General features: G+C 30.4%; 62 protein-coding genes (2 of these 62 cut by a window edge). 40 read left to right on the top strand and 22 right to left on the bottom strand.

Annotation, left to right across the window (positions count from 1 at the left end):
• The 25 genes from rplB to rplQ all read left to right on the top strand — a co-directional run.
• On the top strand, nucleotides 1-549 hold the 3' portion of the coding sequence (gene rplB, locus ASC36_RS04865) for a 50S ribosomal protein L2 (RefSeq protein WP_055425370.1). It extends 273 nt beyond the left edge of the window; only the last 549 of its 822 coding nucleotides appear in the window; the start codon falls outside the window, past its left edge; its stop codon occupies nucleotides 547-549.
• Nucleotides 550-555: 6 nt separating this feature from the next.
• A complete protein-coding gene (rpsS, locus tag ASC36_RS04860; protein ID WP_055425369.1) occupies nucleotides 556-834 on the top strand; it encodes a 30S ribosomal protein S19 in 279 nt (92 codons plus the stop codon).
• Between the two features lie 6 nt (nucleotides 835-840).
• The gene (gene rplV / locus ASC36_RS04855) at nucleotides 841-1,245 is read left to right on the top strand and encodes a 50S ribosomal protein L22 (RefSeq protein WP_055425368.1); all 405 of its coding nucleotides are present in this window, start codon (nucleotides 841-843) and stop codon (nucleotides 1,243-1,245) included.
• A gap of 2 nt (nucleotides 1,246-1,247) precedes the next feature.
• Entirely contained in the window at nucleotides 1,248-1,943 is a 696-nt protein-coding gene (gene rpsC, locus ASC36_RS04850) for a 30S ribosomal protein S3 (protein ID WP_055425367.1), read from the top strand.
• Between the two features lie 18 nt (nucleotides 1,944-1,961).
• Nucleotides 1,962-2,384: a 50S ribosomal protein L16 gene (gene rplP / locus ASC36_RS04845; RefSeq protein ID WP_055425366.1), complete on the top strand. Its 423-nt coding sequence runs from the start codon at nucleotides 1,962-1,964 to the stop codon at nucleotides 2,382-2,384.
• A 12-nt stretch (nucleotides 2,385-2,396) separates the two neighbouring features.
• Entirely contained in the window at nucleotides 2,397-2,573 is a 177-nt protein-coding gene (gene rpmC / locus ASC36_RS04840) for a 50S ribosomal protein L29 (RefSeq protein WP_055425365.1), read from the top strand.
• 32 nt (nucleotides 2,574-2,605) lie between these two features.
• Nucleotides 2,606-2,860 carry a 30S ribosomal protein S17 gene (rpsQ, locus tag ASC36_RS04835; RefSeq protein WP_055425364.1) on the top strand — a complete coding sequence of 85 codons (255 nt, stop codon included), beginning with the start codon at nucleotides 2,606-2,608 and terminating at the stop codon, nucleotides 2,858-2,860.
• 7 nt (nucleotides 2,861-2,867) lie between these two features.
• A complete protein-coding gene (gene rplN, locus ASC36_RS04830) occupies nucleotides 2,868-3,236 on the top strand; it encodes a 50S ribosomal protein L14 (protein WP_055425363.1) in 369 nt (122 codons plus the stop codon).
• Between the two features lie 15 nt (nucleotides 3,237-3,251).
• Nucleotides 3,252-3,566 (top strand): 50S ribosomal protein L24, encoded by a 315-nt coding sequence (gene rplX, locus ASC36_RS04825; RefSeq protein WP_055425362.1) that lies wholly within the window; start codon nucleotides 3,252-3,254, stop codon nucleotides 3,564-3,566.
• 16 nt (nucleotides 3,567-3,582) lie between these two features.
• Entirely contained in the window at nucleotides 3,583-4,134 is a 552-nt protein-coding gene (rplE, locus tag ASC36_RS04820) for a 50S ribosomal protein L5 (protein ID WP_055425361.1), read from the top strand.
• A gap of 8 nt (nucleotides 4,135-4,142) precedes the next feature.
• A complete protein-coding gene (gene rpsN / locus ASC36_RS04815) occupies nucleotides 4,143-4,412 on the top strand; it encodes a 30S ribosomal protein S14 (RefSeq protein ID WP_055425360.1) in 270 nt (89 codons plus the stop codon).
• A gap of 61 nt (nucleotides 4,413-4,473) precedes the next feature.
• Nucleotides 4,474-4,872 carry a 30S ribosomal protein S8 gene (rpsH, locus tag ASC36_RS04810; protein WP_055425359.1) on the top strand — a complete coding sequence of 133 codons (399 nt, stop codon included), beginning with the start codon at nucleotides 4,474-4,476 and terminating at the stop codon, nucleotides 4,870-4,872.
• A gap of 12 nt (nucleotides 4,873-4,884) precedes the next feature.
• On the top strand, nucleotides 4,885-5,430 hold the full coding sequence (rplF, locus tag ASC36_RS04805; RefSeq protein ID WP_055425358.1) for a 50S ribosomal protein L6: 546 nt from the start codon (nucleotides 4,885-4,887) through the stop codon (nucleotides 5,428-5,430).
• A gap of 11 nt (nucleotides 5,431-5,441) precedes the next feature.
• Nucleotides 5,442-5,798, top strand: a complete 357-nt coding sequence (gene rplR, locus ASC36_RS04800) for a 50S ribosomal protein L18 (protein WP_055425357.1) — start codon at nucleotides 5,442-5,444, stop codon at nucleotides 5,796-5,798.
• Nucleotides 5,799-5,813: 15 nt separating this feature from the next.
• A complete protein-coding gene (gene rpsE, locus ASC36_RS04795; protein ID WP_055425356.1) occupies nucleotides 5,814-6,335 on the top strand; it encodes a 30S ribosomal protein S5 in 522 nt (173 codons plus the stop codon).
• Nucleotides 6,336-6,339: 4 nt separating this feature from the next.
• The gene (gene rpmD / locus ASC36_RS04790) at nucleotides 6,340-6,516 is read left to right on the top strand and encodes a 50S ribosomal protein L30 (RefSeq protein WP_055425355.1); all 177 of its coding nucleotides are present in this window, start codon (nucleotides 6,340-6,342) and stop codon (nucleotides 6,514-6,516) included.
• A gap of 7 nt (nucleotides 6,517-6,523) precedes the next feature.
• Nucleotides 6,524-6,973 (top strand): 50S ribosomal protein L15, encoded by a 450-nt coding sequence (gene rplO / locus ASC36_RS04785; protein ID WP_055425354.1) that lies wholly within the window; start codon nucleotides 6,524-6,526, stop codon nucleotides 6,971-6,973.
• Between the two features lie 6 nt (nucleotides 6,974-6,979).
• Nucleotides 6,980-8,359, top strand: coding sequence for a preprotein translocase subunit SecY (secY, locus tag ASC36_RS04780; protein WP_055425353.1), 1,380 nt, complete (start codon nucleotides 6,980-6,982; stop codon nucleotides 8,357-8,359).
• A gap of 3 nt (nucleotides 8,360-8,362) precedes the next feature.
• The gene (gene infA / locus ASC36_RS04775; protein WP_055425352.1) at nucleotides 8,363-8,578 is read left to right on the top strand and encodes a translation initiation factor IF-1; all 216 of its coding nucleotides are present in this window, start codon (nucleotides 8,363-8,365) and stop codon (nucleotides 8,576-8,578) included.
• Between the two features lie 12 nt (nucleotides 8,579-8,590).
• The gene (gene ykgO, locus ASC36_RS10505; protein ID WP_073961215.1) at nucleotides 8,591-8,707 is read left to right on the top strand and encodes a type B 50S ribosomal protein L36; all 117 of its coding nucleotides are present in this window, start codon (nucleotides 8,591-8,593) and stop codon (nucleotides 8,705-8,707) included.
• Between the two features lie 4 nt (nucleotides 8,708-8,711).
• Nucleotides 8,712-9,089, top strand: coding sequence for a 30S ribosomal protein S13 (rpsM, locus tag ASC36_RS04770; protein ID WP_055425351.1), 378 nt, complete (start codon nucleotides 8,712-8,714; stop codon nucleotides 9,087-9,089).
• An 11-nt stretch (nucleotides 9,090-9,100) separates the two neighbouring features.
• A complete protein-coding gene (gene rpsK / locus ASC36_RS04765) occupies nucleotides 9,101-9,493 on the top strand; it encodes a 30S ribosomal protein S11 (RefSeq protein ID WP_055425350.1) in 393 nt (130 codons plus the stop codon).
• A 27-nt stretch (nucleotides 9,494-9,520) separates the two neighbouring features.
• Nucleotides 9,521-10,132 (top strand): 30S ribosomal protein S4, encoded by a 612-nt coding sequence (gene rpsD / locus ASC36_RS04760; protein ID WP_055425349.1) that lies wholly within the window; start codon nucleotides 9,521-9,523, stop codon nucleotides 10,130-10,132.
• A 24-nt stretch (nucleotides 10,133-10,156) separates the two neighbouring features.
• Complete coding sequence (locus ASC36_RS04755; protein WP_055425348.1) at nucleotides 10,157-11,149, top strand: DNA-directed RNA polymerase subunit alpha; 993 nt, start codon at nucleotides 10,157-10,159, stop codon at nucleotides 11,147-11,149.
• 9 nt (nucleotides 11,150-11,158) lie between these two features.
• On the top strand, nucleotides 11,159-11,671 hold the full coding sequence (rplQ, locus tag ASC36_RS04750; RefSeq protein ID WP_055425347.1) for a 50S ribosomal protein L17: 513 nt from the start codon (nucleotides 11,159-11,161) through the stop codon (nucleotides 11,669-11,671).
• Between the two features lie 524 nt (nucleotides 11,672-12,195).
• Here rplQ and ASC36_RS04745 read toward each other — a convergent pair.
• The gene (locus tag ASC36_RS04745) at nucleotides 12,196-13,617 is read right to left on the bottom strand and encodes an OmpA family protein (RefSeq protein WP_082435404.1); all 1,422 of its coding nucleotides are present in this window, start codon (nucleotides 13,615-13,617) and stop codon (nucleotides 12,196-12,198) included.
• Between the two features lie 94 nt (nucleotides 13,618-13,711).
• The gene (folK, locus tag ASC36_RS04740; RefSeq protein ID WP_055425345.1) at nucleotides 13,712-14,122 is read right to left on the bottom strand and encodes a 2-amino-4-hydroxy-6-hydroxymethyldihydropteridine diphosphokinase; all 411 of its coding nucleotides are present in this window, start codon (nucleotides 14,120-14,122) and stop codon (nucleotides 13,712-13,714) included.
• 31 nt (nucleotides 14,123-14,153) lie between these two features.
• On the opposite strand from folK, the gene sppA reads away from it, so the two are divergent.
• The 5 genes from sppA (at nucleotide 14,154) to rodA (ending at nucleotide 21,733) form a co-directional block, all read left to right on the top strand.
• Entirely contained in the window at nucleotides 14,154-15,920 is a 1,767-nt protein-coding gene (gene sppA / locus ASC36_RS04735) for a signal peptide peptidase SppA (protein WP_055425344.1), read from the top strand.
• A gap of 154 nt (nucleotides 15,921-16,074) precedes the next feature.
• Nucleotides 16,075-17,103, top strand: coding sequence for a rod shape-determining protein (locus tag ASC36_RS04730; RefSeq protein ID WP_055425343.1), 1,029 nt, complete (start codon nucleotides 16,075-16,077; stop codon nucleotides 17,101-17,103).
• A 28-nt stretch (nucleotides 17,104-17,131) separates the two neighbouring features.
• A complete protein-coding gene (gene mreC / locus ASC36_RS04725; RefSeq protein ID WP_073961214.1) occupies nucleotides 17,132-17,959 on the top strand; it encodes a rod shape-determining protein MreC in 828 nt (275 codons plus the stop codon).
• 514 nt (nucleotides 17,960-18,473) lie between these two features.
• A complete protein-coding gene (gene mrdA / locus ASC36_RS04715; protein WP_055425340.1) occupies nucleotides 18,474-20,495 on the top strand; it encodes a penicillin-binding protein 2 in 2,022 nt (673 codons plus the stop codon).
• Nucleotides 20,496-20,497: 2 nt separating this feature from the next.
• Complete coding sequence (gene rodA, locus ASC36_RS04710; protein WP_055425339.1) at nucleotides 20,498-21,733, top strand: rod shape-determining protein RodA; 1,236 nt, start codon at nucleotides 20,498-20,500, stop codon at nucleotides 21,731-21,733.
• 13 nt (nucleotides 21,734-21,746) lie between these two features.
• Here the strand turns inward: rodA and recG are convergent, their stop codons facing one another.
• The 10 genes from recG to ASC36_RS11215 all read right to left on the bottom strand — a co-directional run bounded on the left by recG (nucleotide 21,747) and on the right by ASC36_RS11215 (nucleotide 33,290).
• Nucleotides 21,747-23,849, bottom strand: coding sequence for an ATP-dependent DNA helicase RecG (gene recG, locus ASC36_RS04705; RefSeq protein ID WP_055425338.1), 2,103 nt, complete (start codon nucleotides 23,847-23,849; stop codon nucleotides 21,747-21,749).
• Between the two features lie 129 nt (nucleotides 23,850-23,978).
• Nucleotides 23,979-25,298 (bottom strand): TlpA family protein disulfide reductase, encoded by a 1,320-nt coding sequence (locus tag ASC36_RS04700; protein WP_055425337.1) that lies wholly within the window; start codon nucleotides 25,296-25,298, stop codon nucleotides 23,979-23,981.
• A 49-nt stretch (nucleotides 25,299-25,347) separates the two neighbouring features.
• The gene (locus ASC36_RS04695; protein ID WP_055425336.1) at nucleotides 25,348-25,605 is read right to left on the bottom strand and encodes a hypothetical protein; all 258 of its coding nucleotides are present in this window, start codon (nucleotides 25,603-25,605) and stop codon (nucleotides 25,348-25,350) included.
• A 15-nt stretch (nucleotides 25,606-25,620) separates the two neighbouring features.
• On the bottom strand, nucleotides 25,621-27,594 hold the full coding sequence (locus ASC36_RS04690; RefSeq protein WP_141656196.1) for a T9SS type A sorting domain-containing protein: 1,974 nt from the start codon (nucleotides 27,592-27,594) through the stop codon (nucleotides 25,621-25,623).
• 100 nt (nucleotides 27,595-27,694) lie between these two features.
• Complete coding sequence (gene clpX / locus ASC36_RS04685) at nucleotides 27,695-28,891, bottom strand: ATP-dependent Clp protease ATP-binding subunit ClpX (protein WP_055425334.1); 1,197 nt, start codon at nucleotides 28,889-28,891, stop codon at nucleotides 27,695-27,697.
• Between the two features lie 117 nt (nucleotides 28,892-29,008).
• The gene (locus ASC36_RS04680; protein WP_055425333.1) at nucleotides 29,009-29,989 is read right to left on the bottom strand and encodes a pyruvate dehydrogenase complex E1 component subunit beta; all 981 of its coding nucleotides are present in this window, start codon (nucleotides 29,987-29,989) and stop codon (nucleotides 29,009-29,011) included.
• Nucleotides 29,990-30,273: 284 nt separating this feature from the next.
• Entirely contained in the window at nucleotides 30,274-31,272 is a 999-nt protein-coding gene (locus tag ASC36_RS04675) for a glycosyltransferase family 9 protein (RefSeq protein WP_317038628.1), read from the bottom strand.
• A gap of 11 nt (nucleotides 31,273-31,283) precedes the next feature.
• Entirely contained in the window at nucleotides 31,284-31,703 is a 420-nt protein-coding gene (locus tag ASC36_RS04670; protein ID WP_055425332.1) for a SufE family protein, read from the bottom strand.
• Nucleotides 31,704-31,715: 12 nt separating this feature from the next.
• Nucleotides 31,716-32,984 (bottom strand): serine--tRNA ligase, encoded by a 1,269-nt coding sequence (serS, locus tag ASC36_RS04665; protein ID WP_055425331.1) that lies wholly within the window; start codon nucleotides 32,982-32,984, stop codon nucleotides 31,716-31,718.
• Between the two features lie 177 nt (nucleotides 32,985-33,161).
• Nucleotides 33,162-33,290, bottom strand: coding sequence for an AraC family transcriptional regulator (locus tag ASC36_RS11215; RefSeq protein WP_394331990.1), 129 nt, complete (start codon nucleotides 33,288-33,290; stop codon nucleotides 33,162-33,164).
• A 368-nt stretch (nucleotides 33,291-33,658) separates the two neighbouring features.
• Here ASC36_RS11215 and ASC36_RS04660 point away from each other — a divergent pair, with 368 nt between their 5' ends.
• Genes ASC36_RS04660 through ASC36_RS04645 form a run of 4 tightly spaced genes read left to right on the top strand, consistent with a single transcriptional unit; the run spans nucleotide 33,659 to nucleotide 38,872 of the window.
• Complete coding sequence (locus tag ASC36_RS04660) at nucleotides 33,659-35,128, top strand: ankyrin repeat domain-containing protein (protein WP_055425330.1); 1,470 nt, start codon at nucleotides 33,659-33,661, stop codon at nucleotides 35,126-35,128.
• Between the two features lie 6 nt (nucleotides 35,129-35,134).
• Nucleotides 35,135-35,617, top strand: a complete 483-nt coding sequence (locus tag ASC36_RS04655; protein WP_055425329.1) for a DUF2271 domain-containing protein — start codon at nucleotides 35,135-35,137, stop codon at nucleotides 35,615-35,617.
• A 4-nt stretch (nucleotides 35,618-35,621) separates the two neighbouring features.
• Nucleotides 35,622-37,820: a PepSY domain-containing protein gene (locus ASC36_RS04650; RefSeq protein WP_055425328.1), complete on the top strand. Its 2,199-nt coding sequence runs from the start codon at nucleotides 35,622-35,624 to the stop codon at nucleotides 37,818-37,820.
• Entirely contained in the window at nucleotides 37,820-38,872 is a 1,053-nt protein-coding gene (locus ASC36_RS04645) for an FAD:protein FMN transferase (RefSeq protein ID WP_055425327.1), read from the top strand. The genes ASC36_RS04650 and ASC36_RS04645 overlap by 1 nt, the downstream gene beginning before the upstream one ends.
• 3 nt (nucleotides 38,873-38,875) lie before the next feature.
• Here the strand turns inward: ASC36_RS04645 and ASC36_RS04640 are convergent, their stop codons facing one another.
• Together ASC36_RS04640 and ASC36_RS04635 are read right to left on the bottom strand one after the other, a co-directional pair.
• Nucleotides 38,876-40,012, bottom strand: coding sequence for a glycosyltransferase family 4 protein (locus tag ASC36_RS04640; protein ID WP_055425326.1), 1,137 nt, complete (start codon nucleotides 40,010-40,012; stop codon nucleotides 38,876-38,878).
• A gap of 311 nt (nucleotides 40,013-40,323) precedes the next feature.
• Nucleotides 40,324-41,181: an aldo/keto reductase gene (locus ASC36_RS04635; protein WP_055425325.1), complete on the bottom strand. Its 858-nt coding sequence runs from the start codon at nucleotides 41,179-41,181 to the stop codon at nucleotides 40,324-40,326.
• 113 nt (nucleotides 41,182-41,294) lie between these two features.
• Here ASC36_RS04635 and araJ point away from each other — a divergent pair, with 113 nt between their 5' ends.
• Nucleotides 41,295-42,449, top strand: coding sequence for an MFS transporter AraJ (araJ, locus tag ASC36_RS04630; protein ID WP_055425324.1), 1,155 nt, complete (start codon nucleotides 41,295-41,297; stop codon nucleotides 42,447-42,449).
• Nucleotides 42,450-42,598: 149 nt separating this feature from the next.
• Here the strand turns inward: araJ and ASC36_RS04625 are convergent, their stop codons facing one another.
• Nucleotides 42,599-44,089, bottom strand: a complete 1,491-nt coding sequence (locus ASC36_RS04625; RefSeq protein WP_055425323.1) for an aminotransferase-like domain-containing protein — start codon at nucleotides 44,087-44,089, stop codon at nucleotides 42,599-42,601.
• Between the two features lie 122 nt (nucleotides 44,090-44,211).
• On the opposite strand from ASC36_RS04625, the gene ASC36_RS04620 reads away from it, so the two are divergent.
• Nucleotides 44,212-46,017 (top strand): TonB-dependent receptor plug domain-containing protein, encoded by a 1,806-nt coding sequence (locus ASC36_RS04620; RefSeq protein WP_055425322.1) that lies wholly within the window; start codon nucleotides 44,212-44,214, stop codon nucleotides 46,015-46,017.
• A gap of 94 nt (nucleotides 46,018-46,111) precedes the next feature.
• On the opposite strand, the gene ASC36_RS04615 is transcribed toward ASC36_RS04620, so the two are convergent.
• From ASC36_RS04615 to ASC36_RS04595, 5 genes are all read right to left on the bottom strand, one after another.
• Complete coding sequence (locus ASC36_RS04615) at nucleotides 46,112-46,399, bottom strand: chaperone modulator CbpM (RefSeq protein WP_055425321.1); 288 nt, start codon at nucleotides 46,397-46,399, stop codon at nucleotides 46,112-46,114.
• A 12-nt stretch (nucleotides 46,400-46,411) separates the two neighbouring features.
• Nucleotides 46,412-47,323: a DnaJ C-terminal domain-containing protein gene (locus ASC36_RS04610; protein WP_055425320.1), complete on the bottom strand. Its 912-nt coding sequence runs from the start codon at nucleotides 47,321-47,323 to the stop codon at nucleotides 46,412-46,414.
• A gap of 372 nt (nucleotides 47,324-47,695) precedes the next feature.
• Nucleotides 47,696-49,315 (bottom strand): aldehyde dehydrogenase family protein, encoded by a 1,620-nt coding sequence (locus ASC36_RS04605; RefSeq protein WP_055425319.1) that lies wholly within the window; start codon nucleotides 49,313-49,315, stop codon nucleotides 47,696-47,698.
• Between the two features lie 360 nt (nucleotides 49,316-49,675).
• Complete coding sequence (locus tag ASC36_RS04600; protein ID WP_055425318.1) at nucleotides 49,676-51,343, bottom strand: amino acid permease; 1,668 nt, start codon at nucleotides 51,341-51,343, stop codon at nucleotides 49,676-49,678.
• 1,411 nt (nucleotides 51,344-52,754) lie between these two features.
• Nucleotides 52,755-53,288 carry a DUF4136 domain-containing protein gene (locus ASC36_RS04595; RefSeq protein ID WP_055425317.1) on the bottom strand — a complete coding sequence of 178 codons (534 nt, stop codon included), beginning with the start codon at nucleotides 53,286-53,288 and terminating at the stop codon, nucleotides 52,755-52,757.
• Between the two features lie 236 nt (nucleotides 53,289-53,524).
• On the opposite strand from ASC36_RS04595, the gene ASC36_RS04590 reads away from it, so the two are divergent.
• From ASC36_RS04590 to ASC36_RS04575, 4 genes are read left to right on the top strand one after another with little or no spacing between them, the layout of a single operon-like run.
• The gene (locus tag ASC36_RS04590; RefSeq protein ID WP_055425316.1) at nucleotides 53,525-53,968 is read left to right on the top strand and encodes a BT0820 family HAD-type phosphatase; all 444 of its coding nucleotides are present in this window, start codon (nucleotides 53,525-53,527) and stop codon (nucleotides 53,966-53,968) included.
• Nucleotides 53,965-54,783 carry a type I methionyl aminopeptidase gene (gene map / locus ASC36_RS04585; RefSeq protein WP_055425315.1) on the top strand — a complete coding sequence of 273 codons (819 nt, stop codon included), beginning with the start codon at nucleotides 53,965-53,967 and terminating at the stop codon, nucleotides 54,781-54,783. The genes ASC36_RS04590 and map overlap by 4 nt, the downstream gene beginning before the upstream one ends.
• A 12-nt stretch (nucleotides 54,784-54,795) precedes the next feature.
• Nucleotides 54,796-55,563: a class I SAM-dependent methyltransferase gene (locus tag ASC36_RS04580; RefSeq protein WP_055425314.1), complete on the top strand. Its 768-nt coding sequence runs from the start codon at nucleotides 54,796-54,798 to the stop codon at nucleotides 55,561-55,563.
• Nucleotides 55,564-55,605: 42 nt separating this feature from the next.
• Nucleotides 55,606-56,157, top strand: a complete 552-nt coding sequence (locus ASC36_RS04575) for an RNA methyltransferase (protein WP_055425313.1) — start codon at nucleotides 55,606-55,608, stop codon at nucleotides 56,155-56,157.
• A gap of 194 nt (nucleotides 56,158-56,351) precedes the next feature.
• On the opposite strand, the gene ASC36_RS04570 is transcribed toward ASC36_RS04575, so the two are convergent.
• Together ASC36_RS04570 and ASC36_RS04565 are read right to left on the bottom strand one after the other, a co-directional pair.
• Nucleotides 56,352-57,323 carry a deoxyhypusine synthase family protein gene (locus ASC36_RS04570; RefSeq protein WP_055425312.1) on the bottom strand — a complete coding sequence of 324 codons (972 nt, stop codon included), beginning with the start codon at nucleotides 57,321-57,323 and terminating at the stop codon, nucleotides 56,352-56,354.
• 35 nt (nucleotides 57,324-57,358) lie between these two features.
• Nucleotides 57,359-57,671, bottom strand: partial view of a TerC family protein gene (locus tag ASC36_RS04565; protein WP_055425311.1) — the 3' end only. It continues 752 nt past the right edge of the window; only the last 313 of its 1,065 coding nucleotides appear in the window; its start codon lies off the right edge, out of view; the stop codon is at nucleotides 57,359-57,361.

Here is a 57,671-nt window from a genome sequence, read left to right as displayed (position 1 = left end):
GCCTTATTGGTTTATGCAGATGGTGAAAAACGCTACATTGTATCTCCTCACGGAATCAAAGTGGGGCAAAAAGTCGTTTCAGGAGAGAGTGTTGCTCCCGAAATTGGAAACGCAATGAAATTAAAAAACATACCTTTAGGTACAGTTATTTCATGTATTGAGTTACGCCCCGGACAAGGAGCGAAAATGGCAAGAAGTGCAGGGACAAGTGCGCAATTAATTGCCAGAGACGGTAAATATGCTGTTCTTAAAATGCCTTCCGGAGAAACTCGTATGATTTTAGTTGAATGTATGGCAACAATTGGTTCAGTATCCAATTCAGATCATCAGTTAATCGTATCTGGTAAAGCAGGTAGAAGCAGATGGTTAGGAAGAAGACCAAGAACAAGGCCGGTAGCAATGAACCCTGTAGATCACCCAATGGGAGGTGGTGAAGGTAGATCAACCGGAGGACATCCAAGATCTAGAAAAGGTATGCCTGCAAAAGGATACAAGACTCGTTCAAAGAAGAAAGAATCGAATCGTTATATTTTACAAAAAAGAAAATAATCTAGTATGGCACGTTCGTTAAAAAAAGGACCTTATATTCACTATAAATTAAACAAGAAAGTTCAAGCAAATATAGAGTCAGGAAAAAAAGTCGTGATTAAAACATGGTCTAGAGCATCAATGATATCTCCAGATTTCGTTGGTCAAACGTTTGCAGTACATAACGGAAAACAATTTGTACCGGTATATGTAACTGAAAATATGGTTGGACATAAGCTAGGGGAATTTTCACCTACTCGTGTGTTTAGAGGTCATGCAGGAAATAAAAATAAAGGTAACAGATAATAAGCAATGGGTAACAGAAAACAAAATAGTGCTACAGCACGTAAAGAAGCTAAAAAAAATTTAGCAATTGCTCGCTTGAATAATTGTCCTACCTCGCCTAGAAAGATGAGATTAGTAGCAGATATCATTAGAGGCGTTGATGTTGATAAAGCATTATACATATTAAAATATTCAAAAAAAGAAGCTTCAATCAGATTAGAAAAACTTTTATTAAGTGCTATAGCTAATTGGCAAGTAAAAAATGAAGGTAAAGACATCGAAGAAGCTAAACTTTATGTAAAAGAAATTTTTGTTGACGGTGGATCTATGTTAAAAAGATTACGTCCTGCTCCTCAAGGTAGAGGATATAGGATTAGAAAAAGATCTAATCATGTAACAATTATTCTTGGAAACAAAAACGAAGTAAATTAAGTATGGGACAAAAAACAAATCCAATAGGTAATAGATTAGGAATCATTCGAGGATGGGATTCTAATTGGTATGGTGGAAAAAACTTTGGAGATAAAATAGCAGAAGATTATAAAATCAGAAGATATTTAGAAGCTAGATTATCCAAAGCAGGTGTTTCCCGAATTTACATCGAAAGAACTTTGAAATTAGTTACTATCACCATTACCACTGCGAGACCTGGAATAATCATAGGGAAAGGTGGTCAGGAAGTAGATAAATTAAAAGAGGAGTTAAAAAAGATCACAAAAAAGGAAATTCAAATAAATATTTTCGAAATTAAAAGACCTGAGCTTGATGCAAAATTAGTTGCAGAAAGTGTAGCTCGTCAAATTGAAAGTCGTATTTCATATAGAAGAGCCGTAAAAATGGCGATTGCATCTACTATGAGAATGAATGCGGAAGGAATTAAAATTATGATTTCCGGTCGTTTAAATGGAGCTGAAATGGCAAGATCAGAATCTTTTAAAGAAGGAAGAATTCCTTTGTCAACTTTCCGTGCTGATATCGATTATTATATTGCTGAAGCTCATACAACCTATGGTCGCTTAGGAGTAAAAGTATGGATTATGAAAGGCGAAGTGTATGGTAAAAGAGAGTTATCTCCATTAGTAGGTCTTCAGAAAAAGACTCAGAAAAGAAAAGTTAAAGAAAGAAGATAAAAAATATCTTAGGTAATTATGTTACAACCAAAAAGAACAAAATTCCGTAAACAGCAAAAGGGACGTATGAAAGGTCTTTCTTACAGAGGAAGTAAATTAGCATACGGTACATTTGGAATTAAAGCGTTAGATTCAGTATTTATTACTGCAAGACAGATAGAAGCTGCACGTATTGCTGCCACCCGATATATGAAAAGAGAAGGACAATTATGGATTAAAATATTTCCGGATAAGCCTATTACCAAAAAACCTGCTGAGGTTCGTATGGGTAAAGGAAAAGGAGCTGTGGAATATTGGGTAGCAAGAGTATCACCGGGAAGAATTTTATTTGAAATAGGAGGGGTTCCTTATGATGTTGCAAAAGAAGCATTACGTCTTGCAGCTCAAAAATTACCGGTAAAAACTAAATTTGTTGTCGCTAACGATTTTGTGCAATCATAAATAATAAAATCGATGAAAGCAGTTGATATAAGAAATTTAAGTCAAGAAGAAGTTAAAGCAAAATTAGCCGAAACAAAAGCTGAATATGCTAAGCTAAGATTATCACATAAAGTGTCTCCGATTGGAAATCCGATTCAATTAAGAGAGATGAGAAAAACAATAGCAAGGTTGTCAACAGCCTTAAAGTAATTTAATATCCGAAAAAGAATTTAATTTCAATTATGGAAAGAAATTTAAGAAAAGAAAGAATCGGAGTAGTATCTAGTAATAAGATGGATAAAACTATCGTTGTTAGTGAGACAAGCAGAATGAAACATCCCATGTATGGGAAATTCGTTTTAAAAACTAAAAAATATACTGCTCACGATGAGAAAAACGAATGCAATGAAGGGGATACCGTTCGCATTATGGAAACTCGTCCATTGAGTAAGAGTAAAAGATGGAGATTAGTAGAAATATTAGAAAGAGCTAAATAATTTAGAGATGCTACAAACAGAATCAAGATTAAAAGTTGCAGATAATACTGGAGCCAAGGAAGCTTTAGTTATCAGAGTGTTAGGTGGTTCAAAGAGAAGATATGCATCTGTGGGTGATAAAATAGTTGTTACAATAAAAGATGCTACCCCATCAGGAAACGCTAAAAAAGGTCAAGTATCCAAAGCGGTTGTTGTTAGAACTAAAAAGCCTGTAAGAAGGAAAGATGGTTCTTATATTAGTTTTGAAGATAATGCATGTGTATTGTTAAATGCTGCAGGAGAAATGAGAGGAACTCGTGTTTTTGGACCGGTAGCCAGAGAATTACGTGATAAAGAGTATATGAAAATTATTTCATTAGCTCCTGAGGTATTATAAGGTAAATTAAAAAAAATGGCAAAAGTTAAAATAAAAAAAGGAGATAAAGTTCAGGTTCTTGCAGGAGCTTATAAAGGAAAGCAAGGACAAGTTTTAGTAATTTATCCTGATAAAAACAGAGCAATTGTTGAAGGAGTTAATATTGTTAAAAAACATAAAAAACCTTCAGCTGAAAATCCTCAAGGAAGCATTATTGAAAAAGAAGCTTCCATACATATTTCTAACATAGCTTTATTGGATCCTCAATCTGGAAAACCAACAAGAGTAAGTTATAAAATAGATGGTGAGAAAAAAGTTAGAGTTGCAACCAAATCAGGAGAAGTGATTTAATTAAATTTGAAAGATTATGCAATACATAGCAAGACCTAAACAATTATATAAAGATAAAATCATCTCAGCTCTAAAAGAGGAATTTGGTTACACATCCGTGATGCAGGTTCCAAAACTTGAAAAGATTGTGATAAGTCAAGGACTAGGGGCAGCAACGGCTGATAAAAAAATTGTTGATTATGCAGTTGAAGAGATTACTTTAATAGCCGGACAAAAAGCAGTTCCATGTCTATCCAAAAAAGATGAAGCCGGTTTCAAATTAAGAAAAGGAATGCCAATCGGTGCAATGGTTACCTTAAGAGGAGATAGAATGTATGAATTTTTAGATCGATTAATAACTGCTGCTTTACCACGAGTTAGAGATTTTAATGGAATAAAATCAGATGGTTTTGATGGTAGAGGTAACTATACGTTAGGAATTACTGAACAAATCATATTCCCGGAAATAAATATCGATAAAGTGAAGAAAATTCAAGGTATGGATATTACCTTTGTAACTAATGCGAAAACCGATAAGGAAGCTAAAGCATTATTAACCCATTTTGGATTACCATTTAAAAAGAATTAATTTATAGTATGGCTAAAGAATCAATGAAAGCGCGTGAGCGCAAAAGAGAAGCACTTTCTGCTAAATATGCCGCTAAGAGAAAAGCTTTAAAAGAAGCTGGAGATTATGAAGCACTTCAAAAACTCCCTAAAAACTCTTCTCCGGTAAGATTACATAACAGATGTAAGCTTACAGGTAGACCAAGAGGATACATGAGAGTGTTTGGAATTTCCAGAGTTACTTTTAGAGAAATGGCTAATGAAGGACTAATACCGGGAGTTAAAAAAGCTAGTTGGTAAAATTAAAAATAATAGATTTTAAAAGTAGAATTTAAATTCTATACTCTAAAATTAAATAAATATGGTTACAGACCCAATTGCAGATTACTTGACAAGAGTAAGAAATGCCATGAGAGCAGGACACAAAGTTGTTGAAATTCCTGCATCAAAAATTAAAAAAGAGATTACTAAAATTCTCTTTGATCAAGGATATATCCTTAACTACAAATTTGAAGAAGGTAGTGTACAAGGAATTATTAAAATTGCTTTAAAATACGATAAGGCAACCAATCTTCCGGCTATCAAAAAAATTGAACGGGCATCAAAACCGGGTTTAAGAAAATATTCCGGTTGTAAAGAACTTCCAAGAGTTTTAAATGGATTAGGTATAGCTATTATCTCAACTTCAAAAGGAGTAATGACAGATAAGAAAGCACGACAAGAAAATGTTGGTGGAGAGGTAATTTGTTATGTTTATTAAAAAATTGAAGAAATGTCAAGAATAGGAAAAGCAATAATAAATATTCCAACAGGTACTACCATTGATTATAATGATAATGTAGTTACAGTTAAAGGAAAAAATGGTGAGTTAAAACAGGAACTTACCGGAGGAATAACTATAAATATTGAAAACTCTCAATTAGCAGTTAATCGTCCTTCCGATAGCAAAGAACATAAATCTTTGCATGGGTTGTATAGAGCCCTTATAAATAATATGATAGTCGGTGTATCCGAAGGGTTCACTAAAAAATTAGAATTAGCCGGTGTGGGATACAGAGCTTCCAATCAAGGACAAAAGTTGGAATTAGCTTTAGGGTTTTCGCATTTAGTAGTTTTGGAATTACCTCAAGAAGTAAAAGTAGAAACATTAACGGAAAAAGGTAAAAATCCAATAATTACTTTATCTTCATACGATAAACATTTATTAGGGATGGTTTGTGCAAAAATAAGATCACTTCGTAAACCTGAACCTTATAAAGGTAAAGGAGTTAAATTTGTAGGAGAACAAATCAGAAGAAAAGCAGGTAAATCTGCATAAAAAATTAAGTTATGGCATTAACTAAAAGAGAAAAAAGAATAAGAGTTAAAAGAAGAGTACGTAAAAATATATTCGGTACGGCTGATAAACCTCGTTTATCTGTATTCAGAAGTAATAAAGAAATTTACGCTCAACTTATAGATGATAATACTGGCAAAACTTTAGCTTACGCTTCTTCGCGTCAAAAAGAAATTGCTGGAGAAAAAGGAACTAAAACTGAAATTTCTACTTTAGTAGGTAAGAAATTAGCTGAAAATGCTAAAGTAGCCGGTATTGAAACTATTGTTTTTGATAGAAATGGCTTTATATACCACGGAAGAGTGAAAGCCTTAGCTGATGGTGCTAGAGAAGGAGGTTTAAAATTTTAATACATTAAAAAAATTATGTTAGGAATAAATAATATTGAAAGAGTAAAACCAGGTGGGTTAGAACTTGTAGACCGATTGGTAGGTGTGCAAAGAGTAACAAAAGTAACCAAAGGAGGTAGAGCATTTGGATTTTCAGCTATTGTTGTTGTAGGTGATGAAAAAGGAGTAGTTGGATTTGGTTTAGGGAAATCTAAAGAGGTAGCCAGTGCTATATCAAAAGCTGTTGAAGATGCTAAGAAAAATTTAGTTAGAGTACCGATATTAAACGGTTCACTTCCACATGAACAATCTGCAAAATATGGTGGTGCTGATGTATTTATACGTCCTGCTTCTCATGGTACTGGATTAATTGCTGGTGGTGCGGTTCGTGCAGTATTAGAATCTGCAGGAGTTAAAGATGTGCTTTCAAAATCAAAAGGATCTTCAAATCCACATAATGTAGTAAAAGCAACAGTAAAAGCACTATTAAACTTAAGAAGTGCAGAGACTATCGCACAACAAAGAGGAGTTTCACTTTCTAAAGTATTTAAAGGATAAGAACATGGCAACGATAAAAATAACTTTAAAAAGAAGTTCAATTAAAAGACCAAAAAATCAAAAGCTAACCTTAGAAGCTTTAGGATTAACTAAATTGAATAAGACCGTTGAACATGAAGCAACCCCACAAATATTGGGTATGGTTGCAGTAGTAAAACATTTAGTAACTGTTGAAGAATAATTAAGATATGAATTTACATACTTTAAAACCTGCACAAGGTTCAACACATAATAGCAAAAGATTAGGTAGAGGTCAAGGAAGTGGTAAAGGAGGTACTTCTACTAAAGGTCATAAAGGAGACAAATCTCGTTCAGGACATAAAGATAAAATAGGATTTGAAGGGGGGCAAATGCCTTTACAAAGAAGAATTCCTAAATTTGGTTTTAAAAATATCAATAGAAAAGAATATGTAGGTATTAATTTAGACACAATTCAGGAGTTAATTGATATAAATAAAATTTCTACTGAAATCACCAAAGAAACTTTAACTCAAAATGGATTAATTTCCAAAAATGATTTAGTTAAAATTCTTGGTAGAGGAGAATTGAAATCCACTGTTAACATAACTGTTGATAAATATACAAAATCAGCAAAAGAGGCTATTGAAAAAGCCGGGGGGAAAGCTAACATCTTATAAAATGGCATGAAAGGATTTATACAGACATTAAAGAATATCTGGAGTATAAAAGAGTTAAGAGATAAACTTATTTTCACTTTTGTTCTAGTATTGGTATACAGATTTGGTACGCATGTTTCACTTCCTGCTATCAATATGGTTGAAGTAGATAATATTCTTGATATCTACAAAAACAACGGTGGAAACCAACAGGCTACCGGCCTATTAGGTTTATTATCTTCATTTACGGGGGGTGCATTTAGTAAAGCATCAATTTTTGCTTTAGGTATTATGCCGTATATATCTGCTTCTATTGTAGTGCAATTAATGGGATTAGCTATACCTTATATACAAAAACTACAAAAAGAGGGAGAAAGTGGTCGTAAAAAGGTTAATCAAATAACAAGGTGGTTGACAATATTAATATGTTTAATACAAGCTCCTGCTTATTTGACGTCCATTACACAAGTCTTTCTACCGATTGAGCAATTTAGAACTGCCTATTTGGTAGATCCGAATAATATTTTCTTATTCTGGATACCAAGTATTATAATCTTGATTTCAGGCACAATTTTTGCTATGTGGATGGGCGAAAAGATTACTGATAAAGGAATTGGAAATGGAATATCTATTCTAATTATGGTTGGTATTTTGGCAGGTTTTCCAACAGCATTTGTACAAGAAATTGGTGTACAAATGGGAGATACTGGAAAAGGACTTATCATGATGTTTGTAGAAGTCCTTGCTTGGTTGCTGGTTATCATATTATGTATTATGTTGACTGTAGCCGTAAGAAAAGTTCCAGTACAATATGTTAGTAGGACAAAATCAGGTTCATTACGATCCATAACCAATGCGGCAAGACAGTATATACCATTAAAAGTTAACGCTGCAGGTGTAATGCCTATAATTTTTGCACAAGCATTGATGTTTATACCGGGATTATTGGTTCGTTCTGAAACAACTACCAATACTTTTTGGGCAGGATTCAGTCAAGTATTCAGTTGGCAATATAATCTTTTGTTTGCCATATTAATAATTGTCTTTACCTTTTTCTACACGGCAATAACTATTCCTATAAATCAAATGGCTGATGATTTAAAAAGAAATGGAGGATTAATTCCACGTGTAAAACCTGGTAAAGAAACAGCTGATTTTTTAGATGACGTTTTATCTAAAATAACCTTACCCGGAGCAATTTATTTAGCTCTTATAGCAGTTCTTCCAGCAATAGTTAAAATTATCGGTCTCACCGCAACCGATAAATTTGCATTATTTTTTGGTGGAACCTCTTTATTAATCATGGTAGGAGTATTATTAGATACTGTACAACAAATTAATACTTATTTATTAAATCACCATTATGATGGTTTAATGCAGTCAAGATTAAGTAGAAATCCGAATTAATATATGGCGAAACAAAAACATATAGAACAAGACGGAACTATCATTGAAGCATTGTCTAATGCAATGTTCAGAGTAGAATTAGAAAATGGTCACATTTTAACCGCGCATATTTCTGGTAAAATGAGGATGCATTATATTAAACTATTACCTGGAGATAAAGTAAGGTTGGAAATGTCACCATACGATTTATCAAAAGGAAGAATAACTTTCAGATATTAAAATAGAAAGAAAATGAAAATTAGAGCATCACTTAAAAAAAGAAGTTCAGATGATATTGTTGTAAGACGTAAAGGTCGTCTATACATTATAAACAAAAAAAATCCTAAATTTAAACAAAGACAAGGTTAATACTATGGCTAGAATTTCCGGTGTAGATTTACCAAAAAATAAAAGAGGAGTTATAGGCCTTACCTATATATACGGTGTTGGTAAAAGTACTGCATCAAAAGTTTTAAAAGATGCAGGAATTAGTGAAGATAAAAAAGTTTCTGAATGGAATGATGATGAAGTTAATGCTATCAGAAAATTTATTTCCGAAAATGTAAAAGTTGAGGGAGAATTACGTTCTGAAATTCAATTGAACATTAAACGTTTAATGGATATCGGATGTCAGAGAGGTATTAGGCATCGTTTGGGCTTACCACTCAGAGGTCAAAGAACTAAGAATAATTCTCGTACAAGAAAAGGTAAAAGAAAAACTGTAGCTAATAAGAAAAAGGCCACTAAATAATAAATAAAAATATGGCAAAAACAGCGTCAAAAACAGCTAAAAAAAGAAAAGTTAAAATTGAAGCGATAGGAGAAGCTCACATTCAAGCCACTTTTAATAATATTATCATCTCTTTAACCAATAAAAATGGAGAAGTAATATCTTGGGCTTCTGCTGGAAAAATGGGTTTCAAAGGCTCTAAAAAAAATACACCTTATGCGGCTCAAATGGCAGCTGATAATTGTGCGCAAGTTGCGTATGAATTAGGATTAAGAAGGGTTAAAGTTTTTGTGAAAGGTCCAGGAGCTGGAAGAGAATCTGCTATTCGAACCATCCATAATGCCGGTATTGAAGTTAGTGAAATAATTGATGTTACTCCTATACCACATAATGGATGTAGACCACCAAAAAGAAGAAGAGTTTAATACTATTAATATCATTCAAATTTTATAATGGCAAGATATATTGGTCCAAAAACGAAAATAGCTAGAAAATTCGGACAGGCTATTTATGGGGAAGATAAGTATTTTGAAAGAAGAAAATATCCTCCAGGACAACACGGTCCGAACAAGAGAAGAGGTGCTAAAAAATCTGAATATGCAGTTCAATTAGCAGAAAAACAAAAAGCAAAATACACTTATGGTATTTTAGAGAGACAGTTTGCAAATTTGTTTAATAAAGCACAGAGGAGTAAAGGGATTACCGGAGAAGTTTTATTACAATTATGCGAATCCAGACTAGATAATGTTGTATATAGGTTTGGGTTGTCTAATACTAGAGCGGGATCTCGTCAATTAGTCTCCCATAAACATATTACCGTAAATGGTGAAATTGTAAATATACCGTCTTACCTTTTAAAACCGGGTGATGTGATTGGAGTTAGAGAAAAATCTAAATCATTACAAGTAATTAAAGATGCTTTAGCTAATAATTCTCATAAAACTTATGAATGGCTAGTATGGAATGATGAAAAACTATCAGGAGATTTTAAAGTAGTTCCTGAAAGAATTCAAATTCCTGAAGATATCAAAGAACAATTGATAGTCGAATTATATTCTAAATAAAATAAAAAATTAGCTAAGATTTATATGGCAATTTTAAACTTTATAAAACCTGATAAGGTAATTTTAGTTGAATCAGATGATTTTAAAGGTCAATTTGAATTCAGACCCTTAGAGCCTGGATTTGGATTAACCGTAGGAAATGCTTTAAGAAGAGTTTTATTATCTTCGTTGGAAGGATACGCTATTACATCAATAAAAATTGAGGGAGTTGAACATGAATTTTCAACTATTCCGGGCGTAATAGAAGATGTGACTGAAATCATATTGAATCTTAAAAAAGTTAGATTTAAAAATCAAATCAATAAAGGTGGAAATGAAATTGTAACTGCACAAATCTCCGGTAAATCAGAATTGACAGCTGGAGATTTAGGTAAATTTATTTCTTCCTATCAAGTTTTAAATCCTGATTTGGTGATTTGTCATATGGATAAATCAGTTAAATTTAATATAACTTTTAATATAGATAAGGGAAGAGGGTATGTACCTGCAGAACAAAATAAATCTAATCATGCTCCAATAGGAACTATTGCAATTGACTCTATTTATACACCTATCAGAAATGTTAGTTATAGCATTGAAGATTACCGTGTTGAACAGAGAACAGATTATGAAAAGCTTATTCTAGATATTCAAACAGATGGTTCTATAACCCCTCAAGAAGCTTTAACAGAAGCAGCTAAAATATTAATTCATCATTTTATGTTATTTTCTGATGAAAGAATAACATTAGAAGCTGATGTTGTTTCATCTGCAGATACTTATGACGAAGAAGCTCTTCATATGAGACAGCTATTAAAAACTAAATTAGTTGATATGGATCTATCTGTTAGGGCTCTTAATTGTCTAAAAGCTGCTGAAGTTGAAACTTTGGGTGAATTAGTTTCCTTTACAAAATCAGATTTAATGAAGTTTAGGAATTTTGGTAAAAAATCATTAACCGAATTGGAAGATTTAGTATATTCAAAGAATCTGACTTTTGGTTTGGATGTTTCAAAGTATAAATTAGAAGCAGAATAATAAGAAATCATGAGACACGGAAAAAAGTTTAATCATTTAGGGAGAACGGCATCACATCGTAAAGCTATGCTTTCAAATATGGCTGCCTCTCTTATTCTTCATAAGAGAATCAATACAACTGTTGCTAAAGCTAAAGCATTAAGAACATATATAGAACCATTATTAACTAAATCTAAAGAAGATACTACGCACAATAGAAGAATTGTTTTTAGCTATCTTCAAAATAAGGAGGCAGTTACAGAACTATTCAGAACAATTGCTACCAAAATTTCTTTAAGAAATGGTGGATATTGTAGAATAATTAAAACTGGTTTTAGATTAGGAGATGGTGCAGATACCGCTCTTATTGAATTAGTAGATTTTAATGAGACTTACAATTTAGGAGAATCTAATAAAAAAGTAACTAGAAGAAGTCGTCGTTCCACTAAAAAATCGGATACAATAGAATCAATAGTAGATACTGTAGTAAATGAATCTAGTGAAGTACAATCTGATAATAAATCAGTTGAAACTAAAGAATAAATAATAAATTTTGTAAAATAAAAAAGCAGGTTTTTAACCTGCTTTTTTATTTTATTAATATGGTTTAATTATTATGAAAGATAATAATTGAATTTTAATTAAAACAGTATTTATTTTCATTTTAGATATTTGGTTAAGATGCTTTTGGGATTGAGGTAATAATTATGCTCGAGATTGAAAGTAAATGTACTTTTCATTAAACTTCATAATTAGTTAAATAAAGTATATTTTAATGAATATTAAATATATAGGATATAAGTGAATTTAATTTAAAAAGATGTATTACTCTTGGTGTATAGTAAAAAATAGTATTTAAATAAAAAAATAATAGCCTTATTTAATAAGTTTTTCAAAAGTATCCTAATGTTAATTCATAGATTTAACTATAATTCATTTAAAAATTAATTATATAATAATATTTGAGAGAGATAATATATGATAATGAAATTATAAATAATTATAATATCTAAGTAAACAAAAAAGCCTCTTATTTTAAGAGGCTTTTTTTATATTTACTATTAATTTTATTCTGCTGAATCAAGTAATTTGAAAACAACTCTTCTGTTCTCTTTATTTTTCCATTCAGGACATTTAGAGGCTGGTTTACACTCAGGATACTTAGGGGTAGTGAATCCCATGCCTTTACCTGTTAATTGATAAGGAGGAACACCTTTGGAAACTAAATATTTAATTACTGAAGTAACTCTTCTCTTAGAAAGATTAAGATTATATGCATCAGAACCTCTAGCGTCAGAGTGTCCTTCAACTAAAAATCTAGTACCTTGACCATATTTAACTATGATATCAGCCACTTGATCTAAAATCGGTTGTGATTCTAAAAGAATTTTGTCTGAATCTAAATTAAACTGAATACCTCCCATAGTGGCAATTAGTGGATTAATAGCATCTTCAGCTAATTTTTGTGGTTCAGGACAACCATCGTTGGATTCAGGGCCAGGAAATGTAGGACATTTGTCATATAAGTCAATTATACCGTCCATATCTACATCTAAAGCTCTACCTGATCCATCTACACGTGCTCCTTTAGGAGTATCTAATTCTCTATCCCAATCGTCACAAACTCCATCATCGTCTTTATCTCCAAAAACACAAACTTCTAATTGTTGTTGACTGGCTACATCATTAATTTTTGTAAACATTTCTCTTAAAGGATCCACCCAGCTTAAATGTTCGTTATGCCTTCCAATTTTATAGGTAATACCCAATGAGGTTGTTAAAAAATTATCGGATTTACCTCCTTTATGCAAATCTGGATAATGACCATTATTACCAGAACCATCAAATAGTTCGTCACCTGTAATTACATACATGGCACGTAAAGATGTATCCCATCTTTTATTTATTTTATAGGTTAACCCGGTACCTATTTGAGCGAATAGGGATTTGAGCCCCATATCTTCGTCAGCCATAGTTTCATATACATTAGAACCTCTTTCTATGAATTTAGTTTTAGCTTTATATTGTATTGTTCCTACTCCTGCATATGTATGTATTGCCCATCTATATGGAGACCTGTTATCAATTCTTCTGAATAAAGAAGAAACATTTAAATCTCCTAAAATGCTTAAAGCAAAATAATTAGTTTTAGCATCTACTTTATCAGATCCATATCCTTGTTTAGTCTCACCAATTTGACCTAATAAATTTAATCCGAAGACATGTGAAATTTGTTTATTAATTGAAGCTTGAAAATCATATCCAACTCTCCATTTGCTAGAAGCACCATTATCTATAGAGGTAAAGTCAGATGTTATTAACCAGGGAACACCTCCATATATAGATATAGACCAGTCATTAAATTGCTTTTGATCATTAGTGAATTTTACATAATCATCAGTGAAATTACTACTATCTACATTTTGAGCTTGCACATTTAAACATGTACAAATAACTGCAAGTAAAAATAGAATACATTTTTTATTCATAACTATAATTAATTAGTAAGTATATTAAGTCTTCTTCTATACAAAATGATTGAAGGTTGTAAAATTATCAAAATTTTTTTAATAAAAAAATATATTAAACCAATTCATATAAAATTTTTTTTGAGAAAGATCTTTTTGTAAGATGAGAAATATGAGGTATTTTTAATGATTCAGAATAAAATAGTATTGAGTTAAAAGATACTATATCAATATCGATAGTCCTATCCTCATATTTTCCACTAACAAAAGTATCATTAAGTCTGCCTAATGATTTTTCAATGTCTTTAATTGATTTTAAAAGTTGAGTGGGCGATAAATCTGTGCAAATAACAATACCCATATTTAGGTAGTTATTGGATGAAATATAACCTTCTGGTTCGGATTCAATTAGGTTGGATCTTTTTATAATTCGACCAATTTTAGAATCGATAAAACCTATTGCTTGTGATATGTTATTTTTTTTATCTCCTAAATTACTGCCAAGTAACAAAATGACCTTATTCATCAACTAATTAGTTATTTATTAATTAAAGGAAATGAAAAAATTTATCTTTCAAGTATTGGCAACTATTATTGGTATTCTTTTATTATCAAGTATAGTTGTCTTGAGCTTGATTTTCATAAATATCTTCGCATTTATTCCTTCTAAATTTGTGGTTAAAGATAAATCAATTTTAGAAATAAATCTTAATAATTCTATTTTGGAAGATCCAAACGAAAGAGATATATCCATTTCTTTATTGAATAATGATAAAAGTATTTCTTTAAAAGATATTTTAGATGTAATTAACTATGCACAAACGGATGATAAGATAAAAGGAATTAGTCTTAAATTATCAAATTTAAATGCCGGATATTCACAAATTTCTGAAATTCGTCAGGCTTTACTTAACTTTAAAAAAAGTAAAAAATTTATATATTCATATAGTAATGACTGTGACCAAAAATCATATTATTTATCTTCAGTAGCAGATTCAATGTTTTTAAATCCTAATGCAAATATAGAATTAACAGGTTTATCTGCAGAAGTGTTATTTTATAAAAATTTAGGTCAAAAGTATGGGATAAATTTTGAAGTGATCAGACACGGTAAATATAAATCTGCAGTAGAACCCTATATAAGAGATAATCTTTCTGAAGAGAATAGATATCAGTTAAAAAATATATTGCAGAATTTTTGGTATAAAATATCCAATGATATAATTGCGTCAAGGAAAATTTCCATCGAAAATTTTAATAAATATGTTGATAGTTTATATAGTTTTATCCCTGAATTAGCTTTTAAATATAAACTAGTAGACAAGTTAATATATGAATCTCAATATGAGAATTTACTTAAAAAGAAATTAGGTCTGGCGAATGATGACCTATTTAATAAAATATCTATAGATCAATATAAAGAAATAGCTCAAAATATTTCACGCAGCGATAATAAAATAGCAATATTATATGCAACGGGACAAATATATACAGGTAAGGGAAATACAGATATTTATTCCAAAACATTCATTGATCAAATTAATGAAATAAAAAATGATGATGATATAAAAGCGGTGATTTTACGAATAAATTCGCCGGGAGGAAGTGCAAACGCATCAGCTGAAATTTTGTATGAATTATATGAGTTAAAAGAGAAAAAACCTCTAATAGTATCATTTAGTGATATAGCTGCTTCCGGAGGCTATTATATTTCAATGGCGGCTGATAAAATTTACGCACAAGAAAATACGCTTACTGGATCCATTGGGGTTTTAGGAATGATTCCTGATGTTAAGAAATTAGCCAATAATGTGGGTATTAACTCAGATTATGTTTCTACAAACTCAAATTCCATGTATTATTCACTAACACAAGGAACTTCTCAAGGATTCAAAGAAATTATGAGTAAAGGAATAGATATAACTTATAAAAAATTTATTAATGAAGTAATGAAGGGCAGGAAAATGACTTTTAATCAAGTAGATTCCTTAGGTAAAGGGAGAATATGGAGTGGAAAAGAAGCTTTAGAAAATGGATTGGTAGACCAAATTGGCGGTTTTTATGATGCTATTGATTATGCTGCTAAAAAAGCAGGTGTAATTACCTATAATTTAGTTTCATATCCGAAAGAAAGATCCGGTTGGGATCTTATAGTAAATATGATTACATCCAATAATAACAATGATGATAATACAGGAATAGTAGGGAAACTTATAAAATATGAGTTAGGTAGGGAAAATTATAAGTTATTTCAAAGAATTAAAAATATAGAAAGGAATCAAGGTGTTATGTGTTTAATGCCTTTTGATATAGAAATTAAATAACAGATAAAAAGTCTTAAACAAAAATATTCTAACTAATATATCATTTTCAATAAAGATGTTATATCTTTGCAAAACCTAGAAGTTTGAGAAGAGGTATTTTTATAATTTTTTCGAGAATTCATTCAACCAAATAGTACAATTATTTAAAAGTTAAATGGGATTATTTGATTTTCTTACACAAGAAATTGCAATTGATTTGGGTACAGCAAATACTCTAATCATTCATAATAATAAAGTGGTAGTAGACAGCCCTTCTATAGTAGCGATTGATAGAAGAACTATGAAACCTATTGCGGTCGGAGAAATAGCTAAACAAATGCAGGGGAAAACCCATGATGACATTAAAACTATTAGACCTCTAAAAGACGGAGTTATAGCCGATTTTGGCGCCTCTGAACATATGATCAGGGAGTTTATAAAACAAATCCCGGGAATAAAAGGTAAAATTTTTAATCCTTCGTTGAGGATGGTTATTTGTATTCCTTCAGGAATAACAGAGGTTGAAAAAAGAGCAGTAAAAGATTCCGCAGCTAAAGTAAATGCCAAGGATGTGAAATTAATTTATGAGCCTATGGCAGCAGCTATTGGTGTTGGAATTGATGTAACTCAGCCTAAAGGGAATATGATTATAGATATAGGAGGAGGAACAACCGAAATAGCAGTTATAGCATTGGGTGGTATTGTATGTGATAATTCTATTAAAATTGCTGGGGATGTTTTTAATAATGATATTCTATATTATTTAAGAACTCACCATAATTTATTCATCGGAGAAAAAACTGCTGAACATATTAAAATGGAAGTTGGCTCAGGGCTTGAAGAATTAGATAATCCACCTGAAGATTTACCGGTTCAAGGTAGAGACTTAATTACCGGTAAACCAAAAGAAATTATGGTTAATTATAAAGAAATGGCCAGAGCTCTTGATAAATCCATTTTAAGAATAGAAGATGCTATAATGGAAACTTTATCAAGAACACCTCCTGAATTATCTGCAGACATATATAACACTGGTATATATCTAGCAGGAGGAGGGGCTTTACTTAGAGGATTGGATCAAAGAATTGGTAGGAAAACAGGATTGCCCGTTTTTATAGCTGATGATCCGTTGAGAGCTGTAGTTAGAGGTACCGGTATTGCACTAAAAAATATTGAAAAATTTGAGAATTTTTTAATTAAATAATAAATTATTCTTAAGATAAAACGTTTTAATGTCTGTATTGATAAATTTTCTATCAAAAAATAGTAAGTTTTTGCTATTTCTATTTTTGCAGATATCAGCTCTTTTTTTTACATTTAACAGAAATGTTTATCATAATTCAATTCTTGAAGAGAAAATAATTTCATTTACCGGGTTTTTAGATTCAAAAATATCCTATTTAACCTCATATATAAATCTTAAGAAGGAAAATGAACGTCTGCTTGAAGAAAATAAAGAATATAGGAATAAGTTTCTGGGAAAAACAAAAAAGATTAAACCTGAGTTTTTTGCAATGTTGGATTCTACTAAATATAAGCAAAAATATTATTATACCACAGCTGATATAATATCAAACTCTATTACAAGGTCAAATAATTATTTAATTATAGATAGGGGAACGGATCAGGGAGTTAGCCCGGAAATGGGAGTGGTAACCTCTTCAGGGGTAGTTGGGATGATTATCAATTGTACTAAAAATTATTCTAAAGTTATTTCGATTCTTAATAAAAATACAAGAATAAATGCTAGATTAAAATCTAGTAAATATTATGGCACATTACTATGGCAAGGAGAAGATCCTAGAATCATGTGTTTGTCAGATATACCTAAATATGTCAGTGTAAAAATAGGTGATACTATTGAAACTGATGGAAAATCAAAGATATATCCGGAAGGAATATTAATTGGAAGAGTAAGTAGCAAATCTATAGATGAGGAGACAGGTAATTGGAATATTTCAGTTGAATTATTTCAAGATATGGGTAATATACAAAAAGTATATGTTGTAGATAAGCTAGACAGAGATGAAATTAAAAGTTTGAAAGATTCTATAAATTAATAATGCTTAATAGGTATACATTAATAAATCTTATCTTAATTCCTATTTTAATATTAGTACAAGTTTTTGTATTTAATAACATTTATTTTTTCCATAAATATAACCCTATAATATACATTATTTGGATTATTTTTTATCCCTATGATAAGTCCCATAAATATTTATTTTTTATATTTTCTTTCCTTTTAGGTTTTGGAGTTGATTGTTTTATGGATACCGGAGGTGTTAATGCCTTCTCATCCGTATTAATTTCCTATATAAGAAATACTGTTATACGATATATATCAGACCTAGATAGAGAAATGAAATTATTAAACTTTTCAGATTTAAATTTCCTTCAATTACTATTGTATATAGTAATAATTATATTAACCCATCATTTAAGTCTATTTATTTTAGAAAGTTTTAAAATAACTATGATATTAGATGTAGCAGAAGACGCTCTTATAACATCGGTATTTTCATTTTTATTTATCATGATAATATACGCTTTCTTTAAAAATAAGATTAAATAGTGAAAAAATTTCAGATTTTAATAGGTGTGTTGATTTTCTTAGCGTTACTATTTATCGCACGTATATCCTATTTGCAATTATTTACTGAAAAATATAAGCTAAACGCGGCTAATACTTCTATTAAAGCAGAATATCAAATTCCATTACGGGGCTATATAATGGACAGAAATGGTAAAATATTAGTAGGAAATACTCCTTCCTATGAATTAACTTTTACTCAATCCCAAATGGAAAAAAATTTTGATACCATAGGTTTTTGCAAATTAGTGAATATATCAAAAGCAGATTTTATAAAAAAAATAAAAAGTATCAAATCAAACAAGAAAATATACAATAACCTGGTTCCTATGACTTTTATGAAAGGTCTAACCAGCGAGGATTTGGCCAGGATACAAGAGAAACTTTTTAAATATAATGCATTTTCAATAGTAAGAACTCCTGAAAGAAATTATTTGGTTCATTCTGCTGGAAATATTTTAGGTTATATTAATGAAGTTAACGATAAATATATAAAGTCCGATTCATCCTATTACATGCCCGGTAATTTAGCGGGTATGACAGGGGTTGAGAAATCGTATGAAAAATATTTAAGAGGAATTAAAGGAATTAAATATATTCAAAAAGACAGAAGATTAAGAAGTATAGGTTCCTATAAAGATGGTGAATATGATCAGCAAATGCATAGTGGAAAAGATATAACTCTTTCCATTGACTATGAATTACAAAGTTTGGCAGAAAGATTATTAGTAAACAAAAGAGGAGGTATAGTAGCATTAGATCCCAATAATGGAGAAATATTAGTAATGGCTTCCGCTCCGGTTATAGATCCGTCAGTCTTTGTAGGTAGAGATAAAAATAAACATATATATGCTCTTCAAATGGATTCAATGAATAAACCTATGTACGACAGAGCAGTCCAAGCAGCTTATCCTCCCGGTTCTACTTTTAAATTAATAAATGGATTAGCAGCTCTACAAATGGGTGTTATTGATGAAAAAACAACATTTATATGTAAACATGGATTTCACTATGGAAATAGAAAAATAGGTTGCCATTGTGGATATTTTTATACCCCAATTGAAATGGATAAAGCCATCCAAAAATCATGTAATAATTACTTTGCTGAGACTTATGTAAGAATACTTAACAAATATCCGGGGAATATTGAGAAAAGTATTGATGAATGGAGTGATATAGTTAAAAGTTTTGCCGTTGGCGAATTTATGAATAATGATTTACCGGTGGGAAGTAAAGGTAATATTCCGGATACCCAATATTATAATAAACGTTACGGAAAAGATAAATGGAATATTTACACTATTATATCTAATTCAATAGGACAAGGCGAGATATTGGCGACCCCTTTACAAATTGCAAATTATACTGCGGTTATTGCTAACAGAGGATTTTTTTATACCCCTCATATAGTAAAAGCTATAGATGGAAAGCCAATAACTGATCCTCAATTTACTGTACCTAAACAAGTCAAAGTAGAAAAAAAATATTTTGATATTGTCAATAAGGGAATGAGTATGGTAGTTTTGTCCGGTACTGGGAATAGGATTTTTACACATACATTTAGTCAAGAAGGCAAAACAGGTACCTCTCAAAATCCGCATGGAAAAGATCATTCCATTTTTGTTTTGATAGCTCCCGTAGATAAACCTAAGATTGCGATTGCTGTAGTTGTTGAAAATGGAGGATTTGGAGCTACCTATGCAGGTCCAATAGCATCCTTATTAGCAGAAAAATATCTTACCGGAACTATTGAAAGAAAATCTATGGAGGAAAGTATAATAAAATCTGATTTCAACAATGAGTATTTAAGGCAATGGTACGAATATTTAAAAAGAACAGGAAAATACATTCCTAATAATCTACCTCAGGAATTAAAAGATAGTATAAATAAGATTAATAATATTAAAAAGCTTTCTTCTAAGGAGAAGCAAAAATTAATACAAAATATAATTAATCAGAGTGAAGCAACAGCTAAAAAAGTAGATAATTTTATTGGTGATTAAGAATGAATAAGATTTTTAGAGGAGTAGATGGTTTGATGTTATTTTTATATTTGCTTATAGCCTTATTTGGAATTGCAAATATATATAGCGTAGATAGTTCAAGTGGTACAAAACAATTTATCTGGCTTCTCATTTCTTTAACTGTAGGAGTTTCGACATTTCTTGTACGACCCAAATTCTTCGAAAATTTTGCAGGATTGTTCTATCTATTAGGTTTATGTTTACTTACCGGTGTGTTATTTTTCGGAAGTTATGTAAATGGAGCTAAAGCTTGGTATAGATTTGGAGGATTCAGCTTACAACCGGTAGAATTAGCTAAAATTTCAACAGCATTAATGTTAGCCAATTATATAGATTCTCCCAATTTTAATATAAAAAATAATCAATCCTTAGGAATTGCATTTCTAATTATATTTATTCCCATAATCTTAATTCTGCTTCAACCCGATGTGGGATCCATCTTAGTATTTGTCTCTTATTTTATAGCTTTATATAGAGAAGGTATGAAGGGATGGTTGTTTATAATAGGTTTTTATTTTTCAATTTTATTTTTAACCTCTATTTGGGTTCCATCATGGATAGTCATATTGGCTTTAACACTTCTACTATTTATATTATTATTTTTGCTTAGAAAGAAAATAAAATGGAATCAACAATTTAATATTCTATTTATCTTTGTATTTGTAATTGTATCCAGTATAATAAGTATATCATCACCATTTATATTTAAGAATTTACCCAAACATCAAAAAGAAAGAATATTAGTTTTATATGAAGGAGAAAGAAAATACAGAGACACAGCAGGCTATAATCTTTTATATTCTAAAACAGCAATAGGATCCGGAGGTTTTTGGGGAAAGGGATATAAACAAGGTAGCGTCACAGCCGGTAAATTTGTTCCCGAGCAACAAACAGACTATATATTTTGCACGGTGGGAGAAGAGTGGGGATTTGTAGGTTGTACCGTATTAATTGGGCTATACACATGTTTAATAGCAAGAATATATTATCTGGCAGAAACGCAAAAAAGCGCATTTTCAAGAGTTATGGGATATTCATTAGCCTCTGTTTTATTTATGCATTTTTTAATTAATATAGGTATGGTTATAGGTTTATTTCCAACAGTTGGAATTCCGTTACCCTTCTTTAGTTATGGAGGTAGTTCATTATTAGGCTTTTCTTTATTTATTTTTATATTCTTACGACTAAACTATTCCGATAAAAACAGCCTCATTTAACTGAATATAAATATTAACTGATTTTTGACCATTTGACCTTATTTCTATGATATTTTAAGAAGAAATTCTTTATAGGATTATTTTTTTCGAGTTTGAGCTCAGGATCTTCTTGTAAAAGATTATCTACGCAAGATTTAGATAAGGATACAATCACCTTATCATGAATCAAATCAGTTTTTTTAAAATCTATCGTACCACTTTGCTGTGTTCCCAAAATATTACCGGGGCCTCTTAATTCTAAATCTACTTCGGATATTCTAAATCCATCATTAGTTTGACACATTGTATCAATCCTTTTCTGAGCATCATTTGAAAGCTCTGATTTGGTCATCAATATACAATAAGACTGCGCAGCTCCTCTACCGACTCTTCCTCTTAATTGGTGTAATTGAGATAATCCAAATCTTTCAGCACTTTCTATCACCATGACACTAGCATTAGGAACATTTACCCCGACCTCAATAACAGTAGTGGCAATCATAATTTGAGTCTGGTTATTAACAAATCGTTGCATTTCATACTCTTTATCTGTCGCTTTCATCTTGCCATGAATAATGCTAATTTGATAATCTGGCATTGGAAAATCTCTAATAATACTCTCATATCCGTCCATAAGATATTTATAATTGAGAGTTTCACTTTCTTCTATAAGCGGATATACAAAATATACTTGCCTGCCTTTCTTAATCTCATTTTTAAGAAAGCCAAAAACCGATAGCCTATTTGAATCTGTTTTATGAAAGGTTTTTATTTCTTTTCTGCCACTTGGTAATTCATCAATTACGGATACATCCAAATCACTATAATAACTCATAGCCAATGTTCTGGGAATTGGAGTAGCGGTCATAATCAATATATGAGGAGGTATTGAATTTTTATTCCATAACCGTGACCGTTGTTCAACTCCAAATCGATGCTGCTCATCAATAATAGCCAAACCTAAATTTTTAAATTGTACTTTTTCTTCTAATAAAGCATGTGTCCCCACTAGTATATGAATTTTTCCTGAAAGTAATTCTTTATGGATTAGTTTTCTCTCTGAAGTTGAAGTAGAACCTGTTAGTAAATGCACTGAAACATTCATTCCATTAACTAATTCGAGGATGCTTTTATAATGTTGAACGGCTAAAATTTCTGTAGGGGCAATCATGCAAGCCTGAAATCCATTGTCCATAGCTAAAAGCATAGATAGGAGTGCAACCATTGTCTTACCACTACCAACGTCACCTTGTAATAGCCTATTCATTTGTATATTTCTGCTTAGGTCTTTTCGAATTTCTTTAAAGACTTTTTTTTGAGCATTGGTTAATTTGAAGGGAAGGTGAAAATTATAAAATTGATTGAAATTATGTCCGACATTAGTGAATGGATTTCCTAAATTTATACGTTGTCTATGAATTTTTTGTAAACCAAAACCTAGCTGAAAAAAAAACATTTCTTCAAATTTCAATCTATATTCAGCCTGTTGTAAATCTACGTAAGAATTTGGAAAATGAATTTGATGATATGCTTTTTTACGAGATATTAACTTATAATTTAATAAAATATCCTGAGATAAATTTTCCTCCATTTGATCTTCAATAGCAAATAAAATTTCTTTAATTGATTTTTTTAAAAAACGTTGATTAACACCTCTTTTTTGGATTTTTTCTGAACTTGAATAAACCGGCTCTAAAGCAATTGGAGAAAGCCTGGCATCATTAATTTTCTCAATTTCCGGATGAGCCATAGTAAATTTTCCATTGAAAGTATTTACTTTTCCAAATAGTATTACTTTTTCATGTAAGGGAATACTTTTAATTAACCAATTAGTTACATTAAACCAAATAAGTTCTAATCTTCCGGTAGAATCTTCAAAAATTCCGGTTAGTCTGTTTTTTTTATTAAAAATTGTCTCTTTTAAAGATATAATTTTACCTTTTACTTGTATTTCAGCTGAAGAAGTACCAATCTGATTTATTTTATAGATTTTACTTTTATCCACATACCGAAAAGGAAAATAATTGAGTAAATCTTCGCATGTATGAATATTAAGATGTTTTTTTAACAAGTTAGCTTTTTCAGTTCCTATACCTTTAACATATTCTATAGAAGATTGAAGATATAAAATTCCCATAATACAAAAATAAGAAACAGATCTTAATTTAATTATGAATGTATCTATATTAGTTTGAATTTATAAATTATAATAAACAGATAAGAAGGGAATTATTCCCTTCTTATTAGATAATTTTTTAGAATATTTTTATTTAATTAATTGATTAATTTCAGAAATCTTAGAAGTAATTTTTAATATTTTATTTTTCTGATCGACTAAAAATAAAGTAGGAGTACCCGTTATATTAAGTAATTTTACAAAACTACTATCCCAATATAATAAATCGGAATCGTTTAACCAAGAAGTTTCTTTTATAGCATTTTGCCAGTCATCTTTATTATAATCTACAGATAAACCAATAATTTCACCGCCCAATTTTTTAAAATTATCATAAAACTGTTTAACAAATGGCATCTCTTGCTGACAGTGACTACACCATGAAGCCCATACCATAATCAATTTATATTTACTTTTAATGTCATATAAATATGCATACTTACCGTTTAGTTTATGTGTAAATTTAATATTTGGAATTATTTTTCCTTCCTTTATAGAATTATTATTTTTAATAGTTTCTTTAAGTTCCGGATTAATTTCACATGTTAAAGATTCAGCTCTTTTCATATATTTATCCGACAGGTTTTCCATACCGTATCCATTTAAAAAATTAATAGTTGCTGATAGCAACTCTTGACCTCTACTGGTCTCCTCACCAACTTCATCCAGTAAAACTTCAATAGCTTTGTCTATTTTATTTTCCCAATCTTTTTGTGTAGAAGCTCCAAACACTGATAATTTAAAGTAATTATATAATAAGGATTTGCCCAAACCGGAAGTTTCAAATTCTTGTCCGGCATTTTTAAAATGATTTAAAATTAAATTTTTATTAGATATGGCATCTCCGGTTCCAATTTCCGTATTTTTAATAAGGTTTGAAGTTTTTATATAATAAGATAAAAATGAAAATTCTGAAACATCTGGTTCTTTCATTACAGATATTCTTTGAATTTCATTTTTAAGAGGCAAATAAAATTCATCTTTAGAATTATAATAAAAAGTTATATTTTGTAATTGAGCAAGAATTGAATTTTTTTTCAAATCGTAATTTAAATAATTTTGATAACGATCGTTAATTTGATTACCGGATGTGTTTATAATAAATTCGTCATCTGTTGTAATTGTTGCATTAAAATCTATATCTGTATTATCAGAAATAAATATGTAGTTTTTTTTAGCATCCAGTAATGAAATTTCAATTATACCTGAATATTTTTCTTTAATAGGAATTGAAAATGATCCTAATGAATTGGTAATAGTATTTCCTATTAATATATCATCAAATGCTCTATTTATTTTCACAAGTACTCTTTTATTTGAATAATTGCTAATAGTGCCTCTAAATGTAAATTGAGCTTGAGATATTATGCTTATTAGAAGGTATAAGCTTGTAAATAATTTTTTTTTCATAAAAAAAGCCTTGTTGTTTTAACAAGGCTAATTTATGAAATTTAAATCTTTATATAGATTTAATTCTTTTCTTTTTAAAAATATAAAACATGATAAAAATAGCACTAATTAATAAAAAAGGTACTATAAAATTAATTGGAGTTGAATCAGGCATTGTACCTATCCCACCACCATAAGTTTCTACATCTCCTTCAAGGTTTGGAATTGGGGGAACTTCTTCCGTTTCAACTACAACTTGCAAAATATTGTAAGCAAAAGATTGACTATAAACTAAAGCTATAAATATTATGGAAAATAATTTTTTCATTTTCATTTTACTTTATTATTTAACTATTTTTTTAGTTACTTTCTCACCAGTAATTTGATTAGTTACTACTATAACGTATAAAGATGAAGATGTAGTATGAATAGGTAGTAAATAATCATTTTGAGTATTGATATTTTTTTCTGAGGAAATTAACTGACCTAAAACGTTAAATACATTTACTTCTGCTTTTTGCCAACTTTTATCAAATTGAACTTTATATTCATTTCCGGTTTTATAAATAGTTGTTAAACCATTTAATGTATTAATATCTTCATTTCCTAAAGTTCCGGGTTCTTTGAAAAAGATTTCAAATCTGTCACTAGTTGATTCGTTAAGAGTTACAGAGTAAGAAAAATCCGTATTGATTTCTTTAACTACATTATTTTCTTTATCATGGAAATAGAATTTTGCATCAGGATCATCAAAATTAGTTTTTCCCTCGTTTTTTAAAGGAATCATATTATATTTAAGTTCAGATGAAAATGTAAATTCTTTTCCTCTGTCCATATCACTAATGTTTACTCCTACCGGTATGGAAACTTTAGAAGAATTATTCGAATTAATTACATTAATATATAATTCTGTGTCTTCATATCCCGGATATTTACCTCCATTTATAGATTCAGGTATGGTATAAATACGGGTGATTGAAATATCTTCTTTACTTGATTTGTTTTTGGCTTCCCATTGGTTGAATTCACCTGTTATTAAACTTGCTCCGGCAGCCAGATAGGTATTACCATAATAAGTTTTTCCTGAAGTTAATACAAGATTTAATTGGTATAAGTCATCAAAATTTGCATTTGATTTTGTTACCTTTCCCTTATCAAATTCATATTTTGATTGGGTAAATGTTTGAGGATTACTATTTTTATATAAATCAACTTTTACATCATCACTTTTAGCTTTTATAAAGAAATTAGTCATTGGAGGGATTATAGAGACATCATCACCAATCAATTGTCCATTATTATCAAAGGTAGCCGCTTGTGTTTTTCCTTCATATCTTGTCTTACCATTAGTAACTTGATTTGTTATAGGACCATCACTAGCAACACCTATTATATTTGAAATTTGACCTTTAAGTAACTCAAGTATGTTGATATTGGAAGTATAAGGATTTACCATACGTAATATTCTATCCCAATAACGGTTTGAGTCTAAAGTTTCATTCAAAGTATATGCATTATATTTAACAGTGGAAGCAAACGGGTCATCTAGATAAGTCCAATAATACAATCCGTAACCATTTTTAGCATTATTACCAATTTTATATCCTCCGGCTACTCTATTATTTACAGGAAGTGATAAATCTGCGGATGAGGCTGCACCTCCATCAGTTGGCTTAGTACCCGCAACGTAAGGCGTACCTTCGAATGAAATTACATTAGTAAAGTTTGACCCTGTGTCAAATTTCGCTTTTCTAAAGGCGTAATATTTACCGGGGACAAAATTTTCATTTTCTTGAAAAGGATCATATCTAAATCGATCTTCTCTCCAAGTAAATAAAGGATGATCATTCCATTTCTTACTACCTTTGCAATTATTGTTGGTTCCAAATAAGCCACAAATAAGTTCCGGTCTGATTTGTTTATTTGTAAGATCATCTGAAAAATTGTTATAGGTATAATTAATAAATGGTATTCCAAAAAGTATTTCTCCTGATCCATAATAATCATCCAGGCGTTTTTGAATAGTAACGCCACCTACACTACTTTTATTATTTACGATAATTAATTGACCATAATTTTTTTCATCATCATAAGTTAAAACAAAATTCTTAGGACTGCCATTATTTTTTATAGTACCTTCTGATATTTTAACATTACCTTTATTAGTAAATACATCAGAACTATTTTCTATGGTTAGATCTCCAGTACTAAATACAGTCGTACCTGGACTCACAAAAAACTTAGCACCTCCTGTAGTGGTTATTTGTGAATTGCTTGCAATACAACCCAGTATAAAAAGCAAGGGTATAAATTTCATTTTCATTTATTAAGCATTTATTAGTTAAATTTATTTATTAAATATAATATATACTAGTACTGCAAATATAAACAAAAATATTATTCGCAAGTGTTTTTTTTTATTTTATTAATTTGTTTTTTGTTAACATTACAAATTTATCTATATCTATAAGTAAATCTCCATTATAGTTATCAATATCATAACTAATTTGAGAAAAAAGGTTTTCTGAAATACTTCGTAAGCCTCTTGCACCTAAACCTAAAATCCTAGTTTCTTTAACTATTTCTTTTAAAACCTCATCTGTTATAGAAAGGTTGATTCCATCTAATTTAAATAGTGCCTGATACTGTTTAATAATAGCGTTTTTAGGCTTCGTAAGTATTTGTAATAAGGCTTGATCATCCAAGGGTTCTAAATTTGTAATTACGGGAAACCTGCCTAATAGTTCAGGAATAAGTCCGAAAGATTTTAAATCGGTGGCGTTTACTTGAGATAAAATATGTTCTTTTTTAATATCCTTTTGATCTGTTTTACTAAAACCAATCGTATTTTTATTTAGTCTGTTAGAGATAATATGATCAATGCCTGAAAAAGCACCCCCTGCAATAAATAATATATTTTGTGTATTTACTTGAATGTATTTTTGATCAGGGTGTTTTCTTCCACCTTGAGGAGGTACATTAATAATACTGCCTTCTAAAAGTTTTAGTAATGCTTGTTGTACTCCTTCTCCGGAAACATCGCGCGTAATGCTAGGATTATCACTTTTCCTGCTGATTTTATCTATTTCATCAATAAAGACTATTCCTTGTTCTGCTTTTTCAACATTATAATCTGCAGCTTGCAATAAACGAGTTAAAATACTTTCAACATCTTCTCCCACGTATCCAGCCTCTGTTAAAACAGTTGCGTCAACTATAGTAAAAGGAACATCCAGAAGTTTAGCAATAGATTTGGCCATAAGTGTTTTTCCGGTACCTGTTTCACCAACCATTAAGATATTAGATTTTTCAATTTCAACCTCTTTATCAACTTCTAATGAGTGGGATAATCTTTTATAATGGTTGTAAACTGCTACAGATAAAGTTTTTTTTGCACTTTCTTGACCTATGACGTATTGATCTAAAAATTCTTTAATTTCTTTAGGTTTTTTTATTTGTAGATTAAAACCGCTATCGCCCTTGTGATTTTCATCCTGTACAACAATATTATGTGCTTGCTCAATACAATCGTTGCATATGTGTCCATGAAGTCCGGCTATTAATAATTGGACTTCCGATTTTTTTCTTCCGCAAAAAGTACATTTTTGTTCCATAAGCTTTAATAAAGCTGATATTAATTTAAAATTCAGGTTTCAAAATTAATTTATTAATTAAAATTGAAACCTGAAAATATTTTTTAGTTTATATTATTTTGAATAAAATAAATACAATTACTTTTTATATAAGGTATCTTTAACGGCCGTTATCACCTGGTGCATGTTAGGATACCATTTAGAAAACAAAGAAGATGAGTAAGGTGCTGAAGTATCAGCTGTTGTGATTCTTTTTATAGGTGCATCCAAATAATCAAAAGCTTTTTGTTGTACCATATAGGCTACTTCGCTTGCTATGGAAGCAAAAGGCCATTCTTCGATTAATAAAACCAAACGATTTGTTTTCTTTACAGAATTAATAACCGTATCATAGTCTAACGGTCTAACGGTTCTTAAATCTATAACTTCTGCATTTATACCTTCTTTTTCAAGTTCCGCAGCAGCTTGTAGCGCAACTTTCATTATTTTACCGAAAGAGACAATAGTTACATCTGAACCCGGTTTTTTTATGTCTGCAACTCCTATAGGGATAAGATATTCATCTTCAGGTATTTCCATTTTGTCGCCATACATTTGCTCGGATTCCATGAAAATAACAGGATCATTATCTCTAATGGCGGATTTCAATAAACCTTTTGCATCATATGGGTTAGAAGGTACTATAACTTTTAACCCCGGACAATTGGCAAACCAACTTTCAAAGGCTTGAGAGTGAGTAGCTCCTAACTGTCCTGCTGAAGCTGTAGGACCACGAAATACGATAGGCACATTCCATTGCCCACCAGTCATTTGATAAATTTTAGCCGCATTATTTATAATTTGATCGATCGCAACCAAAGAAAAATTAAATGTCATAAATTCTACAATAGGACGGCATCCATTCATGGCTGCGCCAACACTAATTCCGGTAAAACCACTTTCAGCAATAGGGGAATCAATGACTCTTTTGGCTCCGAATTCGTCTACCATTCCTTTGGAAGCTTTATAAGCTCCATTATAATTAGCAACTTCTTCACCAATCAGATAAATGGAAGGATCTCTTCTCATTTCTTCGCTCATAGCTTCACAAATTGCTTGTCTAAATTGAACTTCCTTCATTTGTACTTAAAATTATTTCGGCAAAAATACGAATTTTTTGTACAATGAAATTCTTTTATGTTTAAAAAGAAAAGAAAATTTATATAAAGATATAACAAATAATTTTATATAAAATAAATTATGAATGTGTTTTGTCTATATTTTATATGGTTAAAGCGTTTATTTTAGGAACGTTATCAATTTTGATTATTATATAATCAAGTAGTCTAAGTAATTATAATTAGTATACTTTATTCTAAAATTAGGTTAGGTAAGGAGTGGCAATGGAGAAATAAAATTAAAAATTAGAGAATATTTTGTTTTTTTATTTTATTTAATATGTATGAATTATCTAAATTTCTGGTACAAGCCCAATCTTTTCTATAACAAGGTTTATTACCGAAAATTGAGCAGGGTCTGCATGGTAAATCATTGACTTGTATTACATCACTTACTTGTTGCCCATAACCCAGGAAACCTGCAAAAGGATGGGTGGCTCCCCAAATGGATATTACCTTAGTGCCTACTAAAGAGGCTATATGCATATTGGCAGAATCCATAGTTATCATTAAGGGCAATTGGCCGATCATTTTCATTTGATCCTTTAAGGTAATTTGTCCCGATAAAGAATGGATATTCGGATGTAATTTTTGCCAAGAATTGAGAACTTCAGTTTCTTTCTTTCCTCCTCCAAATAAATATACATGATAATTTTCTCTTGCGAGATTTATACAAATTTCTTTCATTTTATTTAAAGGAAACATTTTTTCTTTATAATTAGCGAAAGGAGCAATACCTATTGAATTTTTTTTCTTAATTGGATTAAATGGTAATTTATGTGATAATTGTAAATTAAATCCTAACCGTCTGAAGACATCGGCATAACATTCTGATACCGGACGTAGTGGACAAAACTTCTTATTTTTTCTTCGAGTCAATAATTTTTTTTCTTTTCGATTTTTGTTTAATGTAGCGATTTTTTTTACATGATTAAACAAAAAAAATTTTAAAATCTTGGTTCTTAATGCATTATGAAGATCAGCTATCATGGTAGGTTGGTAACCTTTAAGCTCATCGGCAAGCTTCTTTAAACCTAAAATACCGTGATAATTTTCAATATTTACTCCTATAAAAGTTATATTGGGGATTGATTGAAAAAAGGGAGCATAAAAATGGCGTGTAACTATAAGCAGTTCTACGTCCCTGTTTTGTTCAACAAATTCTCTTAAAACGGGTACAGTCATTGCGACATCTCCCATTGCAGAAAAACGAAAAACTAAAATTTTTTCTTTAATCTTACTCACCTTTATACTAATTATTTTTTTGCAGAGTAAGCAATTGCGTAATATTTAATTTGCTTAATCATTGCCAATAATCCATTAGCGCGAGTAGGAGATAAAAATTCTTGAAGGCCTATTTTTTCAATAAAATTTTCATCCGATTTTAATATGTCTTCAATGGGTTGGCCTGAATATATATGTACTAACATGGCTGCTATTCCTTTCGGTAAAATAGCATCAGAATCTGCTTCGAAAAACAATTTACCATTTTCCAAACGAGTATTTAGCCATACTTGAGATTGACATCCTTTTATTAATTTATCTTGTATTTTGTCTTTTTCAGGCATTTCAGGCAGCGATTTACCTAATTCAATAACATATTCATACCGTTGTTCCCAAGAATCAAATAAACTAAATTCATTTATAAGTCCTTGTTGTATTTCAGAAATTGTCATGGTAAAGATTATTTAATTAATTAGTTCAAAACCGGTATAGGGAACCAAAACCTTCGGAATTTTAATTCCGTCTGCTGTTTGGTGATTTTCAAGCAAGGCTGCTAAAACTCTTGGTAAAGCAAGGGAAGAGCCGTTAAGTGTATGGCAAAGCTGATTTTTTCCTTCTGATTTGTAACGTAACTTTAATCGGTTTGCTTGAAATGTTTCAAAATTGGAAACTGAGCTTACTTCTAACCATCTTTGTTGTGCTGCTGACCAAACTTCAAAGTCATAAGTAATCGCTGAGGTAAAGCCCAAATCTCCACCACATAGCCGCAATATCCGATACGTTAATTGTAATGACTCTAATAAAGATTTAATATGGTCAACCATTTCTTGGAGTGCCTGATAGGAGTTATCTGATTTTTCGATTCGAACAATTTCAACTTTTTCAAATTGGTGTAATCTGTTAAGTCCTCTAACATCTTTTCCATAAGAACCGGCTTCTCTTCTAAAACATGGTGAGTAAGCAGTTAATTTAATAGGTAAATGATTTTCGTCCAGGAGAACATCTCTGTAAATATTGGTTACAGGAACTTCGGAGGTAGGGATTAAATATAATTGGTCTTCATTAATGTAATACATTTGACCTTCTTTGTCAGGAAGTTGTCCGGTGCCGTATCCGGAAGCTTCATTCACAACAAATGGCGGAACGATTTCCCTATAACCGGCTTCAGAATTTTTATCTAAAAAATATTGAACCAGAGAGCGTTGCAATCTTGCTCCTTTACCTTTATAAACGGGAAAACCGGCCCCTGTTATTTTTACTCCTAATTCAAAATCTATTAAATCGTATTTTTTAGCAAGGTCCCAATGAGGTAAAGCGGTGGTGTCAATATTTTCATTTGCCGTATATTTAAATACTTCTAAATTGTCATTTTCATTAGTTCCGGCAGGAACTAAATCGTTGGGGATATTAGGAACTTCGTATAGAGCTACTATTAGCTTTTCTTCTGTCTCAGATAAATTTTGTTGCAATTTTTTAATTGATTCTTTTAAAGAAAGAGTTTGGGATTTAGCTTTTTCAGCTTCTTCTTTTTTACCGTCTTTCATTAAAACCCCGATTTCTTTTGAAAGTTTATTCATTTCCGCTAGTCGTGAATCCAAATCAAATTGTATTTTTTTTCTGGATTCATCTAATGAAATAATTTCATTGATGAGTTCTAATTTGCTGAAATTTCTTTTTTTTAATCCAGCTAAGACTTTTTCTTTGTTATCTTTAATAAATGCAACTTGTAACATATTTATGTAATATCTTTAAATGGCAAATTTAGTGTAAAAAAATAAATTTTATAATCAAGGAATAGAAAAGCTAAGTTAAATATATATTTAGATATTATAAATATATCTAATGAATCAAAATTATTTAAATTATTTTAAACTGTTGAAAGGTTAAGAAAATCTTAGTCTTGTGAAAAATTATAAGTTTAAAATCAAAGGTAGTTCATCCATGATATGCTGTTTGGGTGTTTTATCAAATAATTTTTTGAAGATTGTTATAAAATAAGAAGTGCTTGTATAACTTTCAGTTAAAGCTATTTCGTTTATAGAATATTTATTATATAACTTTTTGGGAACATATTTCCTGCGTAGTTCTATAACATAATTAAGGATGGTACATTATGTATAAGTTTAAATCTGCTAACCGAAAATTCAACAATATATGTGATTGATCCGGTAACAGCTACAGCTAAAAAAGGATTTGAGCTTTTTAATACTAAAAAACATAGTAGAGCAGTTTCTTTCTTTAAAAATTAAATAATTTTATTTAAATAAATTTTTTATAAATACAGTTGAAATTATCGACTGCTTTAAACTATTTTGTCTTTATTTAGTCTATATAAATATTATTGCAAAAAAATCCTAGTATTATTAGTACTTTTATAAAAAAAATGAAAAAATGAAAAAATGAAAAAATGAAAAGAAGTTTTGTAACTTTAATTTGCATGACATCTATTTGGATGAATGCTCAAATTAATAATAAACTGTTAGATAATAACTTTTGGAAAAATAAACCCGATATACAAGTAGTTGAATCTGAAATTAAAAAAGGTAATAGTGCAATAGAATTTAATGATAATAAATTTGATGCTGTTACGGTTGCCATATTAAATGATGCTCCTTTAGAAACAATTAAATACCTGTTAAAACAAAAAGGTAATGATATAAATAAATTAACTCATGATAATAGAATTTATTTACATTGGGCCGCTTTCAAAGGAAATACGGAATTAATCAAGTTTTTAATTGATAAAAAAAGTGACATACATCTAGAAGATTCCCATGGATTAACTCCATTAGTGTTTGCGGCAAATTCCGGACAAACCAACGTGGAAATATATCGATTGTTTTTTGATGCGGGTTTAAATCCTAAACAAAAATATAAAAACGGAACGACCCTATTACTTTTGGCTATACCTTATGATTCCGATCTTCATCTTACGGATTATTTGCAATCCAGAGGACTTTCTTTAGCTGATACTGACGATAAAGGTTATACCGCATTTGATTATGCTGCAAGAAATGGTAATATTGAATTATTACAAAAATTGAAAGGAAGAGGAGTTGAAAGTACTGACAATGCTCTTTTTATCGCTGCTGAAGCTACGCGGAGAACAGCCAATACAATAGATATTTATAAATATTTGATAGATAATATACAATTAAATCCATTAGTAATCAATAACAATGAACAAACTGTACTTCACATAGTAGCAACTAAACCCAATCAGGCAGAAATTATTAACTATTTTATTACTAAAAACGTTAATCCACAAAAAAAAGATAAAGATGGAAATACTGCATTTATAAATAGTGCTTCAGGAAAAGATGTGAAAAATGCACAAGTTTTATTACCTCTGGTTAAGAATATTAATGATTCTAATAATAAAGGAGAAACTGCATTAATGCTGGCGGTAAAATCCAGTACCCCCGAGATGATAGCTGTATTGCTTAAAAATGGAGCAAGTATCAACCAAAAAGATAATAAAGGAAACAGTTTGGTATATTATCTCATGCAATCTTATCATCCAAGAAATGAAGATTTTGATGCAAATTTAAAATTGTTAAAAGAAAATGGAGTAAATTTTGGAGCAAAACAAGAAGATGGTAATACCATTTATCATTTGGCGGTAGTTAAAAATGATATAAATTTGATAAAAAAAATTTCACAACTTAATGTAGATGTAAATACAGCTAATAATGAGGGCATAACTCCCTTACAAAGAGCAGCTATGATAGCTAAAGATGATGCTATTTTAAAATATCTACTATCTTTAGGAGCTAAGAAAGATATAAAAACTGAATTTGGAGAAACCGCCTATGACTTAGCAAAAGAAAACAAAGTTTTAACTCATAATAAAGTATTCGTTGATTTTTTAAAATAAATTGTAATGAAGATAAATAGTAAATTAGTAGCTTACATTTTAATTCTTATATTGATGCCTTTTATGGGCAATGCACAGACTCATAAGTATAAATGTTTGCTTCAAATGAATAATTATATAGGAGAAGGCGCCTATATAGTAGTATCGTTAATTTCTCCTCAGGGTCAATATGAAAAAACTTTATACATTATGGGAGAAGATAAAAGATGGTATAATACGTTGAAAGAATGGCATAAATATTATTCAAAAAAGAAAAATATAGACGCTAAAACAGGAGCATCCGTTACAGGCGGAGATCGAAGTATAACTACATTAGAAATTGAAGATTCAAAAATAGATAAAGGATATAAACTCCGTTTTGAAACCGCCGTTGAAGATCAAAATTATTATGTAAAAGATCTGGAAATTCCTTTAACTTCTCAAGCATTTTCGGGTAAAATATCCGGAACGGGATATATTAATTATGTGAGACTAAGTAAGATTCAATAATTCAATGACTCTTTCCATTTGGAGATATGCTCATTTAACTTTAGCATTACTATCTTTTATATTTTTAAGTATGGCTTCCATAACGGGATCCATACTAGCTTTTTATACAATTAAGGATAATACATCTCCGTATTGTATTCATGATTTAAATCGTATTAGTATTGCACAAACACTTTCTGTATTGCAATCTAAGATTCAGGAAATTTCTGAATTGGAAATCAATGAAAAATCTTATGTAAAATTACAAGGAATTGATAGAAACGGGGAGGAGGTAAAAGGGTATATAAATCCGAAAACTGGAGATATATTAGGTAAGCTTCAAATAGCCCCCCCTTTAATCCAGTGGGTAACTTCCTTACATAGATCTTTGTTTTTGCACGAAACCGGGCGAATACTTGTCGGTATCAATTCATTTTTACTTTTCTTGATAGCAATATCCGGAGGAATACTTGTACTAAAAAGACAAAAAAAATTCTGGAACTTTTTTTCAAAAATAAAGGGAATTACTTTTTCACAATATTATCATACCCTATTTGGACGATTCATGCTAATACCTATTAGCATAATTTCTATAACCGGAAGTTATCTGTGTATGGAAAGGTTCAATTTTTTTTCTAAAAATGCACAGAAAATTATTAATTATTCCGATTCATTCGATAGTTCAAACAAAGTACTATCATATAAAGACATTCCTATTTTTTCTCAAATTAAGCTTTCAGAAGTACGCAAAATAGAATTTCCATTTTCTGATGATCCGGACGAATATTTTATTGTAAAATTAAAGGATAAAGAATTAACAGTAAGTCCTTTGACAGGTGCAATCATTTCGCAATTAAATTATCCCATTTCTAAAAGGTTAGCAACTATAAGTTTAGATCTTCACACAGGCAGAACACATGTGATTTGGGCTGTCATTCTTTTTATTTCCTGCTTGTATATATTATTTTTTATAGAATCAGGATTTACTATAACATGGAAAAGGGGAAATCATCGTCTAAAAAATAAATATAGCCCTTCAGAAAGTAGAATTATTATTCTGGTAGGGTCAGAGAATGGCAGTACATTCAACTTTGCCCATGCTATACACCAACAATTGATTTCGCAAAATTATCTTTCCTATCTAACAGAGCTCAATAAGTACCAAGTATTTCCGAAAGCTGAATATATGCTTGTTCTAACCTCTACCTATGGAATGGGAGAAGCTCCTTCCAATGCCCGAAAATTCGAAACCCTTGTTAGAAAAAATCCCCAAAACCATTCCATTAAGTGTAGTGTATTAGGATTTGGTTCTAAATCTTATGACGATTTTTGTCTGTTTGCAGAAAATATAGATAAACAAATTAAAATGGAGCCATGGAGTGAATCGATTCTTGATTTGCATACTGTTAACAATAAATCTATTGAGGAATTTGTAGAATGGATAAAAAAATGGAATAATAAAACCGGTATAAAACTATATGCAGAATCTAAATTTTATAGAAGTAGACCTGAGAACGTTATAAAAATGAAGATAGAGGAGGTTTACATTCCTAAAGATACCAAAGAAACCTTTATAATAAAAATAAATCCCGGTAAAAAAAGCTTTACTTCAGGTGATATCTTAGCTGTTTATCCATATAAAGCTCCCAATGAAAGATATTATTCCATAGCTAAAGTTAATCACCAAATACAAATATCAATTAAATACTATCCATCCGGATTAGCATCAGAATATTTAATCAATCGGAATAAAGGTGATTATATTTATGGAAAGATAATAAATAATACTTCTTTTCATTTCCCCGATAAAGCCAATAAAGTAGTAATGATTGCAAATGGAACAGGGATAGGTCCTTTTTTAGGAATGATGGATCAAAATTTAAAAAAGATAAAGACTTATCTTTATTGCGGATTCAGACAACGAAGTGAAATTGTCGATAGGTATAGAAGTTTTTTAGAAGAACAAATTAATAAGGGAAATTTAGAACGATATAATTTTTCTTTTTCATTAGATTCAGAAAATAAATATGTGATGAATTTACTGCAAAAAGATAAGGATTTTTTGGTTCATTTGCTTGAAGAAGGAGGAGTAATAATGATTTGTGGAGCATTGCGGATGCAGATGAGTGTAGAAAAAGTTCTAGATGAAATAGTTTTTGAAAATAGCCTAAAAAAATGTATTGATTATAAAAAGAATAGACAAATTTTAATAGATTGTTATTGATGAATTTCATTATAAATAATAAAAAAAAGAATTGGAAAATAATACTATTATCAGCCATTTTTATTCTATCTTTTATAAACAGTAAAGCACAGGTTCAAAGAAACCGTACTGCAACGTTAATGGGGTGTAGATTTGATTTTTCAATTATAGCCGAAGATTCCTTATTGGCAGAAAAATATATAGACAAAGCTATAGATGAAATAGTTCGTATTGAAAATTTAATATCGGATTGGAAGCCCGATTCACAAGTATCAAAAGTTAATCTAAATGCCGGTATACAACCGGTTAAAGTAAATCGGGAAGTATGGGAACTTACCCGGAGAGCTATTAAAATTTCGGAGATGACCGAAGGTGCATTTGATATAAGTTTTGCCGCCGTGGATAAAATTTGGAAATTTGACGGATCTATGAAGAAAGTACCCTCTGCCGATCAAATCAAAGAATCCATTAAAAAAATAGGATATAAAAATATTATATTGGATACTTTACATTCTACCATTTTTTTAAAAATACCCGGAATGAAAATTGGTTTTGGATCCATAGGGAAAGGGTATGCAGCTGATAAAGCAAAAGAAAAAATGGTGAGAAATCATGTCAAAGCGGGAATTATCAATGCATCAGGAGACATAAGTGTTTGGGGCAATAAAAACAATGGAGAGGATTGGAAAATAGGAATAGTAAATCCCTTTGAACCCACTGATATTATAGGAGCTTTTACACTTAAGGATGTAAGTGTCACTACATCCGGTTCTTATGAAAAATATGTGGAACTCGGAGGTAAAAAATATTCTCATATTATCAATCCTCGCACCGGCTATCCGGTCAAAGGGATTAAGAGTGTTAGTGTGATAGGACCCAATGCTGAAACGGCAAACGGATTCAGTACATCAATAATGGTATTAGGAGTTAAAGCAGGATTTAGACTAATAAATCAATATCCGAATTATAGTTGTCTTATTATTACAGATAAGGGTAAAATTCTTAAATCGAAATATTTTAATACAAAAGTGGAAATTTATGACTCAGAATTAAAGCCTGCAACCAGCCCTTAATCATCAATCATCTACCAAACGTTGAAACAAATCGATCCATTTTTGCATGATTACATTTTGTGAATAACAAAGAACATTTTCAGAGGCTGCTTTCCCCATTCGTTTTCTTACATTTTCATTTTCAATTAAGTAGGAAAGTTTTTGTGCAAAAATATTTTTATTATTAAAGGGAACTAATAAGCCATCTACTTCATTATGGATGATCTCTTTTGGCCCACATTTACACATATAAGAAATTGGAGGAACTCCATGAACCATAGATTCAATTAATGTCAAGGGAAAGCCTTCGTATTTAGATGTCATCACATAAATGGAACTTTCCAGTAAAACAGAGCTAATATCTGAAGTTGCCGGATGTATCTCAACACTCGAACTTAGATGTAATCGCTCAATCATTTCTTTAAGCACTTTTTCTTTCTCACCATTTCCATAAATAGACAATTTCCAATCAGGATATTTTTGAGCTATCATATTCCATATTTCAATAAGGTGGTCAAATTGTTTTTGTTGATTTAACCTGCCTAAACTAATTACCCTTTTATTTTCAAGAAGTGCACGGTGATTAGGTATTAGAGTAAGTGGATTCTCAATTACCTCAAGATTGGTAATGTTTTTACCCCAAGATTCTTTATCTTCATTAGTTAAAACTATAAATCGGTCGAAATTCTTACATATATCATAATCTTTTTTACGGTATAAATAAGTAATTATTCTTCCTAGATAATAATTATCCAATTTAGAATAATATTGTGCACGTTTATACTTAGCAAAATGTCGTTCTATAATTTTTTTACTGCCATCATTCAATTCATAAATATATTTTGAATATTTACAAAAAGTTGAAATGACAATGTCGGGTTTCATATTCTGAAAAAGATTACCGATAGTTTGAAGGAAGATTTTTTTATTCTTTTTAAAATTTAAATGTTTTTTTAAACCTCTTTCTTTTTCAAAATCCAAATTCAGATAATGAAATTGAATATGGGAATTAAAATTGAAAAAAGTTTTTTTAGCAGAGGGATATATAACAACAATGTGAACTTCATACCCTTTATTAACCAGATAATTAGACTTAATTGAAATTACACGTTCTATTCCTCCGGAGTTATGAATATTACCAATACAATATACAATTTTCATTAAGAAATTGATTTTATTTAGGTTAATTTCTAAAATATTTTTACAATATAGTGCAAATGGACTTTAGTTGGGTTTATCTGAATTCACATATGGGAAATTTTATTGCTTGCTCGACTACTTACTAATCCGAGTCTCAGATTGGTAAAATCTTTTTTTATTGATTGAGCAATCCCAATTATTGAGATATAATTTTATTGAAAATAAATTAATTAATATTTTCCAAGTTTACAATTCAAATCCAATAAATAGGTGTTATTCTAACACGCTAAACGGAAGGTTTGTTTTAAAATAAGGGAACTATATAGTATCTATTATTTAATACCTTTTTTGGCAAAGTATTCTAAAAAATGATCGGGGTGAGCACCGGTCCTATCATTAGAATCTAAAGAATCTATTGTTTTTACATCCTCATCACTTAAATGAAAATCGAAAACATCGGCATTAGAAATAATTCTTTCTTTCTTAGTACTTTTAGGAATGGTTACAACCCCTTTTTGTAAATCCCATCTTATAATAATTTGTGCTACGCTTTTATTATATTTTTGAGCCAATTCTAGAAGTAATGGGTCATGGAACAAAGCACCTCTTTTTAAAGGAGACCAAGCTTCGTATTGAATTTGACTTTTTTTACAAAAATCCAATAAATTTTGTTGTACTAAATTTGGATGAAATTCCATTTGATTTACCATAGGAACTGTTAGTCCCCTATCTATAATTTTTTGGATATGATGTTGCAAGCAGTTACATAAGCCTATAGCACGTATTCTACCGGCTTTATATAATTCTTCCATAGCTTTCCATGCTTCCAAATAATATTCCGGATGAGGCCAATGAATTAAATATAAATCAAGATAATCAAGGCCGAGTTTTTGCATTGATTCATCAAACGCTTTGAATGTATCTTCATACTTTTGTCGGCTAAACCATATTTTGGTAGTTACAAAAATTTCTTCGCGAGGTAGGGAAGCTGTTTTGATTGCTTTCCCAACTCCTTCTTCATTATAATAATATGCAGCCGTATCTATATGTCGATATCCGGCATCTAAGGCATCATGTATAGCAGTAATTACCTCCTGTCCTCCATCAGCTTTATACACTCCTAAACCCAAGTAAGGCATTTTTACACCATTGGAAAGAGTAGCTGTTCCTGAAACATCTGTTATATTCATGATCTCTATATTATATTTTAATCAAATATACGATAAATATTTCTTTTATGGGAATTTATGAGATAAATAATAATTTCTTATAATTTTATTCGTTAAGGAAACATCGAGTGGTTATGAAAAAATCTACAATAGCTTTGGCATTAGGTACATTAGGATTAGGGATGTCCGAATTTAGTATGATGGGTATACTTCCTGATATCGCCTCTAATATGTCCATAAATATTACTGAAGCAGGTCATTTTATTTCGGCCTATGCAATCGGTGTAGCAATAGGAGCTCCTTTGTTAGTTTTAATATCCGGTAGACTTCCCTTAAAAAGGATTTTGTTACTATTAATTAGTATTTTCATACTGGGTAATTTATCTTTTGCATTATGTTCCAATTATGAATTGAATTTGTTTTTCAGATTTATTTCAGGTTTTCCTCATGGAGCTTATTTTGGTGTCGGTTCCATTGTTGCCAGTAAACTAGCTCCTAAAGGAAAAGGAACTTCTGCAGTTTCGGGAATGATTTCGGGTATGACTATAGCTAACCTGTTAGGTGTACCTTTAGGTACATTCATAAGTCATCAGTTTTCTTGGAAAATTACATACTTTCTTATAGCATTATTAGGAGTTATAATTTTCATATCAATCAAAAAATTTGTTCCGGAGTTAAAACCGCTCCCTTATACTAGGTTTAAAGACCAGTTTTATTTTTTAAAGAATTTAAATCCATGGATTCTTATTTTAACAATTATAGTAGGAAATGGAGGTATTTTTTGCTGGTATAGCTATATAAATCCCATTATGACAAAATCAGTTGGTTTTTCAGAAGAAGCCATAACAGGAGTTATGATGTTTGCAGGATTAGGAATGGTAGTAGGTAATATATTAAGTGGTAAATTGTCGGACAAATTTTCTCCACAAAAAGTAGCCACGGCAACCCAAGGATTGGCAATGCTATCTTTATTATCGTTCTTTTTTTTCTGTAATTCTCAATTTATTTCTTTACTGCTTATGTTCATATGCACCGGTTGCTTGTTTGCTGTATCAGCTCCTCAACAAATACTATTGTTGTATAATTCAAAGGGAGGGGAAATGTTGGGATCGGCAATGGCACAAGTTGCTTTTAATATCGGAAATGCACTAGGCGCTTTTTTAGGAGGTATTCCCATAAGTAAAAATTATTCCTACGAATATAGTGCCTTGCCGGGTGTAGGATTAACGTGTATTGGTTTTTTTATATTTTTATATTACACCCATGTCAGGGCAAAGTTAAGCAACTAAATGAATTTAATTATATTTAGTTTACATCAAGCGTTAAAGCTTTTAATATTTATGATTGGAAAAATAAACTTTTAAAATAACCTAAAAATAAGAAATAATTTTGTATTACATTTTATCAAGTTGTTACGAATATTTTATTAACGCAGCTATTATTTTTTCAAAAGTAATAACGAAGATTTAATTCTCTGAATTATTTTTTCCATTTCATCAGTAGTAAAACTTCCAAATCCTATTCTCATAGCTGATATATTTTGTGTTTGATATAGCAAGGATTTAGGAATGAACAGATCTTCCTTTTGACAGTATTCCCGTAATTTCATCAGATTTACAGATGAATTCCATTGAGTCCAAATAGCCAATCCACCTGAAGGTAAAGAGAAATTTACATACTCTTTCAAATGAGTAATTAATAATGAAGCAAGAAAATCTCTTCTTTCTTTGTATATGGCAGAGGTTCTTCTCAGATGTCTGTGAATCTCGCCCTCTTCAATTAATTCACCCAATGCATATTCCATAAAAATATCACCTTGTCTATCAAGCATATTTGAAAATTTTTGCATTTCTAAAATTAAATTTTCAGGAGCTATCACAAAGCCCATACGAAATCCAGGAACTAAAGATTTTCCGAAAGAACCGATATAAACAACCATTCCCGAAGTGTCAGCACTAGCTAGAGAAAGAACCCGATTGTTTTCATAATAAAAATCATAATCATAATCATCCTCTAAAATAATAAACCCATAATATTGAGAAAGTTCTAATAATTCTAATCGACGTTTAGCACTCAATGATACGGTCGTTGGATAGTGATGGTGCGGGGTAAGATACAACATACGGATCTTTCTTTTTTGACAAATTTTTTTAACTGCTTCTACAGAAATACCTTCCTCATCCACAGGAATGGTTATTATTTCTGCACCAACCTTTTGTAGGATCATATTGGTAACAAAATAACTAAGCTCTCCAACCAGCACTATATCTTTAGGAGAAATAAGCAGTTCGGCGGCAATATATACTCCCATTTCTATACTTCGTGTTATAAGAAGATTCTTTTGTGAAATATGCAACCCACGAGTTAAATTTAAAAAATTAGATAAATTTTTTTTAAAATATTCACTTTTTTCATTAGTCTCATTATAACCTTTGTTAAGAGGTCTTTTTCTTTTTAGATTAGAAGAATAGAGACTCGATAACTTGTGAATTTGTAGTAATCGTGTATCAGGTATTCCATCGTTTAATACCCAAGAGCATGTTGAAGATTCAAAAGGATTATCCCATAAATTGGACGTTTTATATGAAAATCCTGTTTTTGAAGGATAATGAGTTAAATATTCTTTAGATATGATTTTAATTTTTTTATTAGCATCACTGACTTTTTGAATGATAAAACTCCCCTTATTGGGATGTACCTCAATCCATCCTTGGGCATCTAATTCATCATATACTTTAACTATAGTATTACGATTTACAGTAAGAAGATTGCTTAAAATACGTGTTCCGGGGAGTCGGGTACCTTTAATTAAATAACCTCTTTGAATGGCATTGATTATCTGAGTAGTAATTTGTAGATACACAGAAACATTAGAATTTCGATTTATATGTATAAAACTACGATAAGGAAGTAAATCCGGACTAGTCATAATAATAAAACTGGTATAGTTTAATCATCCGGAAAGATACTACCTTTGTTTAAAATTTCAATTAAAAATTATTTTTAATAAGCTAACGTGGACATTAGGATATAAAACTAACAAGTAAGAATATGAAACTGTTTATTTCAATTATGGTCTTATTTATGTATTTAGTACTAGCTGCGCAACAGGATAGGGAACTTGAAGAAGTGGTTATTCAAGGAAAAACCCTATCCTTACCTTTTAATAAAACTTCACAAAATGTTCAGATAATTACTAAAGAACAAATTAAAGCTATGCCTGCCTCCAGCATTGAAGAAGTGCTTTCTTATTATTCGGGAATAGATATTAGACAAAGGGGAGCGCATGGAGTGCAGGCAGATGTGAGCATTAGAGGAAGTTCTTTTGAACAGGTATTGATTCTTATCAATGGCATACGAATGAATGATAGCCAGACCGGGCATAATACGATGAATATTCCGCTGGATTTAGCTTCAATAGAACGAATTGAAATTGTAAAAGGTCCTTCAGCTCGACGTTTTGGACAAAATGCGTACGCCGGATCTATTAATATTGTTACCCGTCCATCGGGTAAGAATGATATAACGATTTCAAGCTCCGGAGGTGGTTTCAATACGTATTCATTAGGTGCAGCATTAAATAGGACAGGAAAGAAATTTTCACAATTTTTACAAGCTGAAACTTCTCAATCCGATGGATATCGTTACAATACAGATTATCAGGTCAAAAGTGTATGGTATCAGAATCAATATAAGTTAAACCTGGGGGAGATTCGTATGCAAGGAGGATTCATAAATAAAAAATTTGGGGCCAACGGGTTTTATTCTTCTCCATTAGCAAAAGATCAATATGAAGCAAATCAAACTTCAATGGTAAGCATAGGTTGGAGTCAAAAATTCCGAAATTTTAAGTGGGTATCCAATGCATATTGGAGAAGATCTCAAGATGAATATGTATTTGAAAGGGATAAACCATCCAAGTATAGAAACTTTCATATAGGTAATAATGCAGGAATAGAAGCAAATACTAATTACACATCATTTTTAGGAATTACTGGAGTCGGATTGGACTTTAGAAAAGAATATTTATCCTCCAATAATTTAGGTGATAATCAACGCACAGTTTATTTTGCATTTTTGGAACATCGATTTACGTTTTTTAAAAATAAGTTGGATATTACTCCGGGAATCAGTTTTTCCGATTATTCGGATTTTGGAAATTTTTGGTATCCGGGAATAGATGTAGGATATAGAATTGATCAACAAAATAAATTGTTTGCTAATCTAGGAAAAACATATAGAATACCTACTTATACAGATCTTAATTATTCAGATCCTATTAATGAAGGAAATTCCAAATTAAAACCTGAAAATGCATTATCTTATGAATTGGGATATCGATTGATGCATAAAAATATAAAAACTACCATTAGTCTTTTTAGACGAGAATCCAAAAAGAGTATAGATTGGACCAAAGACAGTGAAGAAGATAGATGGAAACCGGAAAATATTACTCGGATAAACACGAATGGAGTAGAAGTGGAGTTCAATTATAATTTTATAGTTTCTTTATTCAATTCTGTTAGTTTGGGTTATACCTATTTGGATAATAATATGAAATATTCTAAACGAGCTTATTCCAGATCTTCATTAGATAATTTAAGACACCAATTGGTTGTAAAATTAGAACATAAACTTATTAAAAATATTTCAAATCAAATTATTTACAGATATAACGATAGAGTAAATCTGGACGATTACCATTTATTGGATGATCGTATTATGTATCAAACTAATAATATACAGTTATATATTCAAATGACCAATATTCTAAATACGAAATACACGGAAACCAATTTGGTTCCTATGCCGGGAAGATGGATACAAGGAGGTATAGTTTTTAAGAATTTTTTATAAAGTTTGTACACATATACAATAGCCATACATTTTTGAAATGTATGGCTATTGTATATATTGATTAATAAAATTTCGAATAATAGAATATTTCTATTCATTCATAAAATTTAAGTCTATTTTTAAGTTCAGTCATTTCATGTTGGAGTTTTTGAATTTTATAAAGTAAATTTTTAACAGCATCAATTCCGGCAAGATTTATATCCATATCATAAAACATCCTAGAGTATGATTCTAAATCGGAAAGAATATCAAAAGGAATGTATTTTATTTGTTCCTTTTGAACTGTATGAATAAGCCCCAGGTTCTCTAAATTCTCAATAAATGACACATCTACATTATAATGGTTGGAATATTCTTCTATAGTGATCAAATCATTTTTCATGTATCAATAATTTTATGATTCTGCTAATTGTTTGAATAAATTTTTTTGCTTTTCAGTTAGATGAGTAGGTATTTTTATTTGGTAAGTCACAAATAAATCTCCATGCTCTCCCTCTTTTTTATATACAGGAAAACCTTTTCCTTTCAAACGAACCTTAGTACCATTCTGTGTGCCCGGACTTACTTTAAGTTTAACTTTTCCGTCAAGAGTATTTACAGTAATTTCTCCTCCTAATACTGCAGTATAAAGGTCTATTTCAGCAGTAGTGGTTAAATCATTATTTAATCTTTTAAATTTTGGATCTTCTAAAAGAATGAAAGTAATATAAAGATCTCCGTTTGGTCCTCCATTTGCACCCGGTCCACCTTGACCTTTCAGTTTTATTTGCTGCCCATTCGAAACACCGGCAGGAATAGTAATACGTATTTGTTTTCCATTAATATTAAGGGTCTGCTTATGAGTATTGGCCGCATCTCTTAAGGAAATCCGTAATTCTGTTGTATAATCTTGCCCTTTAAATTGAGAGCTCCTTCGATTGGTTCTACCGCTTCTTCCTCCAAAAAGATCGCTAAAAAAATCAGAAAAATCTTCCGTACCAAAACCCTGTGAGAATCCTTCAAATGGATTACCGGAATTGTCATAGTAATATTGATTACTACCGCCACCTTGCTGTTGACGTGCTTGTTCAAATTTTTCTGCATGTTTCCAGTTTTCCCCGTACTGATCGTATTTCTTTCGTTTTTCAGGATCACCAAGAACTTCATTGGCTTCATTTATCTGCTGAAACTTTACGTTTGCTTCTTTATCATTAGGATTCAGATCCGGATGATATTTTCTTGCTAATTTACGGTAAGCTTTTTTAATATCGTCCTGAGAAGCATTTTTACTTAATCCTAAAACTTTATAATAGTCAATATATGCCATATAGTATAAATCAAATTTTTATATTGGTAGATATTTTGTCTAATACTTTTCGCTACAAATTCTAAACCAAAGTAAACTATATCACACATTTATCCATATTTATATTAAAAGCAAAATGAATAGCAACTCTTAATTATCTTGATACAATTTTAAACTATAAGCAGAAGATAACCATATACATCGGTACTTGAAATCTGAATCTACATAAAGTTATAATTATCAATAATATAGTTGTCTAAATTTTGAAAAAAATAATTAAATCTTGTATATAAAAATTGTAGAATATTGCATATAAAAAATAAAACCATCTATACAAAAATAGATGGTTTCATTTTATAAAATAATTGATATTATAAGATAAAAAACCTCGTATTAGCTTAATCTCGATGATTTACCACTCTTAATGACAGTGTCAATCAAATTATCATTTGATTGGGTATCCTTAGTAGCTACAACAGAGTCGATTGATAGGGCATATAAAGCGTCAATGGTCGATAGAGTGCCTAAAGCTGAATTCTTTCTTCCGTTAAAAGGAAGGGTGTCAGGACCTCTTTGGCATTGAGCATTAATATTGATTCTACCGACCTGACAACATAAAGCATCAACAAGATAGGATACAGTATCTTCATCATTACTGAAGATTGCTGCTTGTTGTCCTTTAGTGGAATTGGTTATATAGCTAATTGGAGATTCAAGATCATCAAAAGGAACTATCGGTATAATAGGAGCGAATTGCTCATTGTTATATAATAGATTCATTTTTTCATTAGCAGGATAAATGACAGTAGGACTAACTAATGAATTTAAAATTTGTCCTCCTCCGTTTTCTTTATTGATAATTTCACCCTTATTTTGCAAAGCTTCATCAATACATTTTTGAACATATTGAGGTTTATCAGGCTCAGCTAAAGGAGTAATAGTTACATTTTCTTCCCATGGCATTCCCACTTTTAATTTAGATATTTCCTGAGTGAATTTTTTATTAAATTCATCAGCAACGGAAGAATGAACAAAGATTATTTTTAAAGCTGTACATCTTTGTCCATTGAATGAAAAGGAACCTAAAACGGCTTCTTTCACTGCTAAATCTATATCAGCTGTTTTGTCTATAATAGCCGCATTTTTAGCATCTAACCCTAACACGGAGTGTAGACTGTTTGCATTAGGATGTTCTTTAATCATTCCATTTACTACTTTGCTGGAACCAATAAATGCCAATACATTGATTTTACCTGATTGCATAAGTGCCGGAATAACATCTTTACCTCTACCATATAAAGTGTTGATAACTCCTTTAGGGAAACATTCTTTAAATGCATTTAATAAAGGTTCGAACAATAAAGTACCACGACGAGGAGGCTTAAATAAAACGGTGTTACCCATTAATAAAGCAGGTATTAAAGTCGCAAAAGTCTCATTTAAAGGATAATTGTAAGGTCCCATACAAAGGACAACACCATAGGGAGACTTTTTTACTTGAGCAACAACACCTTCATCAGCCTTAGTTCTGGATGAATTAATATCTAATTCTTTAAGCGCTTCAATGGAGCATTTTATTGCATCTACTGTTCTATCAAATTCTTTTTCAGAGTCTTTATAGCTTTTACAAATTTCCCAAACTAGTAATTTTACTACTTTTTCTCTTTGCTCAACCATTTTTACGATGAAATTTTCCATCGCAGAGATTCTTTGAGAAACTGACATAGACGGCCATTCTCCTCTCCCCCCATTAAAGGCTTTTAATGCTGACTTTAAGGCCAGATCGGATTCCTTTGTGGTACAGATTGGGTAGCTGCCTAATTTAGTTTTGATTAACTCATCAGTAGAGCTCGAACGAGTATAAATAGGAGAATAAACTTCTTGAAATGGACCTTCCCATTCAATAAATTCTCCATCGATCAAGACCCTTTTTTGAGAGATTTCGTTTTGAAGTCGAAAATGTTCAGGAATTTCATTTTCTTTTGGAAAAAAATTTATTAAGTTCTGATTCATAATACTTAATTATAATTATTGAGCAAGAAAAAATTTACTTTCAAGCTAGTTAGCATTTGCAAAGATACTAAGTTTATTTTTTTTTGACAGGATTATTTTTGTGTTCATATGAAAGGAATAAAGTAAAAACTGAAAATAAAAGAAACTTTTTTTTTTTAAAATATTGAAAGATAAATGTATATAGTTTAATGATGTAAAAAATATGTTTTTAAAAATAATTAAAATATTTTTATCATGACATCATGAATTGGGATTACTACATTTTCATATGACTTCAATTAAATGAAAATAATTAAGTTTTAAGTAATTTATTCTAATTTATTTGAAGAATTAATAATTAAAAACAAACAATTTTAAAATTTACTTATCATTGGTAGTTTGTAATAACTTTTCAAGTTTACTGTTTTTTCTTCCATATAAGAAGTATATAGTTAATCCAATTAGTAACCATAATATAAACATTCCCCAATTAGACCATCCTAATTCAGTCATTAAATATAGGTTAAATAGTATACCAAGAACAGGTATTAGTGAGAATTTATATTTTAATGCACCTATAGATATACCCAACCATATAATCCAAAAAATGATTAGTAAAGGTTTTATAGTAAGGATTTCTTTGTAATTGGTTTGGGAAAAAAATAAGGTTATTCCCAAACAAAAAGTTAAAGGAATTACATATTGACCGTTTATATAAATTAATTTAAACTTCGCTTGTTTAGAAAGATCTTTATTGTCCAAATATAATACTCCTGAACATACTAATATAAAAGCGAAAAATGTACCCACACTTGTCAGATCAACAACCAACTGCATATCTAAAAACATGGCAGGTATACCAACAAAAAAACCGGCAATAATAGTTGCAAAACCAGGAGTATGATATTTTTTATGTATAGAGCCAAAAGGCTTCCATAATAACCCGTCTCGACTCATTGTCATCCATATTCTTGGTTGTCCGATCTGGTATACAAGAATAGCTCCCGTCATGGCAATAACCGCACTAACGGAAATAATTCCGGCTATAAAATTTATTCCTATTTTATTAAACACGTATGCTAAAGGATCATCCACACGTAACTCCTTATAATTAACCATACCCGTCAATATTAAAGCAATTGAAGCGTATAAAACGGTACAAATTATAATGCAATAAAGCATGGCTCGAGGCAAATCTCTTTGTGGGTTTTTAGCTTCTTCGGCAGTAGTAGATATAGAATCAAATCCGATAAAAGAAAAAAACACGGCTGCAACTCCGCCCATGACTCCTCCTAAACCGTTAGGGGAAAAAGGTGACCAATTATCCGGTTTTACATAAAATGCACCTATTAAAATAATGCCTATGATAACGGACAATTTAATCCAAACTAGAGCATTGCTGACACGGGTAGATTCCTTTATCCCTACATAAGCTAGGGAAGTTACTAATAGTGTGATTAAACCTGCAGGTAAATTAAAAATTATTTTAATATTAGCAAATTCGGGGGCAGATTGATATATTTTTGAAAGTTTAAGATCATTTTCAGATATAGTTGATGGATGTGCTAAAGATGCAAGATAAGCCCTATGAGCATTCCAATAATCAATGGAAAGCCAATCAGGCCAATGAATGCCGAAACCTTGTAACATAGAGACAAAATATCCGGACCAGGAAATAGCTATCACCATATTGGATACAGCATATTCTAATATTAAAGCCCAACCTATGGTCCAAGCAAATATTTCACCTAAGGAAACATAAGTATAGGTATAGGCGCTACCGCTTACCGGAATCATAGATGCAAATTGAGCATAGCACAATGCAGTAAATATACAGGCAACAGCTACTAGGATAAAGAGCAATGAAATGGCGGGTCCCCCTTCATAAGAGGCTCTTCCAATGGTGCTGAAAATGCCGGCGCCTATAATCGCAGCAATTCCAAAAAACGTTAAATCCTTTACAGTTAAAACTCTACTTAATTCAGATTTTTGTGTTGTATCCTGTAAATCAGATATATTTTTTTTACGAAAAAATGTGTTAAAATTCATTCCGGCTTTTTTGAATTTTTAAATAAAGGAAATGATATTAAGTGCAAAAGTATAAATATCTTTTAATTCATATTTAAATATTGGAAAGTTTTTACAAATGTTTTAAAAAAAATAATAATGCAACTATTCTAAATCATATTTTTTTTGATTATATTTATCTTAAATTAAGTTATAATTCAGTTAAAAATTAATAATATGAAAATTGATTTATGTTTTATCAGTTCTTTTTTTGTTTAGGAATTACTAGTCGAATGTTGTTTTTCTCAATTGAGATTAAATATTGTATATCAATAATATATATGTTAAATATAGTGAAGTAATTAGTAGAATAGATACTCCTTTAAGAATATTTTATTGGTCTAAATGTAAATTTATTTTTTCTAATTTTAAGTTAATAAAATATACGATACCCATTTTAGGTAAGCGTAAAACTATTTATGAAAGACAATTTAAATTGTAGTATCCTAAAGCTTACTATTTAAATTTAATTACTATGTTTTATATAATTAAAATTATGGATGAAGTTATATTTCAAGGGAAACAAATCAAGAAGCAAAAAATTTTAGTGTTAAACTCTTTGATATATCCTATGAATGTCCACAAACTTGAAAAACTATCTTACAATTAAAAATTAAGTGATCGAAAATAGAATATTTAACTCATTTATTGAAGCGAAATATAAAATTTTAAATAATTAGATGTCGTAAGCACTTATTATTCTTTTTCCGTTACAATATTAAATCAAACTTTTTAAGATAGCACAATTTTGTCGAAGTTAAAAATGAAATTTTAGGAGGGTTAGATTATTTGCATTTAACAATTGATGACAAAGGGTTTCAAAACATATATGATGTAGTGAATGTATATATTATAGCTATGGTAAAAGAATATGTGGAGAGTAAATCAGAACATTCTTAACCCATAAAACAATTTTGTAAAAAGTTGTTAGGTAAAAACCGTGTAAATTTTAATTTAGTAAAAACTTAATGGGGATGATATTTTGATGAAGATTAAGGTTCTATAATATGGAATATACGATGCCTTCAAATTTTTTTTTCAAAGTGTAAGTTCTCCCGTTAAAAAAAATTTTAAATCAATAGGATATATATTATAAAAAAATATCGTTTCAATTAAACCATCCTTTTTATTATCAAAAACCTTAATTAATAATTTTTCGGATTATGCGCTATCATTAGGTAAAATAGAAGGAGCGTTAAAAATTATGGAATACAATATAAAACCTGATCTTCAACTCCTAAATATAAAAATAAAAATATTGAAGAGAAGATATATAATAAAATTAAATGTAAAGAAATTAATTTAATTCAATTGAAATTAAAAAATATTCATATAGAATAGATTAGATTACTTAGTAAAGCCTCAAAATTTAAATTTTGAGAATTTATTAATTTTAATAATATGAATTATCTTTTTTTCTAGGTGGATAATAGTTAAATATTTTTTGAATTGCCTTACTTATTTGTTCATCTTTATTTCTGATATTACCAACATCAAATCCATCAACCATACCTTCCCAAACTAAAATATTTTTCTTAGAATCAACTAAATGGAAAGTTAATTTTCCTTCTCGCGATTCATAAACTGTACTGGAAGGAGCCCAATAATATCCCCAACCCCAAGGACCGTTCCAATAAGGGTCATTATCTACATTAATTACTTTTTTAGAAGAAGCAAGAACATTTACTATTAGATCACCATTGGTGCTTTCGGTTAATCCCTTACTTTTTAGTTGCTGCTCTAAAGCACGTATAATGCGACTTTTGTCAATGTCATTCAATTTTAATTTATCAATACCTTGTTGATAGATTGTAAATGAGTTATAATTTGAAAAATTAACCGTTTTATCAAAATCATAAGAGGTAGTTAATGCACAGCTAGATAGTAAAATGCAAAAAGCAGCCATAATTAAAAGTTTAAATTTCATAGACTTTTATTTTTAAATTAATATTATTTAAATTAAACTTCCACATCTAATATTATACCAAAATTTCTAGAAATAATATTCAAATTTGATAAGAATGAGTTCAAAAATTATGTCTAGCTAAAAACCAATTGAATAACTAAAAATTAATTGATTAAAAACTTGTAAATTTGAAAAATTAATGACAATTTAGAATACTTAACATAAAAAATAAATAAAATTAATTTGTAGTATATTATATGAATAATAAGATTATAGCTATAGATTTTGATGGAACAATTGTGGAAGATAAATACCCTGAAATTGGTAAACCAATGATTTTTGCTTTTGAAACCATGAGAAAACTTCAAAGTAAAGGCTTTCGTTTAATTCTATGGACCTATAGACATGGCAAGAGACTAGACGAAGCAGTTCAATTTTGTTATAAAAATGGAATTGAATTTTATGCAGTAAATTCTAGTTTTGAAGGGGAAATATTTGATAAAGAAACCCAAAGTAGGAAAATAAATGCAGATTATTTTATAGATGATAGGAACTTAGGAGGATTTCCCGGTTGGGGCGAAGTGTATGAAATTATAAAGGAAAAAATAGAATTTGGTGTAGAAGGAAGACAAGTGCAGCCCTACTCAAAAACAAAACATAAAAATAAGAGAGGCTTTTTTTCAAGAATTTTTAAATTATGATACAGTTAAAAACAAGAGAAGAAATTGAATTGATGTACGAAAGTGCTCAATTGGTTTCTAAAACTTTGGGGATATTGGCTAAGGAAGTTAGACCGGGGGTTACTACATTATATCTAGATAAAATCGCTGAAGAATACATAAGAGATCATGGTGCTGTTCCCGGTTTTTTAGGGTTGTATGATTTTCCTAATACACTTTGTATGTCTCCCAATGAGCAAGTAGTTCATGGTATACCTAATCATAAGCCGCTTAAGGATGGAGATATTATTTCCATTGATTGCGGAGCATTAAAAAATGGATTTTACGGAGACCAAGCTTTTACATTTGCTGTGGGTACTATTGATCCTGAAATTGATAAAATGATGCGTATTACCAGACAAAGCTTGTATGCAGGAATAAAAAAATGTAAAGTGGGAAATAGAATAGGGGATATAAGTTTTGCCATTCAATTAATTTGTGAAAATGCTGGATACGGGGTAGTACGAGAATTGGTTGGTCATGGATTAGGTAAAGAAATGCATGAAGACCCACAAGTTCCAAATTATGGAAGAAAAGGCAGTGGTCCAAAAATCGAAGAAGGGTTGGTAATAGCTATTGAACCAATGGTTAACTTAGGAACTTATAAAGTTAAATTTCATAATGATGGTTGGACTGTTACAACTCGAGACAATCAGCCCTCCTGTCATTTTGAACACGATGTAGCGGTAGTAAATGGAGAACCTAAATTACTATCAACCTATAAATATATAAATGAAGCCTTGGGGATTACTTCAAATGAAGAAGATGAATTTTTATACAATTTTATGCATGATTAATTCAGTTAATTAATGAAGCAAGTATTTAAATTTTTTTTGAATTTAATTCCCAGACCTATACTCATTAAGTTCAGCTATATTTTTAGCCCTTTTTTTTCGTGGTTTTACAGAGGAGATAAATACTTAGATCCTATAGATGGTAAAAAATATCGAAAATTTTTACCGTATGGATATGACAAACCTAGAGATAATGCTTTAGCACCCGGAACCTTATCACTTGAAAGGCATAGGCTCATGTGGTTGTATTTGCAAAATGACACTAATTTTTTTTCATCTTCATTAAAAGTTTTAAGCATTGCTCCGGAGCAATGCTTCCTGAAAAGATTTAAAAGATTAAAAAATTTAGAGTACATAACAGCCGACCTTTATTCCCCAATTGTAGATGTAAAAGCAGATATCTTGGATTTACCCTTTAAGGACAATGAATTTGACGTAATTTTTTGCAATCATGTATTAGAACATATAGAAAATGATACCAAAGCGATGTCAGAATTATATAGGATCATGAGGCCGGGAGGATGGGGGATTTTTCAAGTACCTATGAGATATGGATACGATAAAACCTACGAAGATTTTTCGATAACAGATAAAGAAGAAAGGAAAAAACATTTCGGTCAATACGACCATGTAAGATGGTATGGGATGGATTACTTTGAACGATTAGAAAAAGTAGGTTTCCAAGTGGAACAGGTAAAGTATTATAAAACTTTATCAAAAAGTGAAATGGAAAAATACGCATTATCAAAAAATGAGATTTTACCGGTTGTAAGAAAAAGGTAGGAATAGAGTTACTTCTTTAGATCAATTAATAACACTGAAAATATGCATAAGCAGGCAAAAATAGAGAAATTAAAATTAGAATCATTAAACAGAAAGTCCATAGAAGTATATAAAGAAAGTAAAAAAATTCCTGTAATCGTATTGCTGGATCAAGTTCGATCCATGCATAATGTAGGATCGGTTTTCAGAACTTCGGATGCCTTTGCTATAGATAAAATTTATTTATGCGGGATTACTCCTTGCCCTCCCCACCGTGAAATACAAAAAACTGCTTTAGGAGCTACTGAAAGTGTAGAGTGGAAATATCAAGAAAATATAAGTGAATTAATAATCAACTTAAAAGGCCAAGGGTATAGTATTGTAGGTATAGAACAAGTAAAAGGAAGTATTTTATTACAGGATTATCCAATAAATAAGCAACAAAAGTATGCTTTGATTTTTGGAAATGAAGTAGAAGGAATTAGTGACCATATACTCGATTTAATTGATGTATTTGTAGAAATACCTCAATCAGGAACTAAGCATTCTTTAAATGTTAGCGTTTGTGCGGGAATTGCACTTTGGGAATGGTACCATAATCTTTTTAATAAATGAAAAGTATTCTTGGTTTAGCTAAGAACTTAGTAATAAATAAAATGGTTTAGTATTATTCAAAATAAATAGAACAATAGAGATCAGACAAGGATAAATTATTTTTTTTAAGATAATGTTTTGATATTGTGGAATAAAATAAAGTTCGAAATTTGCGTTCCGAACTTTATCTTTATTATATAATTATAATTTTATTCTTACATTTCGAGTATGTACGCAAATACTAATGGAGCTACTATAGTAGCATCACTTTCAATTATAAATTTAGGCGTATTAATATCTAATTTTCCCCAAGTTATTTTTTCATTAGGAACAGCACCTGAGTAAGAGCCATAGCTGGTTGTAGAATCAGATATTTGGCAGAAATAACTCCAAAACGGAACATCTTCCCATTCTAAATCCTGATACATCATAGGAACTACGCAAATAGGAAAATCACCAGATATACCTCCGGCAATTTGGAAAAATCCAACTCCTTTACCTCCTGAATTTTGGCGATACCACTCTGTTAGATATATCATATATTCAATACCCGTTTTCATGGTCGAAGCTTTCAAATTCCCTTTGATCACATTAGCCGCAAAAATATTTCCCATAGTACTGTCTTCCCAACCCGGAACTACAATAGGTAAATTTTTTTCAGCAGCAGCCAACATCCAACTGTCTTTAGGATCTATTTCGTAATATTGTTTTAAAACTCCCGAACGAAGCATTTGATACATATATTCATGCGGAAAATATCTTTCACCTTTATCGTCTGCATCTTTCCATATTTTTTCAATATGTTGCTGAATGCGTCGAAAAGCTTCTTCTTCAGGGATACAAGTATCAGTAACACGATTTAAATGATTTTCAAGTAACTCCCATTCTTGTTGAGGAGTTAAGTCGCGATATTCAGGAATTCTTTTATAGTGAGAATGAGCTACCAAATTCATGATATCTTCTTCTAAATTGGCTCCTGTACAAGAAATGATGGATACCTTATCTTGGCGAATCATCTCTGCCAAAATTTTCCCTAATTCAGCAGTGCTCATCGCACCTCCCATAGTAATCATCATTTTACCCCCATCTTTGAGATGAGCTACATAACCTTTAGCAGCATCTACTAAGGTTGCAGAATTAAAGTGTAAGAAGTATTTTTCAATAAATTCCGAAATAGGTTTATTCATTGTAAATTCTGATTTTATTTTAAATTATTAAACATTTATTCTTTTTTTTTAGGAAAGGCGAGTGAAAGTAATACTGAAACTATGAGTACACCGGCCACCACTCCTAAAGAAACTATTGACGATATATGAATAAAAGGAGCTATCAACATTTTTACACCTATAAAACTTAATATAATGGCTAATCCATATTTTAATTTACTGAACATATACATAAAATTAGCCAATAGAAAGTAAAGAGATCGTAATCCTAAAATGGCAAATATATTGGAAGAATATAAAATAAACGGGTCATTAGGTGCAATAGCAAAAATAGCAGGTATGGAATCCACAGCAAAAATTAAATCAGTG

The sequence above is a fragment of the Apibacter mensalis genome (assembly GCF_001418685.1).
GTDB classification, from domain to species: Bacteria; Bacteroidota; Bacteroidia; order Flavobacteriales; family Weeksellaceae; genus Apibacter; species Apibacter mensalis.
This window is presented reverse-complemented; position numbering and strand designations above follow the sequence as displayed.

Bases quoted from the DNA above. Each gene is read 5' to 3' on its own strand.
- rpsS (WP_055425369.1), top strand. From the start codon at position 556: ATGGCACGTTCGTTAAAAAAAGGACCTTATATTCACTATAAATTAAAC.
- rplV (WP_055425368.1), top strand. From the start codon at position 841: ATGGGTAACAGAAAACAAAATAGTGCTACAGCACGTAAAGAAGCTAAA.
- rpsC (WP_055425367.1), top strand. From the start codon at position 1,248: ATGGGACAAAAAACAAATCCAATAGGTAATAGATTAGGAATCATTCGA.
- rplP (WP_055425366.1), top strand. From the start codon at position 1,962: ATGTTACAACCAAAAAGAACAAAATTCCGTAAACAGCAAAAGGGACGT.
- rpmC (WP_055425365.1), top strand. From the start codon at position 2,397: ATGAAAGCAGTTGATATAAGAAATTTAAGTCAAGAAGAAGTTAAAGCA.
- rpsQ (WP_055425364.1), top strand. From the start codon at position 2,606: ATGGAAAGAAATTTAAGAAAAGAAAGAATCGGAGTAGTATCTAGTAAT.
- rplN (WP_055425363.1), top strand. From the start codon at position 2,868: ATGCTACAAACAGAATCAAGATTAAAAGTTGCAGATAATACTGGAGCC.
- rplX (WP_055425362.1), top strand. From the start codon at position 3,252: ATGGCAAAAGTTAAAATAAAAAAAGGAGATAAAGTTCAGGTTCTTGCA.
- rplE (WP_055425361.1), top strand. From the start codon at position 3,583: ATGCAATACATAGCAAGACCTAAACAATTATATAAAGATAAAATCATC.
- rpsN (WP_055425360.1), top strand. From the start codon at position 4,143: ATGGCTAAAGAATCAATGAAAGCGCGTGAGCGCAAAAGAGAAGCACTT.
- rpsH (WP_055425359.1), top strand. From the start codon at position 4,474: ATGGTTACAGACCCAATTGCAGATTACTTGACAAGAGTAAGAAATGCC.
- rplF (WP_055425358.1), top strand. From the start codon at position 4,885: ATGTCAAGAATAGGAAAAGCAATAATAAATATTCCAACAGGTACTACC.
- rplR (WP_055425357.1), top strand. From the start codon at position 5,442: ATGGCATTAACTAAAAGAGAAAAAAGAATAAGAGTTAAAAGAAGAGTA.
- rpsE (WP_055425356.1), top strand. From the start codon at position 5,814: ATGTTAGGAATAAATAATATTGAAAGAGTAAAACCAGGTGGGTTAGAA.
- rpmD (WP_055425355.1), top strand. From the start codon at position 6,340: ATGGCAACGATAAAAATAACTTTAAAAAGAAGTTCAATTAAAAGACCA.
- rplO (WP_055425354.1), top strand. From the start codon at position 6,524: ATGAATTTACATACTTTAAAACCTGCACAAGGTTCAACACATAATAGC.
- secY (WP_055425353.1), top strand. From the start codon at position 6,980: ATGAAAGGATTTATACAGACATTAAAGAATATCTGGAGTATAAAAGAG.
- infA (WP_055425352.1), top strand. From the start codon at position 8,363: ATGGCGAAACAAAAACATATAGAACAAGACGGAACTATCATTGAAGCA.
- ykgO (WP_073961215.1), top strand. From the start codon at position 8,591: ATGAAAATTAGAGCATCACTTAAAAAAAGAAGTTCAGATGATATTGTT.
- rpsM (WP_055425351.1), top strand. From the start codon at position 8,712: ATGGCTAGAATTTCCGGTGTAGATTTACCAAAAAATAAAAGAGGAGTT.
- rpsK (WP_055425350.1), top strand. From the start codon at position 9,101: ATGGCAAAAACAGCGTCAAAAACAGCTAAAAAAAGAAAAGTTAAAATT.
- rpsD (WP_055425349.1), top strand. From the start codon at position 9,521: ATGGCAAGATATATTGGTCCAAAAACGAAAATAGCTAGAAAATTCGGA.
- ASC36_RS04755 (WP_055425348.1), top strand. From the start codon at position 10,157: ATGGCAATTTTAAACTTTATAAAACCTGATAAGGTAATTTTAGTTGAA.
- rplQ (WP_055425347.1), top strand. From the start codon at position 11,159: ATGAGACACGGAAAAAAGTTTAATCATTTAGGGAGAACGGCATCACAT.
- ASC36_RS04745 (WP_082435404.1), bottom strand. From the start codon at position 13,617: ATGAATAAAAAATGTATTCTATTTTTACTTGCAGTTATTTGTACATGT.
- folK (WP_055425345.1), bottom strand. From the start codon at position 14,122: ATGAATAAGGTCATTTTGTTACTTGGCAGTAATTTAGGAGATAAAAAA.
- sppA (WP_055425344.1), top strand. From the start codon at position 14,154: ATGAAAAAATTTATCTTTCAAGTATTGGCAACTATTATTGGTATTCTT.
- ASC36_RS04730 (WP_055425343.1), top strand. From the start codon at position 16,075: ATGGGATTATTTGATTTTCTTACACAAGAAATTGCAATTGATTTGGGT.
- mreC (WP_073961214.1), top strand. From the start codon at position 17,132: ATGTCTGTATTGATAAATTTTCTATCAAAAAATAGTAAGTTTTTGCTA.
- rodA (WP_055425339.1), top strand. From the start codon at position 20,498: ATGAATAAGATTTTTAGAGGAGTAGATGGTTTGATGTTATTTTTATAT.
- recG (WP_055425338.1), bottom strand. From the start codon at position 23,849: ATGGGAATTTTATATCTTCAATCTTCTATAGAATATGTTAAAGGTATA.
- ASC36_RS04700 (WP_055425337.1), bottom strand. From the start codon at position 25,298: ATGAAAAAAAAATTATTTACAAGCTTATACCTTCTAATAAGCATAATA.
- ASC36_RS04695 (WP_055425336.1), bottom strand. From the start codon at position 25,605: ATGAAAAAATTATTTTCCATAATATTTATAGCTTTAGTTTATAGTCAA.
- ASC36_RS04690 (WP_141656196.1), bottom strand. From the start codon at position 27,594: ATGAAATTTATACCCTTGCTTTTTATACTGGGTTGTATTGCAAGCAAT.
- clpX (WP_055425334.1), bottom strand. From the start codon at position 28,891: ATGGAACAAAAATGTACTTTTTGCGGAAGAAAAAAATCGGAAGTCCAA.
- ASC36_RS04680 (WP_055425333.1), bottom strand. From the start codon at position 29,989: ATGAAGGAAGTTCAATTTAGACAAGCAATTTGTGAAGCTATGAGCGAA.
- ASC36_RS04670 (WP_055425332.1), bottom strand. From the start codon at position 31,703: ATGACAATTTCTGAAATACAACAAGGACTTATAAATGAATTTAGTTTA.
- serS (WP_055425331.1), bottom strand. From the start codon at position 32,984: ATGTTACAAGTTGCATTTATTAAAGATAACAAAGAAAAAGTCTTAGCT.
- ASC36_RS04660 (WP_055425330.1), top strand. From the start codon at position 33,659: ATGAAAAGAAGTTTTGTAACTTTAATTTGCATGACATCTATTTGGATG.
- ASC36_RS04655 (WP_055425329.1), top strand. From the start codon at position 35,135: ATGAAGATAAATAGTAAATTAGTAGCTTACATTTTAATTCTTATATTG.
- ASC36_RS04650 (WP_055425328.1), top strand. From the start codon at position 35,622: ATGACTCTTTCCATTTGGAGATATGCTCATTTAACTTTAGCATTACTA.
- ASC36_RS04645 (WP_055425327.1), top strand. From the start codon at position 37,820: ATGAATTTCATTATAAATAATAAAAAAAAGAATTGGAAAATAATACTA.
- ASC36_RS04640 (WP_055425326.1), bottom strand. From the start codon at position 40,012: ATGAAAATTGTATATTGTATTGGTAATATTCATAACTCCGGAGGAATA.
- ASC36_RS04635 (WP_055425325.1), bottom strand. From the start codon at position 41,181: ATGAATATAACAGATGTTTCAGGAACAGCTACTCTTTCCAATGGTGTA.
- araJ (WP_055425324.1), top strand. From the start codon at position 41,295: ATGAAAAAATCTACAATAGCTTTGGCATTAGGTACATTAGGATTAGGG.
- ASC36_RS04625 (WP_055425323.1), bottom strand. From the start codon at position 44,089: ATGACTAGTCCGGATTTACTTCCTTATCGTAGTTTTATACATATAAAT.
- ASC36_RS04620 (WP_055425322.1), top strand. From the start codon at position 44,212: ATGAAACTGTTTATTTCAATTATGGTCTTATTTATGTATTTAGTACTA.
- ASC36_RS04615 (WP_055425321.1), bottom strand. From the start codon at position 46,399: ATGAAAAATGATTTGATCACTATAGAAGAATATTCCAACCATTATAAT.
- ASC36_RS04610 (WP_055425320.1), bottom strand. From the start codon at position 47,323: ATGGCATATATTGACTATTATAAAGTTTTAGGATTAAGTAAAAATGCT.
- ASC36_RS04605 (WP_055425319.1), bottom strand. From the start codon at position 49,315: ATGAATCAGAACTTAATAAATTTTTTTCCAAAAGAAAATGAAATTCCT.
- ASC36_RS04600 (WP_055425318.1), bottom strand. From the start codon at position 51,343: ATGAATTTTAACACATTTTTTCGTAAAAAAAATATATCTGATTTACAG.
- ASC36_RS04595 (WP_055425317.1), bottom strand. From the start codon at position 53,288: ATGAAATTTAAACTTTTAATTATGGCTGCTTTTTGCATTTTACTATCT.
- ASC36_RS04590 (WP_055425316.1), top strand. From the start codon at position 53,525: ATGAATAATAAGATTATAGCTATAGATTTTGATGGAACAATTGTGGAA.
- map (WP_055425315.1), top strand. From the start codon at position 53,965: ATGATACAGTTAAAAACAAGAGAAGAAATTGAATTGATGTACGAAAGT.
- ASC36_RS04580 (WP_055425314.1), top strand. From the start codon at position 54,796: ATGAAGCAAGTATTTAAATTTTTTTTGAATTTAATTCCCAGACCTATA.
- ASC36_RS04575 (WP_055425313.1), top strand. From the start codon at position 55,606: ATGCATAAGCAGGCAAAAATAGAGAAATTAAAATTAGAATCATTAAAC.
- ASC36_RS04570 (WP_055425312.1), bottom strand. From the start codon at position 57,323: ATGAATAAACCTATTTCGGAATTTATTGAAAAATACTTCTTACACTTT.